The following is a 57,671-nucleotide window of genomic DNA, read 5'->3' as shown; positions in this document are numbered from 1 at the left end:
CCGACGTCATCCCGATGATCAAGCCGCAGTTCGAGGTGGGCAAGGAGCGGCTGGGCTCCGGCGGCGTCGTGCGCGACCCGGCCGCCCGCGCCGACGCGGTGCGCGCGGTGCTGGCCGCCGCGGGCGCCGCCGGGCTGCGGGTGCACGGGGTGGCCGCGAGCCCGCTGCCCGGGCCCGCCGGGAACGTGGAGTACTTCGCCTGGCTGCGCCGGGGGGAGCCGCTGGCCGCCGAGGTGGCCGCCGAGCTGGTCGAGACCGCCGTCCGGGAAGGGCCGCAGTGAACGGGTCACGCACGTGAGCGCGCAGTCGGGTGGGTCGGGGGACGGGCAGCGCGAGGTGCTGCTCGTCGTGCACACCGGTCGGGTGGAGAACCGGCGGGTGGCGGAGAAGGTGGCCGGGTGGTTCGCCGGTGCCGGGGTCGCCCTGCGGGTGGTCGACGACGAGGCGCCGGACCTGGACCCGTCCTGCTACGCGCGGGTGGTGCCGCTGGGCCCGGCCGCGGCCGAGGGCGTGGAGCTGGTGTTCGTGCTCGGCGGGGACGGCACGTTCCTGCGGGCCGCGGAGCTGGCGCACCCGGCCGGGGTGCCGGTGCTCGGGGTGAACCTGGGCCGCATCGGGTTCCTGGCCGAGGCCGAGTCCGACGCACTGGCCGACGTGGTGCAGCGGGTGATCGAGCAGCGCTACCAGGTCGAGGAGCGGATGACGGTCGACGTGACCGCCACCGTGGGCGGCCGGGTGGTGGCGAGCACCTGGGCGCTCAACGAGGCCAGCGTGGAGAAGAGCAGCCGGGAGCGCATCCTGGACGTGCTCATCGAGGTCGACGGCCGGTCGGTGTCGTCGTTCGGCTGCGACGGGGTGCTGTGCGCCACGCCCACCGGCTCGACCGCCTACGCCTACTCCGCGGGCGGGCCGATCGTGTGGCCGGACGTGCGGGCGATGCTGGTGGTGCCCAGCAACGCGCACGCGATGTTCTCCCGGCCGATGGTGGTGGGCCCGCACTCCACGGTGGCGATCGAGGTCGACCCGGAGGGCCACGAGGCGGTGCTGTGCTGCGACGGGCGGCGGACGGTGGAGATCCCGCCGGGCGCGCGCATCGAGGTGCGCGGCGGGCGGACCCCGGTGCGGCTGGTGCGGCTGGTCGAGGGCCACTTCACCGACCGGCTGGTGGACAAGTTCGACCTGCCGGTGCACGGCTGGCGCTCGCGCTGAGGGCGCGCGCCGGTGGGCTCGACCACCTGTTCGACCCGTTCCCCGGCGTGGCGGCCCGGCGCACACTGCCGAGTGACAGGGGGAGCAAGTAGGGTGCCCCTGTGCTAGCCGAGATGCGCATTCAGGACCTCGGCGTCATCGACGAGGCCACGCTGGAGCTCCACCCCGGTTTCACGGTCGTCACCGGGGAGACCGGCGCGGGCAAGACGATGGTCGTCACCGGGCTGCACCTGCTCTCCGGGGGCAGGGGCGAGGCGTCCCGGGTCCGCAGCGGGAAGTCCAAGGCCGTGGTCGAGGGCCGGTTCGAGGGGCTGACGGGGTCCCCGGCGGCGGTGGTCGCGCAGGGCGCGGGCGCCGACCCGGAGGAGGACGGCAGCCTCATCGCGCTGCGCAGCGTCAGCACCGACGGCCGGTCCCGGGCGCACCTGGGCGGGCGGTCGGTGCCGGTCGGGGTGCTCGGCGAGCTGGCCGAGCAGCTGATCGCCGTGCACGGGCAGAACGACCAGCTGCGGCTGCTGCGCTCGACCGAGCAGCGCGCCGTGCTGGACCGCTTCGCCGGTGAGCAGGTGCAGGACGCGCTGGCGGCCTACCAGCGGGTGCGCGACCAGTGGATCCAGGTGTCGACCGAGCTGGCCGACCGCACCGCGCGGGCCAAGGAGCTCGCGCGCGAGTCCGAGGTGCTGCGGCTGGGCGTGGAGGAGATCACCGCCGCGGCGCCGCAGCCGGGCGAGGACACCGAGCTGGTGGAGCAGGCCCGGCGGCTGGCCGACGCCGACCAGCTGCGCGAGGCGGCCACCGGGGCGTCCTACGCGGTGTCCGGGTCGCCGGACGGCGACCCGGAGGCGCCGGGGGCGCTGGGGCTGCTGGGCGAGGCGCAGCGGCGGCTGGCCGGTGCCGACGACCCGCGGCTGCGCGAGCTGGAGCCGCGGCTGACCGAGGCCGCGGTGCTGCTCACCGACATCGGCGCGGAGCTGACCGCCTACCTCGACGGCCTCGACGCCGACCCGGCGGCGCTGGAGCGGGTGCTCGCCCGCCAGGCCGAGCTCAAGGCGCTGACCCGCAAGTACGCCGCCGACGTCGACGGGGTGCTGGCCTGGGCGCGCGAGGCCGAGGACAAGCTGGCCGGGATGGACACCTCCGAGGAGGCGCTGGCCGAGCTGGCCCACCGGCGCGCCGAGCTGGCCCAGGAGCTCGCGGCGATCGCCACCGGGCTGTCGGCGCGGCGCGCCGAGGCCGCCGACGCGCTGGCCAAGGCGGTCACCGACGAGCTGGGCGGGCTGGCGATGGGCCAGTCGAGCCTGCTGCTCACGGTGCGCCCGCAGCCCGCCCAGCCGGGCGACCCGCTGGCGCTGGAGGTCGGCGGGCAGCTGCTGCACGCGGGCTCCGGCGGGGTCGACGAGGTGGAGGTGCTGCTGGTCGCCCACGACGGGGCGCAGCCGATGCCGATCCACAAGGGCGCCTCCGGGGGTGAGCTGTCGCGGGTGATGCTGGCCATCGAGGTCGTGCTGGCGCACTCGGACCCGGTGCCCACGCTGGTGTTCGACGAGGTCGACGCCGGGGTCGGCGGCCGGGCGGCGGTGGAGATCGGGCGCAGGCTGGCCCGGTTGGCCCGCTCGCACCAGGTCGTCGTGGTGACCCACCTGGCGCAGGTGGCCGCGTTCGCCGACCGGCACCTGGTGGTCGACAAGGGCATGCGCGGCGGGGTGACGCGCAGCGACGTGCGCACCCTCGACGAGCCGGAGCGGGTGGTGGAGCTGGCCAGGATGCTGGCGGGCATGGAGTCCACCGAGACCGGGCGGGCGCACGCCGAGGAACTGCTGAACCTGGCCGAGAACGAGAAGCACGACTGGGACCTGACGGGCAAGCCGCGCCCGGCCCGCCGCAAGCGCGCCTAGTCGATTTTCTCCCGCCGCCCGCCCCCTCGTCCCCGCCCGGCATCGTCCCCGGCCTGGCACCACGGGCGCCTGCCCCCAGGTGGGGCCGGGGGGCTGTGCTGGATGTCCCCCGCCACCTGCCCCTCGTCCCCGCCCGGCATCGTTCCCGGTTTGGCGCCACGGGCGCCTGCCCCCGGGTGGGGCGGGGCCGTGCTGGATTTCTCCCGCCGGCCGCCCTCTCGTCCCCGCCCGGCATCGTCCCCGGTCTGGCACCACGGGCGTCCGCCCCCACCGGTACGTCCCGGAGCGGTGCCGTGCGGACAGTGGCCACGGGTGGGCGTGGCGGGAATCCACTCGTCCGTGGGTGGTCGGGGTCGGTGTGCGCGGTGCGTGTGCCGTGGGCGGGAGACGGCAGGCGCTGGTCGGGCTTCGTCCACGTGGGACGCCCCGTTCGGGTGAGTGGTCGTCACGGACGGTCGGTGACCTGCGAGGACAGCGCACTGTCCACTGTGGGCGGAGCGGCGTCCCGACCGGCGTGGCACACCGGCGGGGGCGGTGCGGTGGTTCACGATCGCGGGCATGAAGCTCTCCGGCCTGCTCCACCGGTCCAAGCCCGCCCTGCCCGGGGTGACCGGCATCGCCAGGGTCGACCGGCGCACCACCGACCTGCTGCGGCGGCTGTCCCCCGGGGACGTCGCCGTGCTCGACCAGCTCGACCTCGACCGGGCGACCGCGGCGGCGCTGGTCGACGCGGAGGTGGTCGGGGTGGTCAACGCCTCGCCGTCGATCAGCGGCCGGTTCCCGAACATGGGCCCGGAGCTGCTGCTCGACGCGGGCGTGCCGCTCATCGACGGGGTGGGCGCTGACGCGCTGCGGGTGGTCAAGGAGGGCAGCAAGGTCCGGCTGCACGAGGGGTCGGTGTTCCTCGGCGAGCAGGAGCTGGTGTCGGGGACCCGGCAGACCGCCTCGTCGGTGGCCGACCAGATGGTCGAGGCCAAGGCGGGGATGTCGGCGCAGCTGGAGGCGTTCTCGGCCAACACCATCGAGTTCCTGCGCCGGGAGCGCACGCTGATCCTGGAGGGCGTGGGGGTGCCCGAGCTGCGCACCCCGGTGCGCGGGCGGCAGGTGGTCGTGGTGGCCCCGGGCAACGGCCACGTGGAGGACCTCAAGGCGCTCAAGCGGTACCTGGGCGAGCACCGGCCGGTGCTGGTCGGGGTGGAGTCCGGGGCCGACGCGCTGCGCGAAGCCGGGCACACCCCGCACGTCATCGTCGGGGACCCGGACGGGATCTCCACCGCGGCGCTGCGGTCGGGGGCCGAGGTGGTGGTACCCGCGACCACCGACGGGCAGGCGCCGGGGCTGAGCCGGGTGCAGGACCTGGGGATCGGCGCGGTGACCTTCCCCGCGTCGGGCAACGCCGAGGACCTGGCGCTGCTGCTGGTGGACGTGCACGAGGCGGACCTGGTGGTGACGGTGGGGTTCCAGGCCACCCTGCGCGAGTTCCTGGACCGGGGCCGCTCGGGGTCGAACCCGTCGACGTTCCTGACCCGGCTGCGGCTGGGCAGCAAGCTGGTCGACGCCAAGGCGGTGGCGGTGCTGCACCGCAGCCGGGTGTCGGCGTGGGCGGTGGTGCTGCTGGTGCTGGCCGCCCTGGTGGCGGTGGCCGCCGCCGTGGCGGTCTCGGGGGTCGGTGGCGCCTACACCGACTGGGTCGTCGACACCTGGCACGCGGTGACCGGGTGGGTCGGGGGGCTGTTCTCGTGATCTCGCTGCGCTACCACATCATCTCGATCGCGGCGGTGTTCCTGGCGCTGGCGCTGGGCGTGCTGCTGGGGTCGACGACGCTGAGCCGGTCGCTGCTGTCCGGGCTGAACTCGCAGAACTCCGACCTGGGCACGCAGGTCAGCGACCTGGAGCAGCAGCGCAACGCGCTCACCGCCCGCCTGGGCGACGCCGACTCCTTCGCCGCGGCCGTGGGGCCGCTGGCCGTGCGGGGGGCCCTGGACAAGCGCACGGTCGTGCTGATCACCACCGCCGACGCCGACCCGGTGGACCGCGACGGGGTCAAGGCGCTGGTCACCGCCTCGGGGGCGACGGTCACCGGCGAGCTCCAGCTGACCGGGGCGTTCACCGACCAGGCCCGGTCCGACGAGCTGCGCGACATCGTCACCCGGCTGCTGCCCGCGGGGGTGCAGCTGCCCACCGCCTCCGACCCGGGGACGCTGGCGGGCGGGCTGCTGGGGCCGCTGGTGCTGATCTCCAAGGCGAACAACCAGCCGCAGGTCTCCGCCGCCGAGTCGACCGCGGCGCTGCGCGGGCTCTCCGACGGCGGGTTCGTCACGGTGGCGGGGGAGCTGCGGCCCGCGCAGCTGGCGGTGGTGCTGACCGGCGGGCGGTACACCGGGGACGGCGCCGGGGACGAGGCGGCCGTGATCGCCCGCTTCGCCACCCAGGTCGACCGGTCCGGCGCGGGGGCGGTGCTCGCGGGCCGGGCGGGCTCGGCGGACGGCACCGGCCCGGTGGGCGTGGTCCGCGCGGACACCGCCGCCACCTCCATCTTGTCCACTGTGGACAACGTGGACACCCCGGCCGGGCGGGTCGTCACCGTGCTGGCGCTGGCCGAGCAGCTCCAGGAGAAGTCCGGCCGCTACGGCACCGCGGGCAGCGCCCAGGCGCCCGCCCCTGGCGCGCCCGCCGAGTAGGCGCGGACGGGGCGCGCGGCTGACCCGGACGGTGGTTCGGTGACCGGAGGTGAGCGCCGCGGCCCACGAACGGGCGAAGGTGCTTCCCGTCAGGGTGCGACGTGTTCCACGTTGGTTATTCCCCGGCCGCGCGCACCGATGCAGGCCATGACGGAAACAGGTCCGTCAGGGGCACAGCAGGAGTGGTACATGACGCGCGCAGCACGACTGGCGACGACCGCGGCGGTCGCCGCAGCCCTGTTCGCGGGGGCGCTGCCCGCCGCGGCGACGGCGCAGCCCGGGGTCGCCTCCGCGGGGTGGGCGGGCTTCGTCAAGGCGGGCACCAGCACCGCCATCCCGGACGTGGGGCAGTGCTCGATCAGCGGCCCCACCTCGGTGACCTCGGGGTTGGTGACCGGCAGCGGGGTCCGCTTCGGCGGCGCCACGTCCACCTGCACCACCACCGTGGTCGACCCCGACTTCGACCTCACCACGACCACCTCGACCGCCACCGGGACCTCCTTCGAGCTGTCGGCGCTGGTCAGCCTCGGCGGCCCGCGGGTGAAGCTGACCAGCTACACCACCACCTGCCAGGCCGACCAGGGCGGCACCCGGGCGAGCTGGTCGTTCAGCGGGCTCAGCGGCATCTCCGGGCTGCCCAGCCCGGTGCCCGCCAACTACGCCAAGAACCTCACCGCGGGCACCACGGTGCTCGCCACCGCCACCTTCAACGAGGTGCTGCTGCCCACCCCGAACGACGGCAGCATCGAGCTGAACATGCTGCACGTGCGGTTCCTGCCCGCCTCCGGCATCACCGGGGAGGTCGTCGTCGGCGCCACCTCGTGCAGGCCCACCCCCTGACCCGGTGAGCAGGGCCCGCCCGCGCCCGGCGCACCGGGAGCGGACGGGCCCGCCGGGTGGGTGTTAGGGTGAAACCCCGTGGACCGGCAGGCCCGCCCAGGGCCCGCCATCGATGCCGCAGCCCGTCGACCGGCCTGGTCGACACCGATCCGATCGGAACCACGGGGAGCCTCGTTGGTGCAGCAAGTGCGCACGACAAAGCACGTCTTCGTCACCGGGGGCGTCGCCTCCTCGCTGGGCAAGGGGCTCACCGCCTCCAGCCTCGGCCAGCTCCTCACCTCCCGGGGCCTGCGGGTCACCATGCAGAAGCTGGACCCGTACCTCAACGTCGACCCGGGCACGATGAACCCGTTCCAGCACGGCGAGGTCTTCGTCACCGACGACGGCGCCGAGACCGACCTCGACATCGGCCACTACGAGCGCTTCCTCGACCGCAGCCTGTCCGGCTCGGCCAACGTCACCACCGGCCAGGTGTACTCGGCGGTGATCGCCAAGGAGCGGCGCGGGGAGTACCTGGGCGACACCGTGCAGGTCATCCCGCACATCACCGACGAGATCAAGTCGCGGATCCTGGCCATGGCCGACCCGGACGCCTCCGGCGCGGTGCCCGACGTGGTCATCACCGAGGTCGGCGGCACCGTCGGCGACATCGAGTCGCTGCCGTTCCTGGAGGCCGCCCGGCAGGTGCGCCACGACGTCGGCCGGGACAACATCTTCTTCCTGCACGTGTCGCTGGTGCCCTACCTGGCCCCCTCCGGCGAGCTCAAGACCAAGCCCACCCAGCACTCGGTGGCCGCGCTGCGCAACATCGGCATCCAGCCCGACGCCATCGTCTGCCGCGCCGACCGGGAGATCCCCGACGGGCTCAAGCGCAAGATCGCCCTGATGTGCGATGTGGACACCGACGCGGTGGTCGCCGCGGTGGACGCCCCCTCCATCTACGACATCCCCAAGGTGCTGCACGCCGAGGGCCTCGACGCCTACGTGGTGCGCAAGCTGGGGCTGCCCTTCCGCGACGTGGACTGGACGGTGTGGGGCGACCTGCTCGACCGGGTGCACAAGCCGTCGGAGACGGTGCGCGTGGCCCTGGTGGGCAAGTACGTCGACCTGCCCGACGCCTACCTGTCGGTGACCGAGGCGCTGCGCGCCGGCGGGTTCGCCCACCGGGCCAAGGTGGAGGTCACCTGGGTGGCCTCGGACACCTGCGAGACCCCGGCGGGCGCGGCGGCCGCGCTGTCCGGTGTGGACGGCGTGCTGATCCCCGGCGGGTTCGGCGTGCGCGGCATCGAGGGCAAGATCGGCGCCATCACCCACGCCAGGGTCAACCGCATCCCGGTGCTGGGGCTGTGCCTGGGGTTGCAGTGCATGGTCATCGAGACCGCGCGCTCGCTGGCGGGCATCGCCGACGCCGACTCCGCGGAGTTCGACGGCACCACCGCCAACCCGGTCATCTCCACCATGGCCGACCAGCAGGACGTGGTCGCGGGCGAGCGGGACATGGGCGGCACGATGCGCCTGGGCGCCTACCCGGCGAGCCTGCAGCCCGGGTCGCTGGTGGCCCAGGTCTACGGCGAGCGCGAGGTCTCCGAGCGGCACCGGCACCGCTACGAGGTGAACAACGCCTACCGCGACCGGCTGTCCGCGGCGGGCGTGGTGTTCTCCGGCACCTCCCCCGACGGCAGGCTGGTGGAGTTCATCGAGCTGCCCACCGACGTGCACCCGTTCTTCGTGGCCACCCAGGCCCACCCGGAGCTCAAGAGCCGCCCGACCCGCCCGCACCCGCTGTTCGCGGGCTTCATCAAGGCCGCGGTCAAGCACCTGCGCTCGGGCCGCCTGCCGGTCGAGATCGACGACCGGGCCGACCGCGACGGCGCCGAGGCCGAGCACCGGGTGAACGCGTGAGCACCCCGGGCGAGCACGTCTTCGACGTCGTGTCCTCCACCGACGTCCACGTCGGCCGGATCCTGGCGCTGCGCGTCGACGAGGTCCGGATGCCCGGGGGCGGCACCGCCAAGCGCGAGGTCGTCGAGCACCTGCCCGCCGTGGCGGTGGTGGCGCTCGACGACGACGGGCAGGTCGTGCTGATCCACCAGTACCGGCACCCGGTGGGCGCCCGGCTGTGGGAGCTGCCCGCGGGCCTGGTCGACCACGAGGGCGAGGAGCCGCTGGCCGCCGCCGAGCGCGAGCTGGTCGAGGAGGTGGGCCTGGCCGCCGAGCACTGGTCGGTGCTGGTCGACGTCGCCGCCTCCCCCGGGTTCACCGACGAGGAGGTGCGGGTCTTCCTGGCCACGGGCCTGTCCGAGGTGACCAGGCAGGAGATGGGCGAGGAGGAGGCCGACCTCACCACCCGCCGGGTGCCCCTGCCCGAGGCCGTCCGGATGGCGCTGGCCGGGGAGATCACCAACGCCGCCGCGGTGGCGGGCGTGCTGGCCGCGGCCGCCGTCGACTCCGGCGTGGCGGCCCCGCGCGTGCCCGACGCGCCGTGGCCGGGCCGCTCCACCGCCTTCGGCAGGCGCTGACGGCGTCGGGTCGGGGCGCCACTACCCCGACCCGACGCCAGGGCGCGCTCCACGCCAGGGTGGCCTCAGCCGTGCGTCGTCGTGCCGGGTTGCCTCGGGCGGGACAGACAGGCGTGCGCCCCTAGTCGCGCAGCCTGCGCCCGTGGCCGTCGGTGCCGCCGTTGGCCAGCAGGATGATGCCGTCGACCAGGCCCCAGATGCCGAAGCCGCCGCAGGTCAGCAGCTGGGCGATCGCGATGCCGGTGTCGCCGGTGTAGAACCGGCCGATGCCCAGGGTCGGGAACAGGATCTGCAACACCCCGGCGGTGACCCGGGACTTGTCGGACATCCCCACCTCGTACCGGGAGGTGCCCGGGTAGACCGGCAGCACCCCGGGCGGGGGCGCCACCGGGTAGGGGCCCGCGACCGGCGGCCCGGGGAGCACCCGGGGCGGGGGTGGCATCGCCGCGGCCGACCACACCGGGGGCGCCAGGAACGGCGGGTAGGGCGCGGGCAGGTCGGTGAACAGCGCCCGCAGCTCGGCCCGGTTCACCGCCGCCGCGGCCACCCGCGCGCGCTCGTCGTACTCGTCGACCTGGAGCCTGCCCGCGGCGAAGTGCTCCCCCAGGACGCGGATGGCGTCCTCGCGCTCCAAGGTGCCGATGCGGACCAGATCCGGGTCACCGGGTTCTCGGGGAGCGGTCATGCACCTCTGACGAACGGGGGCCGCGTCCGGTTTCCGCACGCGGCGCCGCCCACACCCGCGCGCCCGCGCGTCGCCCCCGCCGCGGGCCGCGCGCACGCCCTAACATCCCGGGGGTGCCCGCCGCCCCGGAGCCGGTCCTCCGCACCTACCTGGACCACCTCGCCGTGGAGCGCGGCACCGCGGTCAACACCCTCGACGGCTACACCCGCGACCTGCGCCGCTACCTCGACCACCTGGCCCGCGCCGGGGTCGACGACCTCGGCGCGGTCACCGAGGCCCAGGTCGCGGACTTCCTGGCCCGGCTGCGCGAGGGCGACGACGCGCACCCGCCGCTGGCCGCCTCCTCCGCCGCCCGGGCGCTGGTGGCCGTGCGCGGGCTGCACCGCTTCGCCGTGCGCGAGGGGCTGACCGGGCACGACGCCGCCCGCGAGGTCAAGCCGCCGACCCCGCCGCGGCGGCTGCCCAAGGCGCTGCCGGTCGACGACGTGCTGCGGTTGCTGGAGACCCCGCACGGCGACGGCCCCGGCACGCTGCGCGACCGGGCGCTGCTGGAGCTGCTGTACTCCACCGGCGCCCGCATCTCCGAGGCGGTCGGCCTCGACCTCGACGACGTCGACGCCACCGAGCGCACGGTGCTGCTCGACGGCAAGGGCGGCAAGCAGCGGCTGGTGCCCATCGGCCGCCCGGCCCTGCGCGCGCTCGACGCCTACCTGGTGCGCGCCCGCCCCGACCTGGCCACCCGCGGCCGCGGCACCCCGGCGGTGTTCCTCAACCTGCGCGGCGGGCGGTTGTCGCGGCAGAGCGCGTGGAACACCCTCAAGGTGGCGGCCGAGCAGGCGGGCATCACCGTGCCGGTGTCCCCGCACACCCTGCGGCACTCCTTCGCCACCCACCTCATCGAAGGCGGGGCGGACGTGCGGGTGGTGCAGGAGCTGCTGGGGCACGCCTCGGTCACCACCACCCAGATCTACACCCTGGTCACCGTCACCACCCTGCGCGAGGTCTACGCGACCGCCCACCCGCGCGCCACCCGCTGACCCCGCGGGGCAGCCCACCCCGGGGAGGAACCCGATGCCCGCACCGATCACCCACGACGGACCCGTGCGCTGGGGCGTCCTCGGCGCGGGTGGGATCGCGGGCAGCGCGGGCGCCGACCTGCGCGACACCCCCGACTGCACCGTGCACGCCGTCGGCGCCCGCGACCAGCGGCGGGCCCGGGCCACCGCCGACGCCCTCGGCGCCCCGCACGCCTACGGCTCCTACCGGGACCTGGTGTCCGACCCGGACGTCGACGTCGTCTACATCGCCACCACCCACGGCCAGCACCACGAGCACGCCCTGCTGGCCATCGAGGCGGGCAAGCACGTCCTGGTCGAGAAGGCGTTCACCCTCACCCAGCGCCAGGCCCGCGAGGTCATCGCCGCGGCGGGGGAGCGCGACGTGTTCTGCATGGAGGCCCTGTGGACGCGCCTGCACCCGCTGGTGCGCCTGGCCGGCGACCTGGTGGCCGAGGGGGCGATCGGGGACGTGGTGTCGGTGACCGCCGACCTGGGCTGGCCGTTCCCCTACGACCCGGCGCACCGGCTGTTCGACCTGGACGCGGGCGGCTCCGCGCTGCTCGACCTGGGCGTCTACCCGGCCACGTACCCGCTGCTGTTCCTCGGCGTCCCCGAGGGGACCACCGCGACCGGCTCGCTGTCGCCGACCGGGTCCGACGCCACCGCCGCGCTCCAGCTGTCCTACCCGGGCGGCCGGTTCGCGCACGTGGCCTGCTCGGTGGAGGCGGTCATGCCAGGTACCGCGACCGTCGTCGGCACCCGCGGGTGGCTGCGGTTCGGCAGCCCGCTGTACCGGCCCTCGGAGCTGGTGGTGCACAGCCCCGCCGCGGACCCCGAGCCCCGGGTGCACACCGCCGACCTGCCCGGGTCCGGCTACGGGCCGCAGTTCACCGAGGTCGCCCGGTGCCTGCGCGCCGGGGAGGCGCAGAGCCCGCTCGTCCCGCACGCCGCCACCCTCGCGCTCATGGGGCTGATGGACACCGCCCGCGCCGCGCTCGGCACCCGGTTCGCCGCTGACGGGGGTTGATCGGGGTTCCCAGGCGGGTACCCGCGTCCCCTACTGTGGGCGCGTGGACGAGCCGACGATGGACCAGGTCCGGTTGCCCTCGGTGCTGCACGCGCTGAGCGACCCCACCCGGCTCGCCGTCGTGCGCCAGCTCGCCCGCGCGGGCGAGCTGTCCTGCGGCGACCTCGACGTCTCGGTGGCCAAGTCGACCCTGTCGCAGCACCTGCGGGTGCTGCGCGAGGCGGGGGTCACCCACACCCGCCCGGACGGCAACCAGCGGCTGCTCTCGCTGCGCCGCGCCGACCTCGACGCCCTGTTCCCCGGGCTGCTGGCCGCCGTCCTCGGCGCCACCGAGCGCGTCGGCGCCTGATCGCACCCGCCCCCGCCCGGCCCGACCGGGCGCAACAGCGCGCACCGACCGGCGGCGAGCCGCGTTGGTGGTGACCGGCCGCGCCCTTACGCTGCGGTGGTCAGGACCGCAGGCGACAAGGAGCTACATCGCCATGTCGACACCACCGCAGTCCCAGCAGCGCCGGGTCGAGCTGAACATCGCGCCGCGGGACTCCGACGACGACGGTGCCGACGAGCCGCTGGTCGCCGGGACGATGGGGCCCACCGGCCGCCCGCGCCGCCACATCCCCGAGCCCTCGCTGCTCGACCGGCACGGCCCGGCCCGGATCCTGGCCATCTGCAACCAGAAGGGCGGGGTCGGCAAGACCACCTCCACGATCAACCTCGGCGCCGCGCTCACCGAGTACGGCCGCCGGGTGCTGCTGGTGGACTTCGACCCGCAGGGCGCGCTGTCGGTCGGCCTGGGCATCCCCCCGCACGACCTGGAGCGCACGATCTACAACGTGCTCATCGAGGGCTCCGTGGGGGTGCGCGACGTGGTGATGCGGACCTGCGTCGACGACCTGGACCTGCTGCCCAGCAACATCGACCTGTCCGCGGCGGAGGTGCAGCTGGTCAGCGAGGTCGGCCGCGAGCACTCGCTGATGCGCACCCTGCGCCCGGTGCTCGACGACTACGACTTCATCCTGGTCGACTGCCAGCCCTCGCTGGGCCTGCTCACCGTCAACGCGCTCACCGCCGCCGACGGCGTGCTCATCCCGCTGGAGTGCGAGTACTTCAGCCTGCGCGGCGTGGCGCTGCTCATCGACACCATCGACAAGGTGCGCGACCGGCTCAACCCCAAGCTGGGCATCACCGGCATCCTGGCCACCATGTTCGACCCGCGTACGCTGCACTCGCGCGAGGTCATGGCCCGCGTCGTCGAGGCGTTCGGCGACACGGTGTTCGACACCGCGATCAACCGCACCGTGCGCTTCCCGGAGACCACCGTCGCCGGGGAGCCGATCACCACCTGGGCGCCTCGGTCGGCGGGTGCCAAGGCCTACCGGCAGCTGGCCCGCGAGGTGATCGCCAGGTGACCAGGAGGACCCCGCTCCCGGGAGCCGACGAGCTGTTCCGCTCGACCGCACCGCCACCGCTGCGCCACGTCCCCGCCGACGCCCCGCCGACCCGCCGGGACGCCCGCCCGGCCCCCGCGCGCCCGGGCGGGCACCGCGAGACCGGCCCGGCGACCCTGTTCGACCCCGCGCCCGCCCCCGCGGCGGAGCAGGCCCCCGCGCCCGCCGCCGAGGCGCCCGCGCGCGGCACGCCCCGGCAGAAGCACACCTCCAAGATCACCGTGTACGTCTCCGACGAGGAGCTGCTGGCCCTGGAGCAGGCCAGGTTGGCGCTGCGCGCGGTGCACGGGCTCGCCGTCGACCGCGGCCGGGTGGTGCGCGAGGCGGTGGCGGTGCTGCTGGCCGACCTCGACGAGCACGGCGGCGACTCGGTGCTGGTGCGCAGGCTGCGCCGGGACCCGGGCCGGTGACCGCCGTGGCCGACCCGCCGCAGGTCGCGGCGGAGCCGGGCGACGGGCGCTTCACCGTCCGGCTGGCCAACTTCGAGGGCCCGTTCGACCTGCTGCTGCAGCTGATCTCCCAGCACCGGATGGACGTCACCGAGGTGGCCCTGCACCGGGTCACCGACGACTTCATCGCCCACATCAAGGCCCTCGGCGACGACTGGGACCTCGACGAGACCACGGAGTTCCTGGTCGTCGCGGCCACCCTGCTCGACCTCAAGGCGGCCAGGCTGCTGCCCCAGGGCGAGGTCGACGACGAGGACGACCTGGCCCTGCTGGAGGCCAAGGACCTGCTCTTCGCCCGGTTGTTGCAGTACCGCGCCTACAAGCAGGTGGCGGCGCTGTTCGGGGAGCTGGAGTCCACCGCGCTGCGCCGCTACCCGCGGTCGGTGTCGCTGGAGGAGCGCTTCGCCGACCTGCTGCCCGAGGTGATGCTCGGGGTGGACCCGGCGCGCTTCGCCGAGATCGCCGCCGCGGTGTTCCGGCCCAAGCCGCCGCCGGTGGTGGCCACCGAGCACATCCACCAGCGCGCGGTGTCGATCAAGGAGACCGCCGAGCAGCTGCGGGCGGTGCTCTGCGAGCGCGGCCGGGCCACCTTCGGTGAGCTGACCGAGGGCTGCGACACGGTGGAGAAGGTGGCCAGGTTCCTGGCGCTGCTGGAGCTGTACCGGGAGGCGACGGTGCTCTTCGAGCAGCCGGAACCCCTGGGTGACCTGCTGGTGGAGTGGACCGGCGACCCGGACCCGGACGCGGTCCCCGCCGGATCTGAGGAGGAGTACGGGTGAGCACCACCCCCGACGGCGACGACCACCTCCGCGTCAGCGACGAGGTCGCCGAGCGGCTGGCGGGCCTGTTCACACCCCGCGCCGGGATCGACCCCCAGGAGGCGGGCAAGGGCACCGGGGTGCTCGACCCGCCGCCCGCCCCGGACGCGCCCGCGCCCACCCACCCCGCGCCGGAACCCGCCCTCGACCAGGGAGAGCCGCCCGGCCCGGTGCCCATGGCGGACCCGGAGGAGGCGGGCAAGGGCAGCGCGGTGCTGACTGCTGGCGACGGCGACGGCGCCGACCTGGTCGACGGCGCCACCGAGGACGCCGTGGCCCAGCTCGCCGCGGCCCTGCCGCCGGAGGAGGAGGTCGACGGGGAGGCGGTCACCACCGGGCAGCGGTTCCCCGACCTGACCGCCGACGACGACCTCGACGCCGCCCTGGAGGCCGTGCTGCTGGTGGTCGACGCCCCGGCGGAGACCGAGGTCCTCGCGGGCGCGGTCGACCAGCCGGTGCGCCGCGTGCGCGAGGCGCTGCGCCGCGTGCAGGCCCGCTACACCGAGGCGGGCAGCGGCATCGACCTGCGCCGGGTGGGCCCGGGGTGGCGGTTGTTCACCCGCGACCGGTTCGCCCCGGTGGTGGAGAAGCTGCTGCTCGACGGGCAGCGCGCCAAGCTCACCAGGGCCGCCCTGGAGACCCTGGCGGTGATCGCCTACCGCCAGCCGGTGACCCGCGCGCGGGTGGCCGCGGTGCGCGGGGTGAACGTCGACGGGGTCATCCGCACGCTGGTGGTCCGCGGCCTGATCGAGGAGGCCGGGAACGACCAGGAGACGGGTGGGATCCTGTACACGACGACCGAGTTGTTCCTGGAGCGGTTGGGGCTGTCCTCGCTGGAGGACCTCCCCCCGATCGCCCCGCTGTTGCCGGAAGTGGAAGCGATCGACGATGTCACCTAGCCCCACCCGCGGGTCCCAGCCCTCCCCCGAGGGGATCCGCCTGCAGAAGGTCCTGTCCGCGGCCGGGATCGCCTCCCGCCGCGTCGCCGAGGACCTCATCGACCAGGGGCGGGTGCAGGTCGACGGCGAGGTGGTGCGCGAGCAGGGCCTGCGCGTCGACCCGTCCTCGGCGGTCATCCACGTCGACGGCGTGCGGGTCAACGTCCGCGAGGACCGGGTGTACCTGGCGCTGAACAAGCCGCGCGGGGTGCACAGCACCATGGACGACGACCAGGGCCGCCCCTGCGTCGGCGACTACCTGCGCAACCGCGCCGACAAGCTCTTCCACGTCGGCCGCCTCGACGCCGACACCGAGGGCCTGCTGCTGCTCACCAACGACGGCGACCTGGCCCACCGCCTGATGCACCCCTCGTTCGAGGTGTCCAAGACCTACCTCGCGGAGGTCCCCGGCCCCGTCCCCCGCGACCTCGGCCGCCGCCTGCGCGACGGCATCGTCCTCGACGACGGCCCGGTCAAGGTCGACTCCTTCCGCCTCGTCGACAGCTACGCGGGCAAGGCCCTCGTCGAGGTCGTCCTGCACGAGGGCCGCAAGCACATCGTCCGCCGCCTCCTCGACCAGGTGGGCCACCCCGTCAACAGCCTCGTCCGCACCCAGGTCGGCGACGTCCGCCTCGGCAACCAGCGCCCCGGCTCCCTGCGCGCCCTCAACCGCCAGGAAGTCGGCTCCCTCTTCGCCGCCGTGGGCCTCTGACCCAGGCAGGGACACGACAAGAGCGGGTTCCGAGGGCGACCAAGCCCCCAGAACCCGCTCTTGTTGTTCCCTAGTCCCGCCCTTCATCCTTTCTGGCAGCGCGACCACCGCATCGAGCCACCAGCGGGCTTCGCATCACGCGGCAGCGGGCTCCGCCCGCTTGCGCTGCAACCCCCGCACCACCGGCTCCACCACGCGCGCCGCCACCGGGCCCAGGATCGCCATCAGCAGCACGTACGCCGTCGCCAGCGCCGCCAGCTGCTCGTCCACCGCCCCCGCCGCCACCGCCAGCCCGGCGATGACGATCGAGAACTCGCCGCGCGCGACCAGCGCGGCACCCGCGCGGGCCCGGCCCATCCTGGCGATGCCCTGCCTGCTCGCGGCGAACCAGCCGGTGGCGACCTTGGTCAGGGTGGTCACCACGGCCAGCGCGACGGCGTAGCCGAGCACCGGGGGGATGGTGCGCGGGTCGGTGTTGAGGCCGAACACCACGAAGAAGATCGCCGCGAACAGGTCGCGCAGCGGTTCCAGCAGCTTGGTGGCGTTCTCGGCGGTGGAGCCGGAGATCGCGATGCCGAGCAGGAACGCCCCGACCGCGGCCGAGACCTGCAACTGCGAGGCGATGCCCGCCACCAGCAGCGCCGCGCCGAGCACGCGCAGCAGGAACACCTCGGGCTCGGGGCTGTCGACGGCCATCGAGACGTACTTGCCGAACCGCAGCGCGACCACCAGCACCACGGTGATCACCACCAGCGAGATGCCGACCGCGGTGAACCCGCCCAGCAGCGTCGTCCCGGCCAGCAGGGCGGTGAGGATCGGCAGGTAGAGCGCCATCGCCAGGTCCTCGAACACCAGGATCGACAGCACCACCGGGGTCTCCCGGTTGCCCAGCCTGCCCAGGTCGCCGAGGACCTTCGCCACGATGCCCGAGGAGGAGATGTAGGTGACCCCGCCCATCGCCAGCGCGCCCACCGGGCCCCACCCGAGCAGGAACGCCACCAGCACTCCCGGCGCGGCGTTGAGCACCAGGTCGACCAGCCCCGCCACCCAGGACCGGCGCAACCCCGTCACCAGCTCGGCGGCGGAGTACTCCAGGCCGAGGAGCAGCAGGAGGAGCACCACCCCGATCTCACCGGAGAGCGCCGTGAAGCCCTCGATGCCGTCGAGCGGGATCAGGCCCCCGGAGCCGAACACCAGGCCACCGACCAGGTAGAGCGGGATCGGGGAGATGCCGATGCGCCAGGCGAGCTTGCCCAGCACGCCCAAGCCGAAGAAGACCGCCCCGAGCTCGATCAGGGAGATGGCGGTGTTGTGCAATTGTCCTGCGCTTTCTCGTTCGGTCGCGGTACCCGGCCGCGCCGCTCAGCACCGGGCGGGCAGGCCGGTCTCGCCTGCTCAGCCGTGTTCGAGGACGTCGGCGGCCTTGGCCAACCCGTCCGAGGTGCCCACGGTGATCAGCAGGTCCCCGCCGCCGAAGACGAAGTCCGGCCGGGGCGACGGGTGCACGGTGCCCGCCCGCACCACCGCGACGACCGACACCGCGGTCCGCGTGCGCAGCGCGGTGTCGCCCAGCGTGCGGCCGTCGAACGGCGAGCCGGGCACGAGCGGCAGCTGCCGGGTCTTGATCCCGGCGACCTCCCGGTTCTGGTCCTCCAGGTACGCCACCAGCTGCGGCGCCCCGAGCAGGTTGGCCAGCGCCCCCGACTCGTCCACCGTCAGCGGGATCGACGCCACGCACGAGTCCGGGTCGTCGTGCTTGGACACGATCAGGTCGAAGTGCCCGTCCCGGTGCGTGATCACCCCGATCCGTCGGCCGGATCGGGACACGAAGTCCTGGCGCGTGCCTATCCCGGGCAGCGGGGTCACCTCGACGTTCACCACACCACGGTAACAAGCCGCGCGCCGCGAACCTTCCCCCCACCGCGCCCCGCCTGGTCACGGGCGGCGTGCGCCGGGGGCCCTCACCCCCCGAACAGGGCGGCCAGCCGGGGCAGCTCCACCGGCACCGGCGCCTGCGCCGACACCGTGCCGCTGCCCCCCGGCAGCTCCTGCTCCAGCCCGTACTCCCCGCCGCCGCCCTCGGCCCAGGCCTCGTGGGCGGCGTAGTCCAGGCTCTCCCACTCCGGCCAGTCCTGGGCGGACCACTCGCGCACCGGGCGGGCGGCGAGCGCCTGCACCTCGGGCAGGTCGGCCAGGGCGTCGGGGTCGGCGACGACGGTGTCGAAGCGGTCGCGGCCGAGGGTGAGCAGCCAGAGCTGGAAGGAGCGGAAGGCGTCCTCGGAGCACTGGCCCGCGTGGATGAGGCGGGCGGCGGCGGCGAGGGCGGGGGTGTCGGCGCGGCAGCGCACGGCGGCCAGCCGGGTCGCGAAGTCGACGACCTGGGCGCGGGGGAGCCTGGTCAGCTCCTCGGTGAGCCACTCGGCGCGCTCGTCGCGGTCGCCGGGCTGCTCGACGGCCCGGCCGATCAGCTGCCAGAAGGCCTCGTCGGTCATGCCGCGATCATGGCAGGGGGGACCGACGCTCCCGCGGGCCGCGCACCCCCGCGGGCCCCCGGCGTGTTTGGCTGGGGCGACCCGCGCGGGGGACCCCCGCGCCCGCCGCCCGATCGGAGGGACCCGTGGCGCACGACGCGACGCTGACCTACTCGTCCTACCTGGCGCTCGACGAGGTGCTGGGGGCGCAGCGGCCCCGCTCGGACGAGCACGACGAGCCGCTGTTCATCGTCATCCACCAGGTGTACGAGCTGTGGTTCAAGCAGGTCCTGCACGAGCTGGCGCACCTGCAGCGGGTGCTGGCGGCGGGCGACACCGCGCACGCCAACCGCACGCTGCGCCGGGTGCTGTCGATCCTCAAGGTCGTGGTGGCCCAGGTCGACGTGCTGGAGACGATGACCCCGACGCAGTTCACCAGCTTCCGGGCCCGCCTGGACGCCTCCAGCGGGTTCCAGTCCGGGCAGTTCCGGGAGCTGGAGGCGGTGCTGGGCCGCCGCGACCCGCGCGTGCTCGACCACCACGCCGGGGTGGGGTCGCTGGCGGCGGCGATGAGCAGGCCGTCGGTGTTCGACTCCTTCCTGGCCTACCTCGTCGCGCACGGCTACGAGGTGCCCGCGCCGCTGCTGTCCAGGGACGTGGCGAAGCCGTGGGAGCCCTCGCCCGCGCTGCAGGAGGTGCTGCTCGCCGTCTACGCCGACGACGGCGGCCCGTCCACGGTGGCCGAGCACCTGGTCGACCTCGACGAGGGCCTGCAGGAGTGGCGCTACCGGCACGTGAAGATGGTCGAGCGCACGATCGGGGCCAAGCTGGGCACCGGCGGGTCGCCCGGCGCCGCGTACCTGCGGGGCACGCTGTTCACCCCGGTGTTCCCCGACCTGTGGGCCGTGCGGGGGGCGCTGTGAGCGACGAGCAGGCAGGGGAGCTGGCGGGGGAGCTGGCGCCGCACTACTCCCGGTTCCGGGTGGCCGAGCGGCTGCTGCTCACCGGGCACTCCCACCAGGCGTGGCCGGACGTGGCGCTGCACGGGCAGGTCGAGGCCTTCACCGACGCGGCGCTGGACGTCGACGCCAAGTGGGGGCGGGCGTTCGCCAAGGCCGACCGGGTGCGCGCGGCGTACTCGGCGCTGGTCGGCGGCGGCCCGGTGGCGCTCGGGGTGAACACGCACGAGCTGGTGCTGCGGTTCCTGTCGGCGCTGCCGCTGCGCTCGCGGCCGCGGCTGGTCACCACCGACGGCGAGTTCCACACCCTGCGCCGCCAGCTGTCGCGGCTGGGCGAGCACCTGGAGGTCGTGCGGGTGCCCGCGCTGCCCGCCGCCACCCTGGCCGAGCGGCTGGCGTCCGAAGTGGACGACCGGACGGCCGCGGTGCTGGTCTCGGCCGTGCTCTACGAGACCGCGCACGTCGTCCCGGACCTGGGCGGGCTGGCCGCGGCGTGCGGGCGGGTGGGCGCGCAGCTGCTCGTCGACACCTACCACGCCCTCGGCGCGCTGCCCTTCGATGCGACCGGGCTCGACGAGGCGTGGGTGGTGGGCGGGGGGTACAAGTACCTCCAGCTCGGGGAGGGCAACTGCTTCCTGCGCCTGCCCCCGCAGGCGGAGTCGGCGCGGCCGGTGATCACCGGCTGGTACGCCGAGTTCGACACCCTGGCCGCGTCGGCGGACCCGTTCACCGTGGCCTACGGCTCGGGCGCGGCCCGCTTCGCCGGGGCGACCTACGACCCGGTCAGCCACTACCGGGCGTGCTCCGTGCTGGGCTTCTTCGCCGAGCACGGCCTGACCCCCGAGGCGCTGCGCGCGGTGTCCCTGCACCAGAACGCCCTGCTGGCCGACGAGTTCGACGCGCTCGACCTGCCGCCGGAGGTGATCAGCCGCTACCCGGGGCCGCGGGAGGCGTTCGGCGGGTTCCTGTCGCTGCGCTCCCCGCGCGCGGCGCGGCTGCACGAGGCGCTGGCGCGGGCGGGGGTGTCCACCGACAGCCGGGGGCAGCACCTGCGCTTCGGGCCCGCCCCCTACCTGCGCGACGACCAGCTGCGCGCGGCGGTCGCGGCGCTCGGGCAGGCCGTGCGCGCGGGGTCCTGACGTGCGAAGGCCCCCGTCTGCTCGGGCAGCGGGGGCCTTCCGCACGTGGTCCGGCGGGCTCAGCGCTTGGTGAGCAGGCCTTCGCCGAGGATCCTGCGGGCGATCCGCTTGTACAGCGGCTTGCGGGGCCGGGGCCGAGGCAGGGCGCCCGAGGGGGTGCGGGGTGCGGGGGTGGGGGAGTGCTTCACCGCCGAGGGGATCGGGGTGAAGCGCACGGTCTGCTCTGCTGACACTTCCGTCTCACGATTCGGTGTAGAGATCGACACGGTTCGATCCTGCCACCACCGGTCAGCACTGCGTGAGCAACCCACTGCGCGGCGTGGCGCAGGCCACGCTGTAGCCTCCCGCGCCGGGCTCAGGCCGGGTGCCCGGACCCGTCCCGCCCGCCCTGCTCGGCGGGGTCGTCGGCGCGGTGGTCCTGGACCACCTCGGAGATGCGGGTGCCCGCGCCGTAGCGGGCCAGCACGGCCGCGCGCAGGTCCTCGTTCGAGCGGGGCACCGGTTCGAGGAACACCTCGGCCACGTCGCTGTGCCGCTCCTGCAGGTCGCCCGCGAGCCGCACGCACACCCGCTCCAGCTCGCCCGCGGTGAGGGTGTCGACGAAGTCGACCCGCGCGCACACCAGCACCCGGTCGGTGCCGATGAGCATCGTCTGCAGGTCCACCACGGCCTCGACCTCCTCGGCGGCGGCGATCTGGTCGCGGATGGCGAGCACCAGGCCGTGGTCGGCCTGCCTGCCGATGAGCAGGCCCGCGTTGGTGCGCCCGAGCAGGAACGCCACCCCGGCCAGCAGCACGCCGATGGCGATGGAGGCCAGCCCGTCCCACACCGGGGAGCCGGTGAGCTGGTGCAGGCCGACGCCCGCGAACGCCAGCAGCAGGCCGGTCAGCGCCGCGGAGTCCTCGTAGAGCACGGTCTTGGAGGTGGGGTCGTCGCTCTCGCGCAGCTCGCGCACGAAGCTGCGGCCCATCTCCCTGGCCTCGCGCCGCACCTGCCGCAGCGCCTGGGCCCAGGAGGTGCCCTCCAGCACGAAGGCGATGGCCAGCACCGCGTACGCCCACACCGGCGAGGTCTGCTCCTCGGCCTCGCCGAAGACGGTGGCGAAGCCCTCGTAGAGGGCGAACACCGCGCCCGACGCGAAGATCGACACCGCGGCGAGCAGCGACCAGAAGTAGCGCGCCTTGCCGTAGCCGAACGGGTGCTCGCGGTCGGCGGGCTTGGCCGAGACCCGCAGCGCGGTCAGCAGCAGGATCTCGGTGATGGTGTCGGCCACCGAGTGCGCGGCCTCCGACAGCATCGCCGCCGACCCGGTGATCAGGCCCGCGATCAGCTTGAGCACCGCGATCGCCAGGTTCACCGACCCGGCGAGCACGACGGTCAGCGTGCTCTCACCGCCGCCCTCGGGGGTGGGCGCGGTCCCCGCGCCGCCCTTGTGCGCAGTGCTGCCCGGGGTGCCTGGGTGCGTCTCGCTCTCCGCCACCGGCCCGAGGTTAATCCGCGCCGGGCCGCCCCGCCGGGCGACGCGGTGTGCCCGCGGTGACGGCGGTGGCGCCGGAGTTGTGCTGCCGCAGGGGTTTTGTCCGGTTCGCTGGCCCGCGGTGCCGCGCGGGGCGCGGCGCGCGCAAGTGGGAACGTTCAAAACTTGCCCCTGAGCAGCCCTTATCGCCGTCCGCGCGCGGTGTTACGTTCCGTTGGTTCGTGGTGACGGACGGGTCGGGAGGCGATGTGACGGCCGGGTTCGGACGGGCCCTGCGGGCGCACCGGCGGGCGGCGCGGCTCACCCAGGCCGAACTGGGCGCGCGCGTCGGCTACCACCACAGCCTGATCTCCAAGGTGGAGGGCGGGGTCCGGCTGCCGCCACCGGGGTTGGCGCGCGCCGCCGACGTCGCGCTGGGCGCGGGCGGTGGGTTGCTGGCGCTGGTCGACGACCGTCCACGTGGGACGTTGCTGTCGCTGCTGCCCGGTGCCGACCCCGGCGTCGCGGTGCTCCCGGTGCGCTGGCCCGCGCGGCTGACCGCGCGCTGCCCGGAGCACGGCACCACCGGGTGCGCGGTGCCCTCGGCGGCGCGGGCGCGGGTGCTGCTGGCCCGGCTGGGGCACGAGGCGGGCAGCGACCTGGTGCACGTGCTCACCGCGCTGCTGGGCGAGTGCGCCGCGGCGGACGACCTCGCGACGGTGGAGTGGGCGCTGCACCGGATGGCCCCGGCGGGGTCGCCGGTGCTGCTGGTCCTGGCCGCGCACTTCGCCCGCGTGGCGGGCGGGTTGCGCGCCGCGCGCGGCCAGGACGCGCTGGGCATGGCCTGGCTGGGGCAGGGCCTGGTGTGGGCCGCCGCCGCGGATTGCCCCGTCACCACGGCGGACCTGCTCGCCGACGCCGCAGTGCTGACCGGGGTGCCCGCGTAGAGCTGTTCAACCCCCTGCCGCCCGGTTTGATCCCTCCCGCCGCACGTCCCTGCCCGGCATCGTTCTCGGCTCGGCGGGTCGGGTGGCTCGATCCCTTCTGTCATCCGCCGTCTTGTCCCCGATCACCGTCGCGGGCCGGGAGGTGGGGCGGGGGCGGGGATTTGACACATCTTTGACGGCTGCGGTCGGGGTGTTGATCGCGCTGGGGCGCCGTCCGATGCTCGGGTGCGCTGCTTCCCCACCCGGCGGACCCCCTGTCCCGCCGCCGGGTGCCTCCCTGCCCAGAAGGAGCATCGATGACACGCAGAACGGTGGCGGCCGGGGTCTTCCTGGCCGTGGTGACCGGGTCCGTGGTGGCCCTGGGGGCGCCCGCCGGGGCCGCGCCCGCGGCGCCCCCGGCGGCCGACGCGCTCACCGCGGCGTTGACCGGCGCCGACCGGGTCGCCGCGGGCGCCCTGGGCGCCGGTGCCGACGAGGCCTACCGGCGCGCTGTGGTGACGCCGTGGGTGGACGGGCTCTACTCCGTCTCCTACGAGCGCACCTACCGCGGGCTGCCCGTGGTGGGCGGTGACGCGACCCTGCTGTCCGACAGCACGGGCGCGGTCCGCGCCGCCAGCAAGGCCACCGAGGTCAAGGTCGCGGTGGGCACCACGCCGAAGGTGACCGCGCAGGCCGCCGAGACCACCGCCAAGTCCCGCCTGGCGAAGGTCGACTCGGTGGAGTCGACCCGGCTGGTGGTCAAGGTGACCGGTGGCACGGCGAAGCTGGCGTGGCAGACGGTGCTCTCCGGCTACACCACCGAGAGCGAGAGCCACCTGACGGTGTGGGTGGACGCGCTCACCGGCGCGGTGCTCGACCAGCACGACGACGTCGAGCACGGCACCGGCACCAGCAAGTGGAACGGCCCGAACCCGCTGACCATCACCACCAGCAAGAGCGGGACCACCTACCAGCTCAAGGACCTCACCCGGCCCGGCCTCCAGTGCTCGGACTACAGCACCGGCCAGGTCTTCAGCAAGTCCACCGACTCCTGGGGCACCGGCAACCCCACCAGCAAGGAGACCGGCTGCGTCGACACCATGTGGGCGGCGCAGAAGGAGTGGGACATGCTGAAGAACTGGTTGGGGCGCAACGGCCACAACGGCAACGGCGGCAGCTGGCCCGCGCGGGTGGGCTACAACACCGTCAACGCCTACTGGAACGGCAGCAGCGTCACCATCGGGCACAACAACGCCAACGAGTGGATCGGCTCGATGGACGTCGTCGGCCACGAGTACGGCCACGGCCTCGACCAGTTCACCCCCGGCGGCGCGGGCGGCGAGGCGGGGCTCGGCGAGGGCACCGGTGACATCTTCGGCGCGCTGACCGAGGCCTACGCCAACGAGCCCTCCCCCTACGACACCCCCGGCGACTACCTGGTCGGCGAGGTGGTGAACCTGGTGGGCAACGGCCCGATCCGCAACATGTACAACCCGTCGCTGGTGAACAACCACCCCAACTGCTACTCCTCGGCGATCCCCAACACCGAGGTGCACGCGGCCGCGGGTCCGCTCAACCACTGGTTCTACCTGCTGGCCGAGGGCTCGAACCCCGGCGGCGGCAAGCCGTCGAGCCCGACGTGCAACTCCAGCACCGTCACCGGCGCGGGCATCCAGACCGCGGGCAAGGTGTTCTACGGCGGCATGCTGCTCAAGACCAGCGGCATGACCTACAAGAAGTACCGCACCGCCACCCTCACCGCGGCGAAGAACCTCGACGCGTCCTGCGCGCTGTACAACAAGACCAAGGCCGCGTGGAACGCCGTCAGCGTCCCCGCCACCGCGGACCCCACCTGCACCGCGTTCGCCCCCTCGTCCACGGTGGACGGTCTGACCGCCGCCGCGCCCGCCCAGGCGGCCGCGGCGCCGAACATCGACGTCGCCGCCGTGCAGGCGCACCTGACCCAGCTCAACACCCTCGCCACCCAGAACGGCGGCAACCGCCGCGCCGGGTCGGCCGGGTACACCGCGTCGGTCGCCTACATCAAGGGCAAGCTCCAGGCGGCGGGCTTCACCGTCTCCGAGCAGACCTGCACCACGTGCAACTACCGCTCCAACAACCTCATCGCGGACTGGCCCGGCGGTGACACCTCGCGCACGGTGATGTTCGGCGCCCACCTCGACAGCGTCTCGGCGGGCCCGGGCATCAACGACAACGGCTCCGGCTCGGCGGTGCTGCTGCAGAACGCGCTCGCGCTGGCCTCGGCCAACCCCGCGCTGACCAAGCACGTCCGGTTCGCCTGGTGGACCGACGAGGAGTCCGGCCTGCTCGGCTCCCGCTTCTACGTCAACCAGCTCACCTCGGCGCAGCGCTCGGCCATCTCCGGGTACTACAACTTCGACATGGTCGGCTCGCGCAACGGCGGCTACTTCATCAACAACATCACCACCGCCACCGCGGCGCCGCTCAAGGCCTACTGGGACTCCCTGGGCCTGTCGCCGGAGGAGAACACCGAGGGCGTCGGCCGCTCCGACGACTACTCGTTCAAGAACGCGGGCATCCCGACCTCCGGCTACGCCACCGGCGCCTCGGCGCGCAAGACCAGCGCCCAGGCGAGCAAGTGGGGCGGCACCGCCAACGCCGCCTACGACTCCTGCTACCACAGCTCCTGCGACACCACGAGCAACATCAACGCCACCGCGCTCGACCGGGCCGCGGACGGCGTGGCGTACGCGATCTGGAACCAGGCGGTCTCCACCCCCGGCACCGGGTGCGTGGCGGCCGAGGCGGTCACCAACGGCGGCTTCGAGTCGGGCACGACGCCGTGGACCCTGAGCACCGGGGTGCGCGACAGCTCGACCTCCCAGCCCGCCCGCACCGGCACCTGGAAGGCCTGGCTGAACGGCCGGGGCACCACCAACACCGAGAGCGCGTCGCAGTCGGTGAGCATCCCGGCGGGGTGCACCGGTTCGACGCTGACCTACTGGGTGCACATCGACACCGCCGAGAGCGGCACCCGCGTCTACGACACGCTCACCGTCGCCCTCGGCTCCACGACGCTGGGCACCCTGTCCAACGTCGACGCCGCGAGCGGCTACGTGCAGAAGACCCTCGACCTGGGCCAGTACGCCGGGCAGACCCTCACGCTGAAGTTCACCGGCACCGAGGACTCCAGCCTGCAGACGAGCTTCGTCCTGGACGACATCTCCCTCAAGGTCGCCTGACCACCGGTGGTCGACCCGGAGCCCCGCGCGGACGCGCGGGGCTCCGGCGCGTCCGGGGGTGTGGTGCCACTCACACCGCCGGTGAACCCGGGGGACCGCCGCGTCGCGGTCGTGGCGCGCGGAGCGGTCGGTGTCACCCACCGCGGGGCGCCGCGGGGCGGACGGCGTCCCGACGCGGACGCCGACCCACCTGGAACGCGGTACCGCCCGCCGCTACAGTCGCCGGTCGTGGACCAGCGGCCGTCGTTGCGCGAGCGCAAGCGCGCCAAAGCCCGCCACGACATCGTCGCGGCGGCCTACGCGCTGTTCACCGAGCGCGGGTACGCCCAGGTCACCGTGGCCGACATCGCCGAGCGGGCGGAGGTCGGGCGGACCACGTTCTTCCGCCACTTCGGCGACAAGCAGGAGGTCGTGTTCGCGGGCGAGCAGGAGCTGCTCGACGAGCTGCGCGCCCGCTACGAGCCGATGCCGGTGGCCAAGGCGCCCGACCTGGGCACCGCGCTGGAGCTGCTGCGCGGGGTGGTGCTGTCCATCTGCGCCGAGTCGGTGTCCGACCCGGCGCACTACCGCCTGCGCGAGCGGCTGATCGCGCAGAACGCCGAGCTGGCCGACCGGGGCGCGCGCAAGCTGGCGGCCCTGGCGGAGCTGGCCGGGGAGATCCTGCGCGGCCTGGGCGCCGAACCGCGCACCGCCGTGCTGGCGCCGCTGCTGGCCAGGGCCTGCTTCCAGGCCGGGCGGGAGCTGGCCGGGCACGACCCGGCGGCGCTGATCCCGCAGGTCACGGCCGCCTTCGACAGCCTGGCCGGGCAGGTGGGGCGGCCCGGGTAGGGCGTCGCCGGGCCGCCCCGGACCCCTGGGACCTGTCCGCAACAGCCTCGTCCAGCGATGGCCGCGCCAGGTCGGACGCCTGCGGCACCGGCCGAGGGACCGAGCGCAACCCGGTACGAGGTCCCTCGTCCGGGCACCGCGGGCGTCCGACCTGATCACGACTCCCGCAGAGCAGGTGTCGAGGACGGGCCTAGACGGTGATGACGGCGTTGCCGTGCTCGTCGCGGTCGGCCACGTCCGGGTCGTCGCGCCAGGTGCCGTCGTCGGTGAGGTAGCGGAACGACACGGTGCTGCCCGCGCTGACCACCACGGCCGCCGAGCGCAGGCCACCGGGCCGCGGGCGCAGCCGGTGCGAGCCCGGCGTCCAGCCGTTGAAGCAGCCGACCACGCTGACCGGTCCTGGCGGGTCGCCCGCGTCCAGGGTGAACGTCACCCGGAACTTGTTGAACGGCAGTGCCTTCGTGCTGATCACCAGTTTCCCTCCGTGCGGTGGACCGCCCCAGCATGCCCGGTCGCCGGTCCACCCGGGAGGGTGCCCCCCGGCGCGCCGCGGTTGTTTGCACGGCTGTAACACCGTGCCGTAACAGTGTCACCGCTCAGCGGAACTCGACGGCGGGTGTGTACGAAGTGATACCCGAGCGGACTGCTCGGTACCCCAACGCCGGTCGAGGGGTGTCCGAGGTGGTCACGAGCGGCCAGGAGCAGGCACCCGGCGGGATTTTTTCACGTTTTGCCGCTGCTTGGATCGTGAGCAGCGCGCCGGGTCGTTTTGTCGGTGTCGAGCAAGTTCTCCACCGGTCTGGTACCGGCCTTGACCCCAAAATATTGCCGGTGCTACCTTCACATTGTCGGTCTTATAAAAGGAATGCCAATTTCGATTCCGCATTCCACCCGCACACTTCCCGTCGCGGTGAGACCTGTGCGGCGGGGCAGGGTGGGCGGGCAGATTCCACCCCACACGTCGGAATGGGTGTTCGGATGTCGCGCAAACGAGCCGCGCTCGCCGCCGCGGTCGCCGTGGTGGCCGGTCTGGTCGCCTGGGTCCCCGGGGCCACCGGTGCTCAGCAGGACGGTTTCGAGACGACCATGGTCGACGTGGCCGTCCGCGACGGCGTCACGCTGCGGACCATGGTGATGGAGCCGCGCGCCGCGGGCCCGCACCCGCTGGCGGTGCTCATCAGCGCCTGGGGCGGCGGGGTCACCCAGAACATCATGCCCGCCAAGAAGCTGGCCGAGAAGGGCTACACGGTGCTGTCCTACGGCACCCGCGGCTTCGGCGAGTCCGGCGGTGAGGTGCAGGTCGCGGGCCAGGCCGACATCGACGACGTCTCCGACGTCATCGACTGGGGCCTGGCCAACACCGCCTCCGACCCGGCCAGGGTCGGCGTCGCCGGGGTGTCCTACGGCGCGGGCATCGGCGTGCTGGCCTCCGGCAACGACCCGCGCATCAAGGCCGTGGTGTCGATGAGCGGCTGGAGCGACCTGGTGCGCTCGCTGTCGACCAACGACACCCGCCACCAGCTCACCGCCCTGGTGCTGCACCTGTCCGGCAAGATGAACGGCAGGCTCAGCCCCGAGGCCGACAAGATGCTCGCCAGCATCTACGACCCGAAGCTGACCCCGGAGATGGACGCGGCGGTCAAGGCCTGGGCGCAGCCGCGCTCGCCGGTCAACCACATCGCCGAGATCAACCGGAACAAGCCCGCCGCGCTGTTCCTGCAGACCTGGAGCGAGACGGTCTTCGAGCCCGGCCAGATCGCCGACCTCTACACCGCGCTGACCGGCCCCAAGCGCATGGAGCTGCTGCCCGGTGACCACGCCGCCACCGAGTCCGGCGGCCTGCTCGGCCTGCCCAGCGGCGTGTGGGACTCCGTCGACCGCTGGTTCGACGCCTACGTCGCGGGCACCGACACCTCCATCGCCGCCGAGCCCCCCGTGCAGGTCTACCCCCGCCCCGGCACCCAGAAGCCCGAGGGCCGCCGCGACTGGGCCTCCGCCCAGGGCCAGGCCTCCAGCAAGCTGTTCCTGGGCCCCAAGCCCGGCGGGTTCCTCGCGGGCAACGCCCAGCTCGGCGCCACCCCGCCCGCCGCGGAGTTCACCACCCAGGTGAACAACAACCGCGACACCGTCGCCAACGGCGGCATCCCGCTGGTCACCTACACCCTGGAGGCGCTGAGCGGGAACCCGCCCACCGCCATGCTCCAGCTGTTCGACCAGGGCAGCGGCGCCATCTGGTACGGCCCGAAGGCCGCCACCACGCAGAAGGTGCGCGGCGACATCACCGCCCACCTGACCGTGGTGCCGCCCAAGGCCCAGGGCACCGTGGTCGCCTACGTCTACGACGTCGACCAGCTCGGCACCGGCAAGCTGATCAACTACGTGCCCTACACCTGGAACGGCAAGACCCCCGGGCAGGCCCTGCCGCTGGACCTGGTGTTCACCCCCACCGCCTACGACGTCGCCGCGGGCCACCGGCTCGCCTTCGCCGTGGACACCAAGGACGCGCTGTTCATCGACAAGAACACCGACGGCGGCAAGATCGGCTTCCGGTCCTCGCCCGCGGACCCGTCGTGGATCGATGTCCCGCTCGCCCGCTGACCCCCGCAGCGCCGCGGACACCGACCTCCCCACCGCACGAAGGAGCCACCCGTGACCGACGTCAGCGACCCCGCGGCGACCGAGCGCCGCTCCCAGTTCCACGCCCTGAGCAAGGGCAGCCTCGACTGGGACGCCCTGCCGCTGCGCCTGTTCGCCAAGGGCAACCGCCGGTTCTGGGACCCCGCGTCGATCGACTTCAGCCGCGACGCCGAGGACTGGGCGGCGATGACCGACGAGCAGCGCCACATCGCCACCATGCTGTGCGCGCAGTTCGTCGGCGGCGAGGAGGCCGTCACCCAGGACATCCAGCCGTTCCTGCGCGCGATGGGCCGCGAGGGCCGCTTCGGCGACGAGATGTACCTGACCCAGTTCGTGTTCGAGGAGGCCAAGCACACCCAGGCCTTCCGGATCTGGCTGGACGCGGTCGGGGTCAAGGAGGACCTGCACCCCTACGTCGAGGACAACCCCGGCTACCGGGCGATCTTCTACGACGCGCTGCCCAACGCCCTCGGCGCCCTGGAGCACGACCCCAGCCCGGCCAACCAGGTGCGCGCCTCGGTGGTCTACAACCACGTCGTCGAGGGCGTGCTCGCGCTCACCGGCTACCACGTGTGGAACAAGGCCTGCAAGGCCAACGGCATCCTGCCCGGCCTGCAGGAGCTGATCCGCTGGATCGGCTCCGACGAGCGCCGCCACATGGCCTGGGGCACCTTCACCTGCCGCCGCCACGTCGCCGCCGACGACCGCAACTGGCAGGTGGTGCAGGACGAGATGGGCAGGCTGGTGCCGCACGCGATCAACCAGATCCAGTACACCACCACCCAGTTCGACGGCGACCCGTTCCAGATGCAGCTCGACGGGGTCATGGAGTACGCCGCGGGGCGCGCGATGCGCCGCCTCGGCGCCATCGAGGGCGCGCGCGGGATGTCGGCCGCCGCGATCGACCTCGACTACAGCCCCGAGCAGCTGGAGGAGCAGTTCCACGCCGAGGAGACCGCCGGGACCGGCTGACCCGCGCCCCCGGGACCGGCCGCCCGCGCCGGTCCCGGGGGAGCAGGATTTGTCACCGCCGGATGAAAACCGGCCCCCAGACCCTGTTGTGCGACTGACAACAGCGCGGGCCGCAGTTGTCCGCGGGACGCTCAAAAACATTGTTTCCACGAAGTCGGAGTAGCCGTCGCAAAACCGAATGGTTGACACCCGGTAGGCCGGAAAATATGGTGAACCGAGGGTGGTCCACATCATTTTTTCGGATCGGCCGGACCGGTTGCCGCGAAAAGCAGGGAACGCTGACGGCCATTCCGCGCGCACAAACGCCGCCGAGCGCGCCCCGCCGCGCGAGCCCCTGACGACCCCCTGAGGACGGGACACGATGACTTCTGGTGTGCGGACCGACAGCCCGGTGGCGGGGTCCGAGGTGGGCAACGACTCGCTCGCCACCCTGTGCGCGTGGTGGGCGCAGGAGCGCCCCGACGAGCCCGCTTACACCTACCTGGACTACCGCACCAGCTTCGACGGCGTCGCCACCACCGTCACCTGGGCCCAGTTGGACGCCCGCGTGAGCGCCGTGGCCGCCGAGGTGCAGGCGCACACCGCCCCCGGCGACCGGGTCGTCGTGCTGGCCCGCCAGTCCACCGAGTACGTCGCCGGCCTGCTCGGCGCGATCCGCGCGGGCGCCATCGCTGTGCCGCTGTTCCCGCCGGACCTGCCCGGCCACGCCGACCGGCTGGCCGCGGTGCTCGCCGACTGCGCGCCCACCATGGCGCTGACCCTCGACGAGCAGCGCGCCACCCTGGACGCCTACCTCGCCGACAAGGGCCTGTCCATCGCCCACACCGCCTCGATCGACACCATCCCCGACGAGCGCGCCGCGGACTACGCCGAGTTCGTCCCCCAGCCCGACGACGTGTCCTACCTGCAGTACACCTCCGGGTCCACCCGCATCCCCGCGGGCGTCATGATCACCAACCGGAACGTGGTGAACAACGCCCGGCAGAACTGCGCGTGCTACGGCGCCCCCGACGGCGACTACACCCTGGTGAGCTGGCTGCCGCTGTTCCACGACATGGGCCTGGTGCTCGCCCTGGGCGTGGTGGTGTACTCCGGCAACCCGGTCGTGCTGATGGACCCGATCGCCTTCCTGGAGCGGCCCTTCCGCTGGGTGCAGGCGCTGGCCGACGCCGCGGGCGGGGTCACCGCCGCGCCGAACTTCGCCTACGCCTACGCCGCCTCCCGGATCACCGAGCAGGAGAAGGCCCTGCTGGACCTGTCCGACGTGGTGTCCCTGGTGGACGGCTCCGAGCCGATCACCATGGGCGCCATCGACCGCTTCGCCGACGCCTTCGCGGGCTGCGGCCTGGAGCGCACCGCGCACCGGCCCTCCTTCGGCATGGCCGAGGCGGTCGTGCTCGTCGCCGCCAGCGAGCAGGGCTCGCTGCCGCGCGCCACCGACTTCGACCGCGACGCGCTCACCCGCGGCCTGGCCACCCCCGCCGCCGGGGGCGCCCCCACCTCCCGGCTGGTGTCCTGCGGCCGCCCGGTCGACCAGCACCTGCGCATGGTGGACCCGGAGTCGGGCAAGCTCGTCGACGAGGGCACCGTGGGCGAGCTCTGGCTGTCCGGGGTCAACATCGCCGCCGGGTACTGGCAGCGCCCCGAGCAGACCGCGGAGTCCTTCGGCAGGTACCTGGAGGACGACGGCTTCGACGGGCGCGGCGTCGACGGCCGCGGCTGGTTCCGCACCGGTGACCTGGGCGTCCTGCACGACGGCGAGCTCTACATCACCGGCCGCATCAAGGACCTCATCATCGTCGACGGCCGCAACCACTACCCCCAGGACATCGAGGCCACCGCCGAGCAGGCCCACCCCGCGGTGCGCAAGCACGCCCTGGTCGCCTTCTCCGCCTTCACCGGCGGCCAGGACGGCCAGGAGCAGGTGGTGGTCATGCTGGAGCGGTCCAAGGTCGTCTCCGCCGAGGAGCTCGACCGGGCCGAGGTCACCAAGGCCGTCACCGACGCGGTCTCCCGCGCGCACGGCCTGTCGCTGCACGACGTGCTCATCGTCGAGCCCGGCGGCGTGCCGCGCACCTCCAGCGGCAAGGTCAGCCGCGCGGTGTGCCGCAAGCGCTGGGCCGAGGGCACCCTCACGGACGGACGCCCGCGATGACCACGCCAGGCCCCTCGGACACCCTGCTCGGCTGGCTCGTCGAGCGGGTGGCCGAGCTGCGCAAGCTCCCGGTGTCCGAGGTGGACCCCGAGCGCCCGCTCACCGAGCTGGGGCTGTCCTCGCGCGACGCGGTGACGCTGTCCGGCGAGCTGGGCCAGCGGCTGGGCAGGCCGCTGCCGCCCACCCTGGCCTGGGAGAGCCCCACCATCCGCGCCCTGGTCGAGAAGCTGGAGGGCGAGGCGGGCGAGCGGGTCCGCGCGCTCGGCGCCACCCGGGTCGAGCCCGGCGAGCCCATCGCCGTGGTCGGCCTCGGCGTGCGCCTGGCGGGCGGGGTGGACTCCCCGGAGGGCTTCTGGGACCTGCTCGCAGGCGGCCGCGACGCCATCTCCGAGGTGCCCGCGGGCCGCTGGGAGCAGTTCGCCCCCGCCCACGACCTGGAGGGCCTGCCCCGCCTCGGCGGCTTCCTCGACGACGTGGCCGGGTTCGACGCCGCGTTCTTCGGCATCACCCCGCGCGAGGCCGAGGCCATGGACCCCCAGCAGCGGCTGCTGCTGGAGGTCACCTGGGCGGCCCTGGAGGACGCGGGCATCACCCCCCGCTCGCTGCGCGGCAGCCGCACCGGGGTGTTCGTCGGGCTGTCCGCGGTGGAGTACGGGCACCTGACGATGGTCGACCTGCCCTCCATCGACGCCTGGTCGGGCACCGGCGCCGCGGCCAGCATCGCCGCGAACCGGCTGTCCTACCTGCTCGACCTGCGCGGCCCGTCGCTCACCGTGGACACCGCGTGCTCCTCGTCGCTGGTCGCGGTGCACCACGGCGTGCAGTCGCTGCGCCGCGGCGAGACCGACCACGCCATCGTCGGCGGGGTCAACCTGCTGCTGAGCCCGGCGGTGTTCGCCAACTTCCACAGCGCGGGCGTGCTGGCCGCCGACGGCCGGTGCAAGGCCTTCGACGCCGCCGCCGACGGCATCGTGCGCGGCGAGGGCTGCGGGGTGGTCGTGCTCAAGCGGCTCACCGACGCCCGCCGCGACGGCGACCGGGTGCTCGCGGTCGTGCGCGGCAGCGCGGTCAACTCCGACGGCCGCTCCAACGGCATGATGGCCCCCAACCCCGACGCCCAGGCCGACCTGCTGCGCGACGCCTACGCCACCGCCGAACTCGACCCGTCCGGGGTGGACTACGTCGAGGCGCACGGCACCGGCACCTTCCTCGGCGACCCGATCGAGGCCACCGCCCTGGGCCAGGTGCTCGGCGCGGGCCGCGCGGGCGACCGGCCGCTGCTGCTCGGCTCGGTCAAGTCCAACCTGGGCCACCTGGAGGGCGCGGCGGGCATCGCCGGGTTCATCAAGGTCGTGCTGGCCATGCGCCACGACCGGCTGCCCGCGAGCCTGCACTACCGCGAGCCAAACCCCAACATCGACTTCGACGGCGCGGGCCTGCGCGTGGTGCCCGAGCCGACCGCGTGGCCGCGCTACTCCGGCCGCGCCCGCGCGGGCGTGTCCGCCTTCGGCTTCGGCGGCACCAACGCCCACGTGGTGCTGGAGGAGTGGCCCGCCAAGCGCAAGCGCGTGCCGCGCACCGACGCCACCGACACCCACGTGCTCGCCCTGTCCGCGCGCTCCTCGGCCGCCCTGGCCGCCCGCGCGGGCGACCTGGCCGACTTCCTCGACGCCGCGGGCGAGGACGCCCCCGCCCTCGGCGCCGTCGCCGCCACCCTGGCCCGCCGCCGCGAGCACCTGCCGGTGCGCGGCGCCGTCGTCGCCGCGGGCCGCGAGGCCCTGGTGGGGTCGCTGCGCGCGCTCGGCCGCGGCGAGCCCGCCCCCGGCGTGGTCACCGGCACCAGCCGCCGCGACGACGCCGACGTGGTGTTCCTGTTCTCCGGCTACGGCTCGAACTGGGAGGCCATGGGCCGGGTGCTGCTGGCCACCGAGCCCGCCTTCCGCAACGCCGTCAACGACCTCGACGTCGACTTCCGCGCGGTCACCGGGTTCTCGCTGCGCAAGGTCCTCTCCGGCGCCCAGGAGCTGCCCGACCTCGCCGCCACCCAGCCCGCCCTGTTCGGCGTGCAGGTCGCGCTGGCCGCGCTGTGGCGCGCGCACGGCGTCGAGCCCGCCGCGGTCGTCGGGCACTCCATGGGCGAGGTCGCCGCCGCGGTCACCGCGGGCGCGCTGTCGGTGGTCGACGGCCTCAAGGTCATGACCACCCGGGCCCGGCTGCTGTCGGGCATCAACGACTCCGGCCTGGGCACGATGGCCGTGGTGGAGCTGTCCCCGGCCGAGTTCGACGAGCTGGCCCCGCGCTTCCCCTCGGTCAGCGTCGCCGTCTACGCCTCGCCCACCCAGTGCACCGTCACCGGCGACACCGACGAGGTCGTCGCGCTGATGGCCCACGTGGACGGCCTCGGCCGCCTCGCCCGCAGGCTCAAGGTCGGCGGCGCGGGCCACTCGCCCGCCATCGAGCCGGTGCTCGACGAGTTCCGCGCGGGCATGGCCGGGCTCACCGCCACCGCGACCAGCACCCCCAGCTACACCTCCGTGCTCGACGACCCGCGCGAGGTCCCGGCCTTCGACGTGGAGTACTGGGTGAAGAACCTGCGCCGCCCGGTGCGCTTCGCCCACGCGCTCACCGCCGCCATCGCCGACGGGCACACCCGGTTCGTCGAGATCTCCCCGCACCCGATCGCGCTGTCGGCCCTGGAGCAGACCGCGGCGGGCCTGGGCCGGGAGGTCGTCGGCCTGCCCAGCGCGCACCGCAAGGACGACGAGCGGGCCACCTTCCTCACCAGCCTCGCCACCCTGCACACCCTGGGCCACCCCACCGCGCTGGCCACCCGGCACGAGGCGCTGCCCCCGGTGGCGCTGCCCGGCCCGCGCTGGGAGCACCACCGGTTCTGGCCCAAGCCGCGCGCCGCCGCCGTCCCCGCCGGGCGCCACCCGCTGCTCGGGGTGCACATCGAGCTGCCGGAGGGCGACCGCCACCTGTGGCGCGCCGACGTCGGCACCGACGCCCAGCCCTGGATCACCGACCACGCCGCTCACGGGGTCGCGATCTTCCCCGGCACCGCCTACCTGGAGCTGGCGCTGGCCGCGGCCCGCGAGGCGCTGCGCGGCCCGGTCGAGGTGCGCGACGTCGAGCTGACCCAGGTGCTGCCGCTGGCCGCGCGCACCGAGGTCACCACCTCGCTCACCCTCACCGGCAAGGACTCCGGTGTGGTCACGGTCAGCACCAAGTCCGCCTCCGGCGCCTGGACCCGGCACGCCTCGGCCACCGTGCGCCGCCGCGAGGACGCGGTGGAACCGCTGGGCCGCACCACCGGCGGCACCGCCGTCGACCTCTACCCGGCCATGGCGGAGATGGGCCAGGCCTACGGCCCCGCCTTCCGCGGCCTGTCCGACGTCGTCGCGGGCCCCGGCACCGCCTCGGCCGCCCTCGCCCTGCCCGCCGAGGCCGGGCGCGCCACCGGGTACGTGCTGCACCCCGCCCTGTCCGACGCCGCCCTGCACGCCCTGGCCGCCGCGGCCTTCGACCGGATCAGCGCGGGCGGGGGCACCTACCTGCCGCTGTCGCTGGGCCGGGTGCGGGTCTTCGGCGACCCGGGCACCGCCGTGCGCGTCGACGCCCGGCTGGACTCGCTCGACGACGGCCTCGACGGCCTGGTCGGCGCGGTGCAGCTGGTCGACGCCGACGACGCCGTCGTGGTCGACGTCACCGGCGTCTACGTGCGCCGGATGCGCCGCTCCTCGGTGCCGCTGCCCCTGGCGGAGAAGGCCTTCGCCGCCGAGTGGGAGCGCGCCGACGTCGAGCGGTCCGAGGTGGACGGCCGCACCTGGGTGGTCGTCGCGGACTCCGAACCGGACTGGGTGGACGAGCTGCGCGCGCACCTGGGCGCCGAGGTCACCTGCCTTCCCGCGGTCGACCCCGCCGCGCTCGCCGGGCGCACCCCGGCCGGGGTCGTGTTCGCGGCGGCGGGCTCCGACGGGCTCACCCCCGCCACCGCCCGCGCCAACGTGCTCGCCGTGTCCGCGCTGGTCGCCCAGCTCACCGGCGGCACCGAACCCGGCCGCACCCCGCCGCGGCTGTGGATCGCCACCCGCGGCGCCACCGCCCTCGACGGCCCCGGCTCGCCCGACCAGGGCGCGCTGCGCGGCCTGGCCCGCGTGCTCGCCTTCGAGAACCCCGAACTCCGCGCCACCACCGTCGACCTCGACGGTCCGGAGTGGACCGCGCAGCTGGCCACCGAGCTGCTGGCCGACGACGCCGCGGACGAGGTCGCCTGGAGCGGCGGCGCCCGGTACACCGCCAAGCTCGCCAAGGCCGAGGTCGACGAGTCCGGGGAGCACCCCGTCGTCCGCGACGGCGCCTACGTCGTCTCCGGCGGCCTCGGCGGCCTGGGCCTGCTCGCGGGCCGCTGGCTGGCCGAGCGCGGCGCCACCCGCGTCGTGCTCTCCGGCCGCCGCGGCCTGACTCCCGACACCGAACCCCTGGTCGCGCGGCTGCGCGAACTCGGCGCCGACGTGCGCGTCGTCGCCGGGGACGTCGCCGCCGAGGAGGTGGCCCGCGACCTGGTCGCCGCCGCCACCGAGGGCGGGGTCCCGCTGCGCGGCGTCCTGCACGCCGCCGGTGTCCTGGCCGACGGCGCCCTGGCCACCCTCGACGCCGACGACCTCGCGACCGTCTGGCACGCCAAGGCGGGCGGCGCGCTCGCCCTGCACCACGCCACCGCCGGGCACGACCTCGACTGGTGGCTCATGTACTCCTCGGCCGCGGCGCTGTTCGGCTCCCCGGGCCAGAGCGCCTACGCCACCGCCAACGCCTGGCTCGACGCCCTGGTCGCCTGGCGCCGCGCCCACGGCCTGCCCGCCACCACCGTCAACTGGGGCGCCTGGGACGAGGTCGGCGGCGCGGTCGGCAAGGACAACCCCGTCCTGGACCCGCTGGGCCCCGCCGAGGGCATGCAGGCGCTGGCCGCCGTCCTGGCCGACGGCCGCGCCGCCACCGGCATCGCCCGGCTCGACCTGGGCACCACGATGTCGCTGTTCCCGCAGCTGGCCACCCGCCCGTTCTTCGAGCTGGTCAAGCCCGCCGAGCAGGCGGCGACCGCGGGGTCGGCGGACTGGGCGGGCATGGCCGAGCTGCGCGCGATGGCCCCCGCCGCCGCCCGCGCCGCCCTGGAGGACCACCTGGTCGGCATCATCGCCGAGCTGATGGGCTTCGCCGCCGAGCGCATCGACCGCTACGTCCCGCTCACCCAGCTCGGCCTGGACTCGCTGCTGGCCATGCGCGCCCGCGGCGCGGTGGAGCGCGACTTCGGCCTGCCGCTGCCGGTGCCGCTGCTGCTGCGCGGCGCCAGCCTGGCCGAGCTCGCCGACTACCTGTCCTCGGCCTCCGGGCTGGGCGAGGCCGACCCGGCCGACCGCGCCGCCCGCCAGGCCAAGGCGGGCCCGCGCAAGGTCGGCCCGCGCGACCCCTCCGAGCGCTGGGTGGCCCGCATCTGGCAGGACGTGCTCCAGGTGCCCGAGCCGGGCGTGCACGACAACTTCTTCGGCCTCGGCGACCAGGCGCAGGCCGAGCAGGTGCACAAGGCCGTCGAGCGCGAGCTGGAGTCGGTGCCCGGCCAGGCCGAGCTGTTCGCCGAACCCACCGTGGCCGCCATGGCCGACCTGCTGCGCGAGCAGATCGAGGGCAACGGCGGCAAGCCGCTGCGGGTGCTCCAGGCCTGCGACACCGGCACCCCGGTCTTCCTGTTCCACCCCGCGGGCGGCCCCACGAGCGTCTACCGCTCGCTGGTGCAGCTGATGGGGCCGGGCGTGCCCGTCTACGGCTTCGAGCGCCTCGACGACGTGGACACCCTGGAGGCCAAGGCCGAGCGCTACCTGGCGATGCTGCGCGAGGTCCAGCCCGAGGGCCCCTACCGGCTCGGCGGCTGGTCCTTCGGCGGCCTGCTGGCCTACCAGCTCGCCCAGCTGCTCACCGCCGCCGGTGAGCAGGTCGAGGTGGTCGCGATGATCGACACCATCCTGCCGCTGGAGAGCGCGCTGCCGGTGTCGCAGGAGCAGGTCAACCTCGACCGGTTCGCCCGCTTCGCCGAGCACATCCAGGACACCTACGGCGTCGACCTGGACCTGTCGCCGCAGCGGCTGCGCGGCCTCGACGACGAGCAGCAGATCCGCTACATCATCGAGTCGCTGGCCGCCAACGTCGAGGGCATGGGCGCCGCCGCCCTGCACCACCAGTACACGTCCTACGTGGACGCCCGGGTCGCGGAGAACTACACCCCGCGCCCCTACGACGGCCGGGTGGTGCTGTTCCGCGCCAAGGAACCGCACCCGCTCACCACCCAGCTCGACCCGCGGTACAAGCGCGCGGACGACACGCTCGGCTGGGACGAGCACGCCCCCGCGCTGGAGGTGGTCAAGGTCCCCGGCGACCACCTCACCATGATCGACCCCCCGAACGTGGCCGTCATCGCCCGCGAGCTGCGCGGCGTGCTCGACCACCCGCGTCCCCCGGTGCGGCAGTGAGGCAGACCGGACCCGCCCGTGCTTGACCTGAGTGGAAGGAGGCAGTGATGTTCGGAGAGAACGGCTGGTACCACCCGACCACCGCCGACCGCATCGCGGACCTGGCAGGACGGCAGGACGAGGCCATCCGGCTCGCCGAGAAGCGGGCGGCCGACCGCCAGCACGCCAAGGGCAAGCTCACCGCCCGCGAGCGCATCGACCAGCTCGTCGACCCCGGGTCCTTCACCGAGCTCGACGTGTTCGCCCGGCACCGCACCACCGACTTCGGCATGGACTCCCACCGCCCCTACGGCGACGGCGTCGTCACCGGGGAGGCCACCGTCGACGGCCGCCAGGTGTGCCTGTTCTCCCAGGACTTCACCGTCTTCGGCGGCAGCATGGGCGAGGTCTTCGGCGAGAAGGTCCTCAAGGTCATGGACCTGGCCATGAAGCTGGGCTGCCCCATCATCGGCATCAACGACTCCGGCGGCGCGCGCATCCAGGAGGGTGTGGTGTCGCTGGCCTACTACGCCGAGCTGGGCCGCCGCAACGCCCACGCCTCCGGGGTCATCCCGCAGATCTCGATGATCCTGGGCCCGTGCGCGGGCGGGGCGGTCTACTCCCCGGCGATGACCGACTTCACCGTCATGGTCGACGACACCTCGCACATGTACGTCACCGGCCCCGAGGTCGTCAACGCCGTCACCGGCCAGCGGGTCACCCACGCCGAGCTGGGCGGGGCGCAGACCAACAGCGAGGTCTCCGGCAACGCCCACTACCGCGCCGCCGACGAGCCCGACGCGATCGAGTGGGTGCAGACCCTGCTGGGCTACCTGCCGCAGAACAACATGGAACCCGCCCCGGTCTACGGCTTCCACCACGACACCGAGCTCACCGCCACCGACCTGGCGCTGGACAAGCTCGTCCCGGACTCGCCGAACCAGGGCTACGACATGTACGAGGTCGTGCGCGCGGTCCTCGACGACGGCGACTTCACCGAGATCCACGCCGGGTTCGCCCGCAACATGATCTGCGCCTTCGGCCGGGTCGAGGGCCGCACCGTCGGCGTGGTGGCCAACCAGCCCACCGTGTCCGCCGGCGTCATCGACATCGACGCCTCGGAGAAGGCCGCGCGGTTCGTGCGGTTCTGCGACGCCTTCGACATCCCCATCGTGACCCTGGTGGACGTCCCCGGCTACATGCCCGGGATGGACCAGGAGCGCGGCGGCATCATCCGCCGCGGCGCCAAGCTCATCTACAGCTACGCCGAGGCGACCGTCCCGATGGTGACGGTGGTGGTGCGCAAGGCCTACGGCGGCGGTTACGCGGTGATGGGCTCCAAGCACCTCGGCGCGGACGTCAACATCGCTTGGCCCACCGCGGAGATCGCGGTGATGGGCGCCCAGGGCGCGGTGCAGATCCTGCACCGCCGCGAGATCGCGGGCGCCCCCGAGCACGAGCGCGAAGCGGTGCGCCGCAAGCTCACCGACGCCTACCAGCAGTGGCAGGCGACCCCCTACGTCGCCGCGGAGCGAGGGTACGTCGACATGGTCATCCCGCCGTCGCGAACCCGCCTCCAGGTGGCCAGGGCATTGCGTTCATTGCGTTCCAAGAAGCAGACTCTTCCTGCGAAGAAGCACGGGAACATTCCCTTGTGAGAATGTGACAAGAAATGGAGTTCGGCCCATGCCACGGACACAAAGAGGTGAGGGCACCCGATCCCGCCGGTTGCGCCGAGCGGTGATCGGGGGGTCGGCGGTGGTCCTCACCGCCGTGGTCTCGGCGGGTCTGGTGCAGGGACCGGCCGACGCCGCGCTGTTCCCGTGGTGGCCGTCCCAGCCCGCCACCAGCACGACCGCCACCCCCGCGCCGACGGCCACGCTGCCCTCCGGCGCCCCGCAGGCCACCGCGGACGACGGCGCGAAGGTGGTGAAGGAGACCAAGGTCGCCGACCGCACCTACGACCTGGAGATCCAGAGCCCGGCGCTGAAGAAGAACGGCATGGTCCGGGTCTTCCTGCCCGCCGACTGGTCGGCCACCGCCACCAAGACCTGGCCGCAGCTGTGGCTGCTGCACGGCTGCTGCGAGGTCAAGGACTACCAGTCCTGGGACGTGTTCACCGACGCGCGCTCGTTCCTCGCGGACAAGGGCGTCATCACCGTCATGCCCACCGACGGTCCCGCGGGCATGTACTCGGAGTGGTGGAACATGGGCCTGAGCAAGACGGCCAACTGGGAGGCCTTCCACATGAAGGAGGTCCTCCAGATCGTCGAGCGCGCCTACCGGGGCGGTCCCAACCGCTCCGTCGCGGGCGTGTCGATCGGCGGCTACGGCGCGCTGTACTACGGCTACGCCTACCCGGGCACCTTCAAGTCGGTGGCCTCCTACTCGGGCATCCCCAACACCCAGTTCGTCGGCACCGCGGGTGTCATCAAGGGCATCCTGGTCCGCGAGGGCTTCTGGAACTTCAACGACCTGTGGGGCCAGGAGATCCTGAACTGGGGCCTGTGGGCCAAGCACAACCCCTACGCCAACATCGAGAAGTTCCGCGGCGTGAACCTCTACATCAGCTCCGGCAACGGCGAGGTCGGCCCCCTCGACCCCGCGGGCAAGAGCGGCGACCCCCTGGACGCCTCCACCCTGCTGACCTCCCGGAGCTTCACCGACCGCCTCACCCAGCTCGGCATCCCGGCCACCGTGGACTACTACGGCAAGGGCACCCACAGCTGGCCCTACTGGGAGCGGGCCCTGCACCAGAGCTGGCCCCTGCTGGCCAAGGGCATGGGCATCGGCTGACCCCGCGCTCGACGAGAACCGCCCTCCCCGTCCCCGGGGAGGGCGGTTCTGCTTGTGCCACCCCGGGGCAGGCCGGCCGAGAAGCCCGCACCCCGGGATCACACCGCCCCGACCACCCGTCAGCGAGCGGAGACGCACCGGTTCTCGTAGCGTGACCTGCGGCGGAGTGCGCCGTGGGCCACTGGCACGAGCGCTTCCGTCCGATTTGCCCTAATCTCGGCGGCAGCAGGTCGGGTTCTCGGAGGTGTCGGTGCTGGAGGTCAGTGCGCTCGCGTGGTTCGCCACCGTGGGGCTGGTGGTGCTGCTGCTCGCGGTGGACCTCGCCCTCGCGGCGTGGCGGCCGCACCGGGTGGGGTTCAAGGAGGCCGTGGCCTGGTCGGTGTTCTACATCCTGGTCGCGGTGGCGTTCGGCGTGGTGTTCACCATGATCGCGGGCGGGGAGTACGGGACCGAGTTCTTCGCGGGCTACATCGTGGAGAAGTCGCTCAGCGTCGACAACCTGTTCGTCTTCGTGATCATCATGACGACGTTCGCGGTGCCGGAGAAGCACCAGCACAAGGTGCTCACGTTCGGGATCGTGCTGGCGCTCATCATGCGCGCGATCTTCATCATCGTCGGCGCCGCGCTGCTGAACCTGTTCTCCGTCATGTTCCTGCTGTTCGGCATCCTCCTGGTGTTCACCGCGGTGCAGCTGTTCCGCCACCGCGACGAGGAGCCCGACATCGAGGACAACGGCGTGGTGAAGCTGGCCCGCCGGATGTTCCCGATCAGCGACGAGTACCACGGCGGCAAGCTGTTCGCCCGGCTCGACGGCAAGCGGGTGGCCACGCCGCTGTTCCTGGTGCTGGTGGCCATCGGCGGCATCGACCTGCTGTTCGCCCTGGACTCCATCCCGGCGGTGTTCGGCGTCACCGAGGAGCCGTTCATCGTCTTCGCCGCGAACGCCTTCGCCCTGCTGGGCCTGCGCGCGCTGTACTTCCTGGTCAAGGGCCTGCTCGACCGGTTGGTGTACCTGTCCACCGGGCTGGCGATCATCCTGGCGTTCATCGGCGCGAAGCTGATCCTGCACTGGGCGCACGTGGACATCAGCCCCAGCGTCCCGGAGATCCCCACCCCGGTGAGCCTGGGCGTCATCGTGGTGATCCTCGCCGTGGTGACCATCGCCAGCCTGGTCAAGACCCGCAACGACCCGTCGGCCACGGCCAAGCCGGGGTCGCTGCGCGCGGCCAAGCCCAAGTCCGAACAGGACTGAGCGCTCAGCCGCAGGCCACCCGCGCCGGGGGCGAGGACAGCACCCGGCTGGTCCGGCCCCCGCCCGCCGGGTGCACCACCGCGATCGCGGTGGCGCGCACCAGGGCGCCGCGCAGCGGCGCGCACGGCGTGCGGCCCGACGGCCACACCGACCCCGGCCCGGGCATCGCCGCGTGCGCGGGCTCGGCGGCGTCGACCCACACCGGCCCGCCCGGGTCCTCCCGCAGGACCTGCAGGACCACGGTCACCTCGTGCGAGCCCACCAGGTCGTCGCAGGTCTGCTCGACCCGGAACGCCACCGTCGCGTCCCCGGCGTTGCTGCTCGGCCGCGGCACCTGACCCGCGCACGACCCGCCGGGCGCGGCCGCGGCCCGGTCGGGCAGCGGCACCGAGTACGCCGTGGCCGTGGGCGCCTGCCGCGCGTCCCCGGCGGGCGGCGGGGCGGCGGGCACCGCGCGCAGCACCAACGCGGTCAGCAGCGTGCTCACCGTCGCCGCCACCACCGCGGTGACCACCACGACCGGCGCCACCGACCGCGGCCGCGCCGCCCGCGGGGGCCGCGGCAGCGCCGCCGTCTCGTCGTCGGCGCCCCGGGCCCAGGTGCGGTGCGACCGGGTGGCCTCGACCTCGTCCGCGCCGAGGTCGCCCGCCGGCCGCCGCACCTCGCCCGCGCTGCGCGGCAGGTCCACCCCCCGGCGGTACCGGGTGACCAGCACCCGGTCCACCCCGCGGGCGCGCTCCACCCCGGTGCGGGCCACCAGCGCCCGCAGCGCGGCGGCGAACCCCTCGTCCCGGCCGCGTCCGCTCACGGTCCTCCCGCCGAAGGCCAACCCCGACCTCTCGGGCGTCGAATCATGCCACACCGCGCCCGCCGCCCAGCAGGTCCGCGTCGCCGGTCCGCAGGCCGGGCGGGGCGGGCGGGCGGGGCGTCAGAGGCGGCCGGAGTCCAGCACCCGGCGGAGGAACTCCCTGGTCCGGGGCTGCTCGGGGTCGCCGAGGACCTGCTCGGGCGAACCCGACTCCACCACCCGGCCGCCGTCGAGGAAGCAGACCAGGTCGGCTACCTGCTTGGCGAAGCCCATCTCGTGCGTGGCCATCAGGATCGTGCGCCCGCCCGCGGCGATCTCGCGCACGAGGGCCAGCACCTCCCCGACCAGCTCCGGGTCGAGCGCGCTGGTGATCTCGTCGAGCAGCAGCAGGGCCGGGTCGTAGGCCAGGGCGCGGACCAGGGCGACCCGCTGCTGCTGCCCGCCGGAGAGCCGGTCGGGGTAGGCGCGCGCCTTGTCCGCCAGACCCACCCGCTCCAGCAGCGCCAGCGCCCGGGTGGTCGCCTCCGCCTCGGGCACCCCGTGCACGACCGTGGGGGCCAGCACGACGTTGCGCAGCACCGACATGTGCGGGAACAGGTTGTAGGCCTGGAAGACCACCCCCATGTCCCGCCGCGCCCGGTCGGGGTCCACCCGGGGGTCGGAGATGTCGCGGCCGAGCAGCTCGACCTGGCCGTCGTCGAGGTCCTCCAGCAGGTTCACGCAGCGCAGCAGGGTCGACTTGCCCGACCCGGACGCGCCGATGAGCGCCACCACCTGCCCCTCCTCGACGGTCAGGTCGACCCCGTCGAGCACCCGCCTGCCGCCGTACTCCTTGACCAGACCCCGCACCCGCAGCACCGTCACAGCGCCCCCTCCCGGCGCGCGGACCGCCGCGCGACGTGGTCGGCCAACCGCCCCGACGGGGCGGCCAGCAGCACGAACAGCAGCGCCGCCACCACGTACGGGGTGAAGTCGTAGCGCTGCGACACCTCGATCTGCGCCGCGCGCACCGCGTCGACCGCGCCCAGCACCGAGATCAGCCCGACGTCCTTCTGCAGCGCCACGAAGTCGTTGAGCAGCGCGGGCAGCACCCGCCGCACCGCCTGCGGGAGCACCACCAGCCGCATCGCGCGCCGGTGGTCCAGGCCCAGCGACCGCGCCGCGGCCACCTGCGACGGGTGCACCGACTCGATGCCCGCCCGGAACACCTCGGCCACGTACGCCGAGTAGGTCAGCACCAGCGCCACCCCGCCCAGCACCACCGGGTCGGTGGGCACCCCGGTCAGCCGCAGCCCGGGCAGCCCGAACCCGATGAGGTACATGCAGATCAGCAGCGGCACCCCGCGGAACAGGTCCACGTACGCGGTGGCGAGCACCCGCACCGGGAACCACACCGGGCCGCGCAGCGTGCGCGCCCCCGCCACCAGCAGCCCCACCACCAGGATCGCCGCCGCGCACACCACCAGCACGCGGACGTTGAGCCACAACCCCTCCAGGACCGCGGGCAGCGACGCCAGCGCCACCCGCCAGTCCAGGAAGGAGTCGCGCACCCGCGGCCACCCCGGCGACCCGGTGACGCCGAAGTAGAGCACCGCGGCGAAGGCGGCGGTGGACACGAGCGCGACGGCCGTCGACCGCCGCGCCCGCGTCCGCCGGTAGGCCGCGCGTTCGAGCTGGAGCGCGCTGGTCACTTCAGCTCGGGCGCGTTGCCCGCCGCGGCCAGCCACTCCTGCTCGATCTTGTCCAGGGTGCCCTCGGCCCGCAGGTCGTCGACGGCCTTCGACACGCACGCGGTGAGCTTGCTGCCCTTGTCCAGCACCGCGCCGAACTGCTCGGGCGTGCCCCCCGACTGCGGCAGCTGCCCGGCGATGACGCCGTTGTCCAGCTCGGCGGAGGTGATGTAGAAGGCGGTGGGCAGGTCCACCACGATCGCGTCGACCTGGCCCGCGGCGAGCGCGGCCTTGGCGTCGTCGTTGGTGTTGTAGACCGCCACCTGCTGCTCGGGCCGCAACGCCGCCGCCGCGGTGTAGCTGGTGGTGCCCACCTGCGCGCCCAGCTTCACCTTCTTCAGGTCCGCCAGGGACTTCACCTCGCCCTTGCCGCCCTTGACCGCGACGACGGCCTGCGCCACGTCGTAGTAGGGGGAGGAGAAGTCGACGGCCTGCTTGCGCTCGTCGGTGATGGAGAACTCGTTGAAGTCGAGGTCGAAGGTCTTGGGACCGGGCTGGATGGCGGCGTTGAAGGTGACCCGGGTCCAGGTCACGTCCCCCTTGCCGTACCCGAGCTTGTCCGCGATCGCGTAGGCCACCGCGCTCTCGAAGCCCTTGCCGTTGGCGGGGTCGTTGTCGACGTACCACGGTTGGTACACCGGCTCGTCGGTGCCGAAGGTGAGCTTGCCCGCCGCCAGGGTCGGCAGCGAGGCCTTGTCGCACCCGGTGGCGCCCCCGGAGGGCGCGCCGGACTGGTCGGCCTGGTCGGCCGGGGCACACGCCGCCGCGAGCAGGAGGGCGGCGGGCAGCAGGAGGAGCTTGCGCATGGGCCGAATCATCCCCCATGTCCACCCCTCGGGACGGCAGTGACTTTCCGTCACGGTCCGGCGAGGACCGCGGCGGTGGCGGGGTGGCCGGGGCGCGAACCGCGGGCCACGGCGGGAACCCGCCACGGCCCGCGGCCGCCGCTCCGGGAGGGCCGCGCAACACCTCCCGGAGCTGTCCGCCCCGGACGGGTCTCAGGCGGTGGCCTCCCGGTAGGTGCGCCAGAACGCCCCGGCGCCCATCACCCGCCAATCGCGGTCGGTGCGGACCAGGAAGTCGGAGGGGCGGACCTCCGCGATGAGGCCGCCGTCGTCGTGCAGTACGCCCACTGCTGTGTCCTCTCGCCAGTCGACGGTGAACCGTGCTCCGGTCTTGCCCGCGGCGCGCTGCGACTCCACCCAGCGGCGCATCTGCCACAGGTCGCTGGGGTCGTCGTAGGGCACCGCGCGAACCGGGGCGGGCCAGGGGTGGTAGATCCGGACCGCTCCCGGGGTGTCGCTCATCCCCACCCCGGAACCCTACCATCGATTCGAACAAACGTTCGACTGATTCGAGGTCCGCGACGTGCGCGGATGGTCACACCCCGGCACACCCGGACGGGCTCTCAGCGGCCACGGGATACGGTGACCCCGCTGGAACAGGGTGGGGAGTGGGCGAACATGCTGACCATGGGCAGGAACGCGCTGTCGTGGGTGCGCCGGGTGGTGACCAGGGCGGTGCTCAAGCGGGTGGGGCCGCGGGCGCTGTCGCTGCTGCCCGAGGGGGCCCTGGTGCCGCTGCGGCGCGACGGGGTGGTACCGGTCCCGGAGCTGGACCGCATCGCCGACGAGGGGCCGATCACGCAGCTGCCGGTGCCGTTCGGGGTCACGCTCTGGCTGGTCACCGGGCACGACGTGGTCAAGCAGGTGCTGGCCGACACCGCGCACTTCAGCAACGACTTCGCCCACCTCGGCAAGATCCTGGAGCTGGAGCAGAACCCCGGCGGCCTCGGCTTCGCCGACCCGCCCGTGCACACCCGGCTGCGCAAGGTGCTCACCCCGGAGTTCACCATGCGCAGGCTGGCCAGGCTCGCCCCGCGCATCGACGAGATCATCGCCGACTGCCTCGACAGCATGGCCGAGGCGCCGGGCCCGGTGGACCTGGTGGAGAAGTTCGCCCTGCCCATCCCGTCGCTGACGATCTGCGAGCTGCTCGGCGTGCCCTACGCCGACCGCGAGGAGTTCCAGCGCCTGGCCGAGGCCCGCTTCGACCTCTTCGGCGGCGCCGGGGCCGGGTTCGGCCACATCTCCGAGTCGCTGGCCTACATGCACAAGGTCGTCGCCCAGCAGCGCCGCGACCCCGGCGACGGGCTCATCGGCATGATCATCCGCGAGCACGGCGACGAGGTCACCGACGAGGAGCTCGCAGGCCTGGCCGACGGCGTGCTCACCGGCGGCTTCGAGACCACCGCCAGCATGATCGCCCTGGGCGCGCTCATGCTCCTCGGCGACGACCGGCACGCCACCCGGCTGCGCGAGGACGACAGCGCCGTCAACCCCTTCGTCGAGGAGATGCTGCGCTACCTGACCGTGGTGCAGGTCGCCTTCCTGCGCTTCGCCAGGGAGGACACCGTCATCGCGGGCCAACCGGTGAGCGCGGGCGACGTGGTCGCCCTCTCGCTCAGCGCCGCCAACCGCGACCCGGCCCTGGGCGAGGGCATCCGCGAGTTCGACCCGACCCGCGCGCCCAACCCGCACGTCGCCTTCGGCCACGGCGCCCACCGCTGCATCGGCGCGGAACTGGCCAGGATGGAGCTGCGCGCGGCCTACCCGGCCCTGGTGCGCCGCTTCCCGCACCTGCGCCTGGCCTCCGACGCCCCGCTGACCTTCCGCGAGACCTCCATCGTCTACGGCGTCGAGGCCATCCCGGTGCTCACCGGCCCGGACCTGTAGATCAGCTGAAGAACGGGCCCCGGCGCGGGCGCGGCCCACCCCCGCGGGGCCATGCTCGGGGCCATGACCCCGCTCGACGACCGGGCCGCCGTGCGCAGGCTGCTGGACCGCCTCGCCCTCGGCCCGCGCCCCGGTGACCTCGACCGGGCCTTCGGCGAGACCCTGGACCGCCTGCTGGCCCCGCCCGCCCCGGTCACCCCGCCGCGGCTCGACCCCCTCCCGCGGCCCGCGGCGGCGGGCAAGGGCGACAAGGGCGGCACAGGCGGCACGGGCGGCAAGGAGGCCAAGCGCCGCGCCAACGCCGCCCGCGCCGAGCAGGAGCGCCGGGTCGCGGTGTGGTGGCTGGACCGGCTGGTCGCCGACACCACCGCCACCGAGCGGCTGACCTGGTTCTGGCACGGCCACTTCGCCACCTCCGAGCAGAAGGTCCGCAGCCCGCGGCTGATGCTCGTCCAGAACCAGGCGCTGCGCGCCCACGCCACCGGCTCCTTCACCGACCTGGCGACCGCCATGGTCACCGACCCGGCGCTGCTGCTGTGGCTCGACGGCAACGACAACCGCGCCGGCGCCCCCAACGAGAACCTGGCCAGGGAGTTCCTGGAGCTGTTCGCCCTCGGCATCGGCCACTACACCGAGACCGACGTGCGCGAGGCCGCCAAGGCCCTCACCGGCTGGCGGGCCACCCGCGACCGGGACACCGCCACCTTCGACCCCGACCGGCACGAGCGGGCCCCGGTGACCCTCTTCGGGGACCGGGCCCCGCTGGACGCGCCCGGGTTCGTCGCCCGGGTCCTCGCCCGCCCCGAGTCCGCCCGGTTCGTCGTCGGCAGGCTGTGGTTCCGCCTGGTGTCCGCCGCGCCCCCGCCCGCTGACGCCCTCGACCGGGTGGTCGCCGCCTACGGCCCCGGCCGCGACACCGCCGCCGCGCTGCGCGCCATCACCGCCGAACCGGCCTTCCGCGACCCGGCGAACACCCTGGTCAAGCAGCCCGTCGACTGGTTCACCGGCCTGTGCCGGGCACTGGGCGTGGCCCCGGCGGCGCTGCCGGACAAGACCCTGGCGAAGGTCAGGAAGGGCCTCACCGGCATGGGCCAGGTCCCCCTGCGCCCGCCCAGCGTCGGCGGCTGGCCCGCCGCCGGCGCGTGGCTGACGACCTCGGCGGGCGCCGCCCGGCTCGCCCTCGCCCAGGCCGTCGTCGCAGGCGCGGACCTGTCCGCGGTCGGGTCCGACCCGGTCGAGGGCGCCCGGACACTGCTGGGCGTCGACGCCTGGTCGCCCCGCACGACGTCGGCGCTGGAGCAGGTCCGCGCCGACCCCAAGCACCTGGTGACCGTCGCGGCGTGCGCACCCGAGTACGTCGTGAGCGGATGAGGGAGGACCGATGGACCCGCTGACCCGCAGGCGCTTCCTCGCCGCGACCGGCGTCGTGGGCGCGGGCGCCCTCGCCGCGGGCGCCACCCAGGTGAACTGGGGCGCGCTCATGTCCGCCGCCGACTCGTCCCCGCTGGGCCCCGACGACGGCGTCCTGGTCGTGGTCACCCTCTACGGCGGCAACGACGGCCTCAACACCGTCGTCCCCGCGGGCGACAAGACCTACCAGGACCTGCGCCCCGACCTGGCCTACCGCCCCGAGGACGTGCTGGACCTGGGGGAGGGGCTCGGGCTCAACCCCGGCCTCAAGGGCCTCAAGCAGCTGTGGGACGCCGACCAGCTCGCCGTGGTGCGCGGCGTCGGCTACCCCGAACCCGACCACAGCCACTTCCGCTCCATGGCCATCTGGCAGACCGCGGCCCCCGACTCCCCCGCGCAGACGGGGTGGCTGGGCCGCTGGCTCGACACCCTCGACGGCGACCCGCTGCACGCGCTGTCGGTCGAGCCGGTGCTGCCCGCCCTGTTCGCCGGGGAGCGCGGCGGGGCGGCGAGCTACCCCGTCGACGGCCTCGCCCTGCCGCGCGGCACCCTGGCGAAAGCGTTTGCGGCCCTGGGTGCCGAGCAGGCGGGCGAGGACCCGTGGCGGGCGCGCGCGGCCAAGGCCATCACCGACCTGCACCGCAGCGCCGACGTCGTCACCCGCGCCGCCACCGCGGCCCAGGACCCGACCGAGCCCGACGAGGACGAGGAGTCCACCAGGGGCGCCTCGGCGGGCGGCGGCTCCGCCCTGGGCAAGCAGCTGTCCCTGGTGGCCAACCTGGTGGAGGCGGGCGTGCCGACCCGCGCCTACTCGGTCTCGCTCGGCGGCTTCGACACCCACGCCGACGAGCGCGGCACCCAGCAGCGGCTGCTCACCGAGCTCGACGGCGCCCTCACCCCGTTCGTCCGCCGCATGCAGGGCACCGACCGGGGCCGCAAGGTGGTCGTGCTCGTGTACTCCGAGTTCGGCCGCCGCGTGCGCGCCAACGCCTCCCACGGCACCGACCACGGCACCGCGGGCCCCGTGTTCCTGCTGGGCGCCCCCGTCACGGGCGGCTTCCACGGCGAACAACCGTCGCTGACCGACCTCGACGACGACGACCTCAAGGCGACCACCGACTTCCGCGACATCTACGGCACCCTGGTCGCGGACGTCCTCGGCGCCGACCCCCACCAGGTCCTCACCGGACACGACGGCAGGTTGGACGGCCTCATCAAGACGTAGGGTCCGCTCGACCGGACACCGGACCGACGACAATCGACCGCAACGGTGCTGACTTGGCGCCGCTGCCGGGCGCGGTGTCGAACGCGCGCGGTCGACGTGGCCACCCCGCCGATGCCCGAGGACCACGATGTCGGCCGCGGCCCTACCCCGCACGGCCCTACCTTGTGCGGCTTCGCCTCGCGCGGTTCCGCCCCGCACGTTCTGCCTCGCGCAGCTCCCGTCCCGCACGTTTCCGCCCCGCACGGCTTACCCCGCGCGGTTTCGCTCTTGGCGCTGTCCGCTGGCCTGTCGAAACGCGTCTCCTGCTGTCCCGTGAGGACTTCCGCCAGCCGCGCACCCGCGCCGCACGGCGAGTCGACCTACATCACGCCACCTCCAACCTGGCCTGCTCCGTGATCCGTCGACGCGGCCCCATCCTGAACCGGCCTCGTCGGCCCCCGCTCCACCGGCAGGGACAACCGGAACCGGCTCCCCGCCACGCACACCAGATCGCCCCCGTGCGCCCGGGCGATGCCGCGCGCGATCGGTAACCCCAACCCAGCACCCGCGCCCCCGCTGGTCACCATCCGCCCGAAGATCCGCTCCCGGTCCGCGTCCGCCACCCCGGGGCCGCTGTCCTCGACGTCCACCACCGCGAACCCGCCCGCCACCCCCACCGACAGCACGACCCGCCCGCGCTCACCCGCGGCCCGCCGCGCGTTCGTCGTCAGGTTCCCCAGCACCTGCCGCACCCGCTCGGAGTCGGCCCGCACCCGCACCGGCCCGCCCCGCACCTCGAACCCCACCCCCGGCGCCACCAACCGCTGCCCGTCGACGTGCTCGCGCACCAGGTCCATCAGCTCCACCGGTTCCCACCGCAGCCGCACCCCGGCGTCCAACCGCGCCAGGTCCAGCAGGTCGTCGACCAACCGCGCCGCCCGCCGCGACTCCCGCACCAGGTGCAGGTGCAACCGGTCCCGGGTGTCCACATCGGCCTCCGGGCCCAGCGACACCACCGCCTCGGCCGCCGCCTGCACCCCCGCGACCGGCGTCCGCAGCTCGTGCGCGGCGTCCGACACGAACTGCCGCAACCGGTCCTCCGCCCCCTCCAGGCTGTCCAGCATCTCGTCGAACGCCACCGCCGCCCGCCCCAGCTCGGTGTCCGGCCGCGTCGGCACCAACCGCCCCCCGCGCCCGCCCGCCGCCGTCGCCCGCGCCAGCGCGGTCATCGCGTCCAGCGGCGCCAACGCCGCCCGCATCCCCCACAGCAGCGCCAGCGCCGCCACCAGCAGCGCGCCCGCCCCGCCGAGCAGCAGCACCCGGTCCAGCGCCGACTCCGCCGACTCCAGCACCGACGTGTCGGCGCTGAGCACCAGCACCGCCCCGGCCAACCGCCCCTCCGCCAACGTCACCCGCACCCGCCGCACCCCCGGCTCCGGCGCCGCCCCGGTGTCCCCGAAGACCTGCCCGTCCGGCAGCGTCAACCCCACCCGCACCCCCCGCGCGTCCACCCGGCGCACCAGCGCGGCGGGCCCGACGTCCTGCCGCGCCAGCTGCCGGGCCAACTGCGCCCGCCCGGCCAGCGCGCTGTCGAGCCCGCGCTCGACCTGCGCGGTGAAGGCCACGCGCACCACCACGCCCAGGGTGAGCAGCGTCAGCCCCAGGACGATCAGGCCGGTGACGGTCACCCGGCGGCGCAAGGATGTAGTTCGCACCAGGCCACTGTGCCGCACAGCGCGGCCCTGCGGGTGTGCAGGACGTACGCGCTGCGTACGGGTTCGGTAAAGACATCCCGACCGGGCGCGCGACCCCGGTGATCAGCGCGGACAGCCGCTACCGTGGCGCCATGGCAGCCAAGGGCAGCACCCCCGCCGTCGAGCTGGAGGTCGGGGAGCAGGTGGTCCGCATCTCCAACCCGGACCGGGTGTACTTCCCCGCGCTCGGCGCGACCAAGCTCGACCTCGCCCGCTACTACCTCGGCGTCGGCGACGGCATCGTCCGCGCCCTGCGCGAGCGCCCCTGCATGCTCCACCGCTACCCCGAGGGCATCGAGGGCGAGAAGGTGCACCAGAAGCGCCTCCCGCACGGCGCACCCCGGTGGGTGCAGACCGTGCGCGTGCACTTCCCCCGCTACGACCGCCACGCCGACGAGCTGTGCGTCACCACGCTCGCCGACGTCGTGTGGGCCGTGCAGATGTCCACCGTCGAGTTCCACCCCTGGAACTCCCGGCGCGCCGACACCGAGAAGCCCGACGAGTGGCGCATCGACCTCGACCCCATGCCCGAGTGCGACTTCGCCACCGTCCGCCGGGTCGCCCACGTCGTCGAGGAGGTGCTGGCCGAGCTCGGCGCCGTCGGCTACCCCAAGACCTCCGGCGGCGACGGCCTGCACGTCTACGTCCGCACCCACCCCGACTGGGACTTCGGACAGGTGCGCCGCGCCGCGCTCGCCTTCGCCCGCGAGGTCGAGCGCCGCACCCCCGAGGCCACCACCGCCTGGTGGCGCAAGGACCGCGACCCCCGCGCGGTCTTCGTCGACTTCAACCAGAACGCCCGCGACCACACCATCGCCAGCGCCTACTCGGTGCGCGGCGTCCCCGCGGCCACCGTCTCCACCCCCCTGCGCTGGGACGAGGTCGACACCGTCGAACCCCGCGACCTCACCATCACCACCGTCCCCGCCCGCTTCGCCGAGCTCGGGGACCTGCACGCGGGCATCGACGACACCCCGTTCTCCCTGGCGCCACTGCTGGAGTGGGCGGACCGTGACGGAGTGGAAAACCCTTCCGGGTGAGGGCTGCTGCCCGTTCGGGGGGTGCCCCGGCCAGTCGGACACCGACATGATCCGCGGTGTTTCGTCCGGTTCGCAGGGGAAGGGATGGGCGCGTGCCCACTGCTATCCAGGAGACCAAGCTGCAGCGGCTGTTCGGCCTGCTCGACGCCGACGGCAACGGCTACCTCGAGGAGGACGACTTCGAGCTGTTCGCCGCCAAGGCGGTGCGCGCCGCGGGCGCGGGCGACTCGTTGGAGGCCAGGATCGTCAAGCGCGAGGCCGCCGCCCTGTGGCGGGCGCTCAGCGACGCCCTCGACGCCGACGGCGACCTGCGCATCGGCCGCGACGAGTTCCTGCGCGCCGCCGACATCGACGACGTCGTCGACGGCGCGGTCAAGCTCGGCGTGGCCGTGCGCGACGTGGTCGACGTCGACGGCGACGGCCTGATCAGCGAGAGCGAGTGGGTGTCCCTCGACGCCCAGCTCGGCATCACCCGCACCGAGAGCGCCGCCGGGTTCGCCGCCATCGACGCCGACGGCGACGGCTTCGTCAGCAAGCCCGAGTACGCCGCCGCCGTCGCCCAGTTCTTCCGCGGCGCCGAGGAGGGCGCCCCCGGCAACTGGGTCTTCGGCCGCTTCTGACCGCCCGCCGCCGGGCCCCGGCCACCCGCCGGGGCCCCGCGGTGGCAGGATGCGCCCGTGGACGCCCCCCGCATCCTCCTCGTCGAAGACGCCCCGGCGATCCGCGAGTCCGCGCGCACCGCGCTGGCCGGGGCGGGCCACCGCGTCCTCGCCCTCACCGACGGCACCGCCCTCGAACAGGCCCTCACCGACTTCCGCCCCGACCTGGTGGTCCTCGACGTCATGCTGCCCGGCCGCGACGGCTTCGAGCTGCTGGCCGTGGTCCGCCGCACCGGCACCCCGGTCATCCTCGCCACCGCCCGCGACGCCGTGGACGACCGGCTGCGCGGCCTGCACGACGGCGCCGACGACTACCTCGTCAAGCCCTACGTGCTCGCGGAACTGGTCGCCAGGGTGGCCGCGGTGCTGCGCCGCGCGGGCCGCGCCACCCCGGTGCAGCGGATCGGTGACCTGGTCCTGGACATCGACGCGGGCACCGCCACCCGCGCGGGCGCGGTCCTGGAGCTGACCGCCACGGAGCTGAAGCTGCTGGCGTTCCTGGCCTCCCGGCGCGGCGCCGTGGTCGGCAAGACCCAGATCCTCGGCGCGGTGTGGGGCTACGAGCACTACGACGTCAACCTGGTCGAGGTCCACGTCAGCGCCCTGCGCCGCAAGCTGGAGGCCCACGGCCCCCGCCTGCTGCACACCGTCCGCGGCCTCGGCTACGCCCTGCGCCCGTAGGCCGCGTTCCACGGACCCGCCCCCGCGACCCCTCAGCCCAGGCCGCGCCGGTCCACCACCACCCGCGCCACATCCCCCTCCACCTCGGCCACCTGGGCCTCCAAAGCAGCCAGGATCTGGGCCTTGCTCCCCCCGCTCACCACGGCGGCGGACACCAGCTGCGCGTTGATCCCGTTGATCCGCTGCTCGATGTCCACCTTCCGCTCGATCGACGCCACATCGCCCAGCGGCAGCGACTCCAACGCCCGGGACGCGGCCACCAACCGCCGGTGCATCCGGGCCTCCGGCGAGTGGTCACCCGCCCACGACGCGGGCACCGGCGTCCCGCCCGCGATCCCGCTCTGCGCCACCTGCTTGCGCTTGGCGTGCGAGGCCAGCGACGAGGCGAACCACACCCCGCCGACCACCAGCAGCACCAGCACGACGACCAAGACCTTGATCACGACGCCTACCTCCCGCGGATTCCCTGGACCAGCAGGTACAACCCCACCAGCACGACGACGGCGAGCACCACCGCCGCCACGACCTTCACGGCGCTGACCGGCCGCCTGCCCTGCACCTCACCGGTCACCCCGTTCACGCACACCTGGAACGGCTCACCCCGGTGCAGCACAGTCAACAACCAGATCGGCATCAACAGGTGCTTGAACCGCACGTCGGAGTACCGCGTGTCCACCCGGTGCACCTGCTGCGCGTCACCACCGATGTCCACCCGCACCGCCGCCTCGACCACGCCCGCCATCCGTCCCTTGGCCAGCTCGAACGCCTCCGCCACCCCCACGTCGTAGGTGCGGCTCAGGTGCCCGGCCAGGTACTCGTGCGAGAACGGCCGCGCCTCGTGCGTCGGCCACGGCTCCAACGCGGCCACCTTCTCGACGTCCACCCCGGTGTTGGCCAGCACGGGCAGGTCGTCGAACGCGTTCACCACCCGCCCCCGCACCGGCGTCCAGTCCACCCGCGTCTGCGTCCGCCGCTGCTTGCCGGACCCGACGGTCACCGTGTACCGGCGCCCCCGCTCCCCGTCGTACTCGCTGTCCGCCCGCGCGTCGTAGCTGAAGTAGGCCAGGTACACGCTGGAGAACGCCCCGGTCTCCTTGTACCGGGTGAACTCCGAGGGCGCGAACCACCGGCTCCCGATCCACCGCTCCACCAACTCCCGCCCGGCCCGCTCGTCCACGCGGAACGGCAGCACGGCGTCCACCCCGACCCGACCCGGGGCGTCCTGCACGTCATCCCGCTGGATCGGCGTGGCGCAGTAGGGGCAGCGGGAAGCCGTCAACGACCCGGAGAACGTGGTGTGCCCACCGCAGTTCTGGCACACGATCTCCTTCTCCTGGACCTCGCCGGTCAACCCGCGCGCACTGCGCAACGCACCCTCGAAGTCGTGCTCGACAACAGAGTGCCCGCGGTTCTCCACGACGTCCTGGGCGTTGCCGCACTGTGGACAGACCAGCCGTTGTCCTGCGATGTCGAACACCAACTCCCCACCGCACCGCCGACAGGGGTATGTCCGCGTCCCCTCGGTCGGGTGCAGGCGAGCGCCACCCTCCACACCAGACACCGAAGCCCCGCCTGGCAACGGCGGCGGCGTCGACCTCCCCGGCCGAGGCGGCAACGGCGGCGGTGCCGCGCTTCCCGAACCCCGCGGCGGCTCGCCCGAGGGCCCGCTCATCCCCGCCCACCACCCGGCAACGGCGGCGGCGTGGTCCCGAACAGCGCCGCCACCGCGGGCACCGACCCAGCCGCCGCCCACCCGGCCATCCCTGCCGTCCACACCAACGTCTGCGCCGTCACCTGCCCCGACCCCACCAACCCCCGCAGGTGCTCCAACGGGAACGGCCCAGCCGCCGCCCCGCTCAACTCCACGTGGTACTGCGCCGCGGACGGCAATGGCGGGGGAAGCGCCCCACCCACCACCCCCGCGGCCTGCTGCCCCAGCGCCACCCCCACACCGGCACCCACCATCGCGCCACCCACCCCCGGGTTGCGCGCGGCCTCCACCACCGCCTCCGCCACAGCACCCCGCTGGAAGCGGTCCACCGGACCCACGTTGTCC

General features: G+C 74.1%; 50 protein-coding genes (1 of these 50 running past the window's edge). 34 read left to right on the top strand and 16 right to left on the bottom strand.

What is annotated here, in order from left to right:
- From BJP25_RS19865 to BJP25_RS19830, 8 genes are all read left to right on the top strand, one after another.
- A protein-coding gene (locus BJP25_RS19865) for a TlyA family RNA methyltransferase (RefSeq protein WP_075976491.1) crosses the window boundary here: on the top strand, window positions 1-281 show its 3' portion. It extends 523 nt beyond the left edge of the window; only the last 281 of its 804 coding nucleotides appear in the window; its start codon lies off the left edge, out of view; its stop codon occupies window positions 279-281.
- A gap of 13 nt (window positions 282-294) precedes the next feature.
- The gene (locus tag BJP25_RS19860; protein WP_233158169.1) at window positions 295-1,209 is read left to right on the top strand and encodes an NAD kinase; all 915 of its coding nucleotides are present in this window, start codon (window positions 295-297) and stop codon (window positions 1,207-1,209) included.
- Between the two features lie 113 nt (window positions 1,210-1,322).
- Window positions 1,323-3,104, top strand: coding sequence for a DNA repair protein RecN (gene recN, locus BJP25_RS19855; RefSeq protein ID WP_084794239.1), 1,782 nt, complete (start codon window positions 1,323-1,325; stop codon window positions 3,102-3,104).
- 558 nt (window positions 3,105-3,662) lie between these two features.
- The gene (steA, locus tag BJP25_RS19850; RefSeq protein WP_075976518.1) at window positions 3,663-4,847 is read left to right on the top strand and encodes a putative cytokinetic ring protein SteA; all 1,185 of its coding nucleotides are present in this window, start codon (window positions 3,663-3,665) and stop codon (window positions 4,845-4,847) included.
- Window positions 4,844-5,785 (top strand): copper transporter, encoded by a 942-nt coding sequence (locus BJP25_RS19845; protein WP_075976489.1) that lies wholly within the window; start codon window positions 4,844-4,846, stop codon window positions 5,783-5,785. The genes steA and BJP25_RS19845 overlap by 4 nt, the downstream gene beginning before the upstream one ends.
- 189 nt (window positions 5,786-5,974) lie before the next feature.
- Window positions 5,975-6,625, top strand: a complete 651-nt coding sequence (locus BJP25_RS19840) for a hypothetical protein (RefSeq protein WP_075976488.1) — start codon at window positions 5,975-5,977, stop codon at window positions 6,623-6,625.
- Window positions 6,626-6,802: 177 nt separating this feature from the next.
- A complete protein-coding gene (locus BJP25_RS19835) occupies window positions 6,803-8,527 on the top strand; it encodes a CTP synthase (RefSeq protein ID WP_075976487.1) in 1,725 nt (574 codons plus the stop codon).
- Window positions 8,524-9,144: an NUDIX domain-containing protein gene (locus BJP25_RS19830; RefSeq protein ID WP_075976486.1), complete on the top strand. Its 621-nt coding sequence runs from the start codon at window positions 8,524-8,526 to the stop codon at window positions 9,142-9,144. The genes BJP25_RS19835 and BJP25_RS19830 overlap by 4 nt, the downstream gene beginning before the upstream one ends.
- Before the next feature lie 121 nt (window positions 9,145-9,265).
- Here BJP25_RS19830 and BJP25_RS19825 read toward each other — a convergent pair whose 3' ends face one another.
- Window positions 9,266-9,829 carry a DUF1707 domain-containing protein gene (locus BJP25_RS19825; RefSeq protein ID WP_075976485.1) on the bottom strand — a complete coding sequence of 188 codons (564 nt, stop codon included), beginning with the start codon at window positions 9,827-9,829 and terminating at the stop codon, window positions 9,266-9,268.
- A 113-nt stretch (window positions 9,830-9,942) separates the two neighbouring features.
- On the opposite strand from BJP25_RS19825, the gene xerD reads away from it, so the two are divergent.
- From xerD to BJP25_RS19785, 8 genes are all read left to right on the top strand, one after another.
- Window positions 9,943-10,866 carry a site-specific tyrosine recombinase XerD gene (gene xerD / locus BJP25_RS19820; RefSeq protein ID WP_408607161.1) on the top strand — a complete coding sequence of 308 codons (924 nt, stop codon included), beginning with the start codon at window positions 9,943-9,945 and terminating at the stop codon, window positions 10,864-10,866.
- Between the two features lie 34 nt (window positions 10,867-10,900).
- Window positions 10,901-11,914 carry a Gfo/Idh/MocA family protein gene (locus tag BJP25_RS19815; protein ID WP_075976483.1) on the top strand — a complete coding sequence of 338 codons (1,014 nt, stop codon included), beginning with the start codon at window positions 10,901-10,903 and terminating at the stop codon, window positions 11,912-11,914.
- 58 nt (window positions 11,915-11,972) lie between these two features.
- Entirely contained in the window at window positions 11,973-12,263 is a 291-nt protein-coding gene (locus tag BJP25_RS19810; RefSeq protein WP_075976482.1) for an ArsR/SmtB family transcription factor, read from the top strand.
- A gap of 133 nt (window positions 12,264-12,396) precedes the next feature.
- Entirely contained in the window at window positions 12,397-13,323 is a 927-nt protein-coding gene (locus tag BJP25_RS19805) for a ParA family protein (RefSeq protein ID WP_075976481.1), read from the top strand.
- Window positions 13,320-13,772: a cobyrinic acid a,c-diamide synthase gene (locus BJP25_RS19800; RefSeq protein WP_143219212.1), complete on the top strand. Its 453-nt coding sequence runs from the start codon at window positions 13,320-13,322 to the stop codon at window positions 13,770-13,772. The genes BJP25_RS19805 and BJP25_RS19800 overlap by 4 nt, the downstream gene beginning before the upstream one ends.
- On the top strand, window positions 13,769-14,590 hold the full coding sequence (locus BJP25_RS19795) for a segregation and condensation protein A (protein ID WP_075976480.1): 822 nt from the start codon (window positions 13,769-13,771) through the stop codon (window positions 14,588-14,590). Before BJP25_RS19800 ends, BJP25_RS19795 begins: the two co-directional genes overlap by 4 nt.
- A gap of 215 nt (window positions 14,591-14,805) precedes the next feature.
- Window positions 14,806-15,528, top strand: a complete 723-nt coding sequence (gene scpB / locus BJP25_RS19790; protein ID WP_075976516.1) for an SMC-Scp complex subunit ScpB — start codon at window positions 14,806-14,808, stop codon at window positions 15,526-15,528.
- Entirely contained in the window at window positions 15,518-16,279 is a 762-nt protein-coding gene (locus BJP25_RS19785) for a pseudouridine synthase (protein WP_075976479.1), read from the top strand. Before scpB ends, BJP25_RS19785 begins: the two co-directional genes overlap by 11 nt.
- Before the next feature lie 135 nt (window positions 16,280-16,414).
- Here the strand turns inward: BJP25_RS19785 and BJP25_RS19780 are convergent, their stop codons facing one another.
- From BJP25_RS19780 to BJP25_RS19770, 3 genes are all read right to left on the bottom strand, one after another.
- Window positions 16,415-17,596, bottom strand: coding sequence for a cation:proton antiporter (locus tag BJP25_RS19780; RefSeq protein ID WP_075976478.1), 1,182 nt, complete (start codon window positions 17,594-17,596; stop codon window positions 16,415-16,417).
- Between the two features lie 78 nt (window positions 17,597-17,674).
- On the bottom strand, window positions 17,675-18,157 hold the full coding sequence (locus BJP25_RS19775) for a cation:proton antiporter regulatory subunit (RefSeq protein WP_075976477.1): 483 nt from the start codon (window positions 18,155-18,157) through the stop codon (window positions 17,675-17,677).
- A gap of 83 nt (window positions 18,158-18,240) precedes the next feature.
- On the bottom strand, window positions 18,241-18,771 hold the full coding sequence (locus tag BJP25_RS19770; protein WP_075976476.1) for a DUF4240 domain-containing protein: 531 nt from the start codon (window positions 18,769-18,771) through the stop codon (window positions 18,241-18,243).
- A 125-nt stretch (window positions 18,772-18,896) separates the two neighbouring features.
- On the opposite strand from BJP25_RS19770, the gene BJP25_RS19765 reads away from it, so the two are divergent.
- Window positions 18,897-19,673 (top strand): tryptophan 2,3-dioxygenase, encoded by a 777-nt coding sequence (locus BJP25_RS19765; RefSeq protein ID WP_075976475.1) that lies wholly within the window; start codon window positions 18,897-18,899, stop codon window positions 19,671-19,673.
- Window positions 19,670-20,848, top strand: coding sequence for a kynureninase/PvdN C-terminal domain-containing protein (locus BJP25_RS19760; RefSeq protein WP_075976474.1), 1,179 nt, complete (start codon window positions 19,670-19,672; stop codon window positions 20,846-20,848). Before BJP25_RS19765 ends, BJP25_RS19760 begins: the two co-directional genes overlap by 4 nt.
- Window positions 20,849-20,907: 59 nt before the next feature.
- Here BJP25_RS19760 and BJP25_RS34265 read toward each other — a convergent pair whose 3' ends face one another.
- Together BJP25_RS34265 and BJP25_RS19755 are read right to left on the bottom strand one after the other, a co-directional pair.
- The gene (locus tag BJP25_RS34265) at window positions 20,908-21,081 is read right to left on the bottom strand and encodes a hypothetical protein (RefSeq protein WP_158075690.1); all 174 of its coding nucleotides are present in this window, start codon (window positions 21,079-21,081) and stop codon (window positions 20,908-20,910) included.
- Between the two features lie 122 nt (window positions 21,082-21,203).
- On the bottom strand, window positions 21,204-22,229 hold the full coding sequence (locus BJP25_RS19755; protein ID WP_233158173.1) for a cation diffusion facilitator family transporter: 1,026 nt from the start codon (window positions 22,227-22,229) through the stop codon (window positions 21,204-21,206).
- A gap of 344 nt (window positions 22,230-22,573) precedes the next feature.
- On the opposite strand from BJP25_RS19755, the gene BJP25_RS19750 reads away from it, so the two are divergent.
- The 3 genes from BJP25_RS19750 to BJP25_RS19740 all read left to right on the top strand — a co-directional run bounded on the left by BJP25_RS19750 (window position 22,574) and on the right by BJP25_RS19740 (window position 27,282).
- Window positions 22,574-23,251: a helix-turn-helix domain-containing protein gene (locus BJP25_RS19750; RefSeq protein WP_075976472.1), complete on the top strand. Its 678-nt coding sequence runs from the start codon at window positions 22,574-22,576 to the stop codon at window positions 23,249-23,251.
- A 296-nt stretch (window positions 23,252-23,547) separates the two neighbouring features.
- Window positions 23,548-26,454 (top strand): M28 family peptidase, encoded by a 2,907-nt coding sequence (locus BJP25_RS19745; protein ID WP_143219211.1) that lies wholly within the window; start codon window positions 23,548-23,550, stop codon window positions 26,452-26,454.
- 228 nt (window positions 26,455-26,682) lie between these two features.
- Complete coding sequence (locus tag BJP25_RS19740) at window positions 26,683-27,282, top strand: TetR/AcrR family transcriptional regulator (protein ID WP_075976470.1); 600 nt, start codon at window positions 26,683-26,685, stop codon at window positions 27,280-27,282.
- A 190-nt stretch (window positions 27,283-27,472) separates the two neighbouring features.
- Here the strand turns inward: BJP25_RS19740 and BJP25_RS19735 are convergent, their stop codons facing one another.
- Window positions 27,473-27,754, bottom strand: coding sequence for a hypothetical protein (locus BJP25_RS19735; protein WP_075976469.1), 282 nt, complete (start codon window positions 27,752-27,754; stop codon window positions 27,473-27,475).
- 506 nt (window positions 27,755-28,260) lie between these two features.
- Here BJP25_RS19735 and BJP25_RS19730 point away from each other — a divergent pair.
- The 7 genes from BJP25_RS19730 to BJP25_RS19700 all read left to right on the top strand — a co-directional run bounded on the left by BJP25_RS19730 (window position 28,261) and on the right by BJP25_RS19700 (window position 43,594).
- Window positions 28,261-29,880, top strand: a complete 1,620-nt coding sequence (locus BJP25_RS19730; protein ID WP_075976468.1) for a CocE/NonD family hydrolase — start codon at window positions 28,261-28,263, stop codon at window positions 29,878-29,880.
- A 51-nt stretch (window positions 29,881-29,931) separates the two neighbouring features.
- The gene (locus BJP25_RS19725) at window positions 29,932-30,891 is read left to right on the top strand and encodes a R2-like ligand-binding oxidase (RefSeq protein WP_075976467.1); all 960 of its coding nucleotides are present in this window, start codon (window positions 29,932-29,934) and stop codon (window positions 30,889-30,891) included.
- Window positions 30,892-31,252: 361 nt separating this feature from the next.
- Window positions 31,253-33,046: a fatty acyl-AMP ligase gene (locus BJP25_RS19720; protein ID WP_075976466.1), complete on the top strand. Its 1,794-nt coding sequence runs from the start codon at window positions 31,253-31,255 to the stop codon at window positions 33,044-33,046.
- Window positions 33,043-39,567 (top strand): type I polyketide synthase, encoded by a 6,525-nt coding sequence (locus BJP25_RS19715; protein ID WP_084794232.1) that lies wholly within the window; start codon window positions 33,043-33,045, stop codon window positions 39,565-39,567. The genes BJP25_RS19720 and BJP25_RS19715 overlap by 4 nt, the downstream gene beginning before the upstream one ends.
- A 47-nt stretch (window positions 39,568-39,614) precedes the next feature.
- On the top strand, window positions 39,615-41,204 hold the full coding sequence (locus BJP25_RS19710) for an acyl-CoA carboxylase subunit beta (protein WP_075976465.1): 1,590 nt from the start codon (window positions 39,615-39,617) through the stop codon (window positions 41,202-41,204).
- A gap of 223 nt (window positions 41,205-41,427) precedes the next feature.
- Window positions 41,428-42,342, top strand: coding sequence for an alpha/beta hydrolase (locus BJP25_RS19705; protein ID WP_408607164.1), 915 nt, complete (start codon window positions 41,428-41,430; stop codon window positions 42,340-42,342).
- Window positions 42,343-42,592: 250 nt separating this feature from the next.
- On the top strand, window positions 42,593-43,594 hold the full coding sequence (locus BJP25_RS19700; RefSeq protein ID WP_075976513.1) for a TerC family protein: 1,002 nt from the start codon (window positions 42,593-42,595) through the stop codon (window positions 43,592-43,594).
- A gap of 4 nt (window positions 43,595-43,598) precedes the next feature.
- On the opposite strand, the gene BJP25_RS19695 is transcribed toward BJP25_RS19700, so the two are convergent.
- The 5 genes from BJP25_RS19695 to BJP25_RS33560 form a co-directional block, all read right to left on the bottom strand.
- Entirely contained in the window at window positions 43,599-44,402 is an 804-nt protein-coding gene (locus tag BJP25_RS19695) for a hypothetical protein (RefSeq protein WP_075976464.1), read from the bottom strand.
- Between the two features lie 120 nt (window positions 44,403-44,522).
- Window positions 44,523-45,266 carry an amino acid ABC transporter ATP-binding protein gene (locus BJP25_RS19690; RefSeq protein ID WP_075976463.1) on the bottom strand — a complete coding sequence of 248 codons (744 nt, stop codon included), beginning with the start codon at window positions 45,264-45,266 and terminating at the stop codon, window positions 44,523-44,525.
- Window positions 45,263-46,093: an amino acid ABC transporter permease gene (locus tag BJP25_RS35725; RefSeq protein ID WP_233158166.1), complete on the bottom strand. Its 831-nt coding sequence runs from the start codon at window positions 46,091-46,093 to the stop codon at window positions 45,263-45,265. The genes BJP25_RS19690 and BJP25_RS35725 overlap by 4 nt, the downstream gene beginning before the upstream one ends.
- Window positions 46,090-46,938 (bottom strand): ABC transporter substrate-binding protein, encoded by an 849-nt coding sequence (locus BJP25_RS35720; protein WP_233158165.1) that lies wholly within the window; start codon window positions 46,936-46,938, stop codon window positions 46,090-46,092. The genes BJP25_RS35725 and BJP25_RS35720 overlap by 4 nt, the downstream gene beginning before the upstream one ends.
- Before the next feature lie 192 nt (window positions 46,939-47,130).
- Entirely contained in the window at window positions 47,131-47,439 is a 309-nt protein-coding gene (locus BJP25_RS33560; RefSeq protein ID WP_075976460.1) for a hypothetical protein, read from the bottom strand.
- Between the two features lie 156 nt (window positions 47,440-47,595).
- Here BJP25_RS33560 and BJP25_RS19670 point away from each other — a divergent pair, with 156 nt between their 5' ends.
- The 3 genes from BJP25_RS19670 to BJP25_RS19660 all read left to right on the top strand — a co-directional run bounded on the left by BJP25_RS19670 (window position 47,596) and on the right by BJP25_RS19660 (window position 51,502).
- Entirely contained in the window at window positions 47,596-48,867 is a 1,272-nt protein-coding gene (locus BJP25_RS19670) for a cytochrome P450 (RefSeq protein ID WP_075976459.1), read from the top strand.
- Between the two features lie 63 nt (window positions 48,868-48,930).
- Entirely contained in the window at window positions 48,931-50,238 is a 1,308-nt protein-coding gene (locus BJP25_RS19665) for a DUF1800 domain-containing protein (RefSeq protein WP_075976458.1), read from the top strand.
- A 10-nt stretch (window positions 50,239-50,248) separates the two neighbouring features.
- Window positions 50,249-51,502: a DUF1501 domain-containing protein gene (locus tag BJP25_RS19660; RefSeq protein WP_075976457.1), complete on the top strand. Its 1,254-nt coding sequence runs from the start codon at window positions 50,249-50,251 to the stop codon at window positions 51,500-51,502.
- Window positions 51,503-51,861: 359 nt separating this feature from the next.
- On the opposite strand, the gene BJP25_RS19655 is transcribed toward BJP25_RS19660, so the two are convergent.
- A complete protein-coding gene (locus tag BJP25_RS19655) occupies window positions 51,862-53,196 on the bottom strand; it encodes a sensor histidine kinase (protein ID WP_084794226.1) in 1,335 nt (444 codons plus the stop codon).
- Between the two features lie 131 nt (window positions 53,197-53,327).
- On the opposite strand from BJP25_RS19655, the gene ligD reads away from it, so the two are divergent.
- The 3 genes from ligD to BJP25_RS19640 all read left to right on the top strand — a co-directional run bounded on the left by ligD (window position 53,328) and on the right by BJP25_RS19640 (window position 55,615).
- Window positions 53,328-54,275, top strand: coding sequence for a non-homologous end-joining DNA ligase (gene ligD, locus BJP25_RS19650; RefSeq protein WP_075976511.1), 948 nt, complete (start codon window positions 53,328-53,330; stop codon window positions 54,273-54,275).
- Between the two features lie 92 nt (window positions 54,276-54,367).
- A complete protein-coding gene (locus BJP25_RS19645) occupies window positions 54,368-54,895 on the top strand; it encodes an EF-hand domain-containing protein (RefSeq protein ID WP_075976456.1) in 528 nt (175 codons plus the stop codon).
- Between the two features lie 57 nt (window positions 54,896-54,952).
- A complete protein-coding gene (locus BJP25_RS19640) occupies window positions 54,953-55,615 on the top strand; it encodes a response regulator transcription factor (RefSeq protein ID WP_075976455.1) in 663 nt (220 codons plus the stop codon).
- 32 nt (window positions 55,616-55,647) lie between these two features.
- Here the strand turns inward: BJP25_RS19640 and BJP25_RS19635 are convergent, their stop codons facing one another.
- From BJP25_RS19635 to BJP25_RS19625, 3 genes are all read right to left on the bottom strand, one after another.
- Window positions 55,648-56,058, bottom strand: coding sequence for a hypothetical protein (locus tag BJP25_RS19635; protein ID WP_075976454.1), 411 nt, complete (start codon window positions 56,056-56,058; stop codon window positions 55,648-55,650).
- 5 nt (window positions 56,059-56,063) lie between these two features.
- Window positions 56,064-57,092: a hypothetical protein gene (locus BJP25_RS19630; RefSeq protein ID WP_143219207.1), complete on the bottom strand. Its 1,029-nt coding sequence runs from the start codon at window positions 57,090-57,092 to the stop codon at window positions 56,064-56,066.
- 191 nt (window positions 57,093-57,283) lie between these two features.
- Window positions 57,284-57,671 (bottom strand): DUF4339 domain-containing protein (locus tag BJP25_RS19625; RefSeq protein ID WP_269844558.1); only part of this gene is annotated, 388 nt, incomplete at its 5' end.

It is taken from the genome of Actinokineospora bangkokensis (assembly GCF_001940455.1).
GTDB lineage: Bacteria > Actinomycetota > Actinomycetes > Mycobacteriales > Pseudonocardiaceae > Actinokineospora > Actinokineospora bangkokensis.
The sequence above is the reverse complement of the archived record's forward strand: the minus strand, read 5'-3'. Positions and strand labels throughout refer to the sequence as shown.

What these genes read in the sequence shown, in the direction of transcription:
- BJP25_RS19670 (WP_075976459.1), top strand. Translation starts at nt 47,596, where the DNA reads ATGCTGACCATGGGCAGGAACGCGCTGTCGTGGGTGCGCCGGGTGGTG.
- BJP25_RS19745 (WP_143219211.1), top strand. Translation starts at nt 23,548, where the DNA reads ATGACACGCAGAACGGTGGCGGCCGGGGTCTTCCTGGCCGTGGTGACC.
- BJP25_RS19785 (WP_075976479.1), top strand. Translation starts at nt 15,518, where the DNA reads ATGTCACCTAGCCCCACCCGCGGGTCCCAGCCCTCCCCCGAGGGGATC.
- steA (WP_075976518.1), top strand. Translation starts at nt 3,663, where the DNA reads ATGAAGCTCTCCGGCCTGCTCCACCGGTCCAAGCCCGCCCTGCCCGGG.
- BJP25_RS19715 (WP_084794232.1), top strand. Translation starts at nt 33,043, where the DNA reads ATGACCACGCCAGGCCCCTCGGACACCCTGCTCGGCTGGCTCGTCGAG.
- recN (WP_084794239.1), top strand. Translation starts at nt 1,323, where the DNA reads ATGCGCATTCAGGACCTCGGCGTCATCGACGAGGCCACGCTGGAGCTC.
- BJP25_RS19825 (WP_075976485.1), bottom strand. Translation starts at nt 9,829, where the DNA reads ATGACCGCTCCCCGAGAACCCGGTGACCCGGATCTGGTCCGCATCGGC.
- BJP25_RS19730 (WP_075976468.1), top strand. Translation starts at nt 28,261, where the DNA reads ATGTCGCGCAAACGAGCCGCGCTCGCCGCCGCGGTCGCCGTGGTGGCC.
- ligD (WP_075976511.1), top strand. Translation starts at nt 53,328, where the DNA reads ATGGCAGCCAAGGGCAGCACCCCCGCCGTCGAGCTGGAGGTCGGGGAG.
- BJP25_RS19660 (WP_075976457.1), top strand. Translation starts at nt 50,249, where the DNA reads ATGGACCCGCTGACCCGCAGGCGCTTCCTCGCCGCGACCGGCGTCGTG.
- BJP25_RS19805 (WP_075976481.1), top strand. Translation starts at nt 12,397, where the DNA reads ATGTCGACACCACCGCAGTCCCAGCAGCGCCGGGTCGAGCTGAACATC.
- BJP25_RS19810 (WP_075976482.1), top strand. Translation starts at nt 11,973, where the DNA reads ATGGACCAGGTCCGGTTGCCCTCGGTGCTGCACGCGCTGAGCGACCCC.
- BJP25_RS19720 (WP_075976466.1), top strand. Translation starts at nt 31,253, where the DNA reads ATGACTTCTGGTGTGCGGACCGACAGCCCGGTGGCGGGGTCCGAGGTG.
- BJP25_RS19815 (WP_075976483.1), top strand. Translation starts at nt 10,901, where the DNA reads ATGCCCGCACCGATCACCCACGACGGACCCGTGCGCTGGGGCGTCCTC.
- BJP25_RS35720 (WP_233158165.1), bottom strand. Translation starts at nt 46,938, where the DNA reads ATGCGCAAGCTCCTCCTGCTGCCCGCCGCCCTCCTGCTCGCGGCGGCG.
- BJP25_RS19665 (WP_075976458.1), top strand. Translation starts at nt 48,931, where the DNA reads ATGACCCCGCTCGACGACCGGGCCGCCGTGCGCAGGCTGCTGGACCGC.
- BJP25_RS19840 (WP_075976488.1), top strand. Translation starts at nt 5,975, where the DNA reads ATGACGCGCGCAGCACGACTGGCGACGACCGCGGCGGTCGCCGCAGCC.
- scpB (WP_075976516.1), top strand. Translation starts at nt 14,806, where the DNA reads ATGGCGGACCCGGAGGAGGCGGGCAAGGGCAGCGCGGTGCTGACTGCT.
- BJP25_RS19770 (WP_075976476.1), bottom strand. Translation starts at nt 18,771, where the DNA reads ATGACCGACGAGGCCTTCTGGCAGCTGATCGGCCGGGCCGTCGAGCAG.
- BJP25_RS19710 (WP_075976465.1), top strand. Translation starts at nt 39,615, where the DNA reads ATGTTCGGAGAGAACGGCTGGTACCACCCGACCACCGCCGACCGCATC.
- BJP25_RS33560 (WP_075976460.1), bottom strand. Translation starts at nt 47,439, where the DNA reads ATGAGCGACACCCCGGGAGCGGTCCGGATCTACCACCCCTGGCCCGCC.